38 protein-coding genes (1 of these 38 running past the window's edge) are annotated in these 57,671 nt (G+C 72.7%); 6 read left to right on the top strand and 32 right to left on the bottom strand.

What is annotated here, in order from left to right:
* The 22 genes from AMK21_RS14930 to AMK21_RS14825 all read right to left on the bottom strand — a co-directional run.
* Positions 1-27 carry the 5' portion of a YbaK/EbsC family protein gene (locus tag AMK21_RS14930; protein ID WP_079181166.1) on the bottom strand. 540 nt of this gene lie to the left of the window's left edge, so the window shows 27 of its 567 coding nt (coding positions 1-27); its start codon is at positions 25-27; its stop codon lies off the left edge, out of view.
* An 18-nt stretch (positions 28-45) separates the two neighbouring features.
* Positions 46-792, bottom strand: a complete 747-nt coding sequence (fabG, locus tag AMK21_RS14925; RefSeq protein WP_073878050.1) for a 3-oxoacyl-[acyl-carrier-protein] reductase — start codon at positions 790-792, stop codon at positions 46-48.
* A gap of 25 nt (positions 793-817) precedes the next feature.
* The gene (locus tag AMK21_RS14920) at positions 818-1,303 is read right to left on the bottom strand and encodes a 3-hydroxyacyl-ACP dehydratase FabZ family protein (protein WP_073878048.1); all 486 of its coding nucleotides are present in this window, start codon (positions 1,301-1,303) and stop codon (positions 818-820) included.
* Positions 1,300-1,698 carry a 3-hydroxyacyl-ACP dehydratase FabZ family protein gene (locus AMK21_RS14915; RefSeq protein ID WP_073878046.1) on the bottom strand — a complete coding sequence of 133 codons (399 nt, stop codon included), beginning with the start codon at positions 1,696-1,698 and terminating at the stop codon, positions 1,300-1,302. The genes AMK21_RS14920 and AMK21_RS14915 overlap by 4 nt, the downstream gene beginning before the upstream one ends.
* A complete protein-coding gene (locus AMK21_RS14910; protein ID WP_073878044.1) occupies positions 1,695-1,958 on the bottom strand; it encodes an acyl carrier protein in 264 nt (87 codons plus the stop codon). Before AMK21_RS14910 ends, AMK21_RS14915 begins: the two co-directional genes overlap by 4 nt.
* Before the next feature lie 31 nt (positions 1,959-1,989).
* Positions 1,990-3,099, bottom strand: coding sequence for a beta-ketoacyl synthase N-terminal-like domain-containing protein (locus AMK21_RS14905; protein WP_073878042.1), 1,110 nt, complete (start codon positions 3,097-3,099; stop codon positions 1,990-1,992).
* 46 nt (positions 3,100-3,145) lie between these two features.
* Entirely contained in the window at positions 3,146-4,096 is a 951-nt protein-coding gene (locus tag AMK21_RS14900) for a beta-ketoacyl synthase N-terminal-like domain-containing protein (RefSeq protein WP_073878040.1), read from the bottom strand.
* Entirely contained in the window at positions 4,093-5,232 is a 1,140-nt protein-coding gene (locus tag AMK21_RS14895; protein WP_073878038.1) for a beta-ketoacyl-[acyl-carrier-protein] synthase family protein, read from the bottom strand. Before AMK21_RS14895 ends, AMK21_RS14900 begins: the two co-directional genes overlap by 4 nt.
* Positions 5,229-6,485 (bottom strand): beta-ketoacyl-[acyl-carrier-protein] synthase family protein, encoded by a 1,257-nt coding sequence (locus AMK21_RS14890; RefSeq protein ID WP_079181165.1) that lies wholly within the window; start codon positions 6,483-6,485, stop codon positions 5,229-5,231. The genes AMK21_RS14895 and AMK21_RS14890 overlap by 4 nt, the downstream gene beginning before the upstream one ends.
* Positions 6,486-6,624: 139 nt before the next feature.
* Positions 6,625-6,882: an acyl carrier protein gene (locus AMK21_RS14885; RefSeq protein ID WP_073878034.1), complete on the bottom strand. Its 258-nt coding sequence runs from the start codon at positions 6,880-6,882 to the stop codon at positions 6,625-6,627.
* Between the two features lie 120 nt (positions 6,883-7,002).
* The gene (locus AMK21_RS14880) at positions 7,003-8,748 is read right to left on the bottom strand and encodes a phytoene desaturase family protein (RefSeq protein ID WP_234421946.1); all 1,746 of its coding nucleotides are present in this window, start codon (positions 8,746-8,748) and stop codon (positions 7,003-7,005) included.
* Positions 8,749-8,835: 87 nt separating this feature from the next.
* Complete coding sequence (locus AMK21_RS14875) at positions 8,836-9,555, bottom strand: 2-hydroxychromene-2-carboxylate isomerase (protein ID WP_073878032.1); 720 nt, start codon at positions 9,553-9,555, stop codon at positions 8,836-8,838.
* A gap of 30 nt (positions 9,556-9,585) precedes the next feature.
* Positions 9,586-10,587, bottom strand: a complete 1,002-nt coding sequence (locus AMK21_RS14870) for a hypothetical protein (protein WP_073878030.1) — start codon at positions 10,585-10,587, stop codon at positions 9,586-9,588.
* Between the two features lie 15 nt (positions 10,588-10,602).
* Positions 10,603-11,427 carry an alpha/beta fold hydrolase gene (locus AMK21_RS14865; RefSeq protein WP_073878028.1) on the bottom strand — a complete coding sequence of 275 codons (825 nt, stop codon included), beginning with the start codon at positions 11,425-11,427 and terminating at the stop codon, positions 10,603-10,605.
* A gap of 294 nt (positions 11,428-11,721) precedes the next feature.
* Entirely contained in the window at positions 11,722-12,924 is a 1,203-nt protein-coding gene (locus tag AMK21_RS14860; RefSeq protein WP_073878026.1) for an NAD(P)/FAD-dependent oxidoreductase, read from the bottom strand.
* Positions 12,921-14,699: a non-ribosomal peptide synthetase gene (locus AMK21_RS14855; RefSeq protein WP_073878024.1), complete on the bottom strand. Its 1,779-nt coding sequence runs from the start codon at positions 14,697-14,699 to the stop codon at positions 12,921-12,923. Before AMK21_RS14855 ends, AMK21_RS14860 begins: the two co-directional genes overlap by 4 nt.
* Positions 14,700-14,762: 63 nt before the next feature.
* A complete protein-coding gene (locus AMK21_RS35410; protein WP_199863200.1) occupies positions 14,763-17,813 on the bottom strand; it encodes an amino acid adenylation domain-containing protein in 3,051 nt (1,016 codons plus the stop codon).
* A 30-nt stretch (positions 17,814-17,843) separates the two neighbouring features.
* Positions 17,844-18,668: a mycofactocin-coupled SDR family oxidoreductase gene (locus tag AMK21_RS14845; RefSeq protein ID WP_073878022.1), complete on the bottom strand. Its 825-nt coding sequence runs from the start codon at positions 18,666-18,668 to the stop codon at positions 17,844-17,846.
* A gap of 45 nt (positions 18,669-18,713) precedes the next feature.
* On the bottom strand, positions 18,714-19,415 hold the full coding sequence (locus AMK21_RS14840) for a thioesterase II family protein (protein WP_073878020.1): 702 nt from the start codon (positions 19,413-19,415) through the stop codon (positions 18,714-18,716).
* Between the two features lie 50 nt (positions 19,416-19,465).
* Entirely contained in the window at positions 19,466-28,303 is an 8,838-nt protein-coding gene (locus tag AMK21_RS14835) for a non-ribosomal peptide synthetase (protein WP_143194867.1), read from the bottom strand.
* On the bottom strand, positions 28,300-36,078 hold the full coding sequence (locus tag AMK21_RS14830) for a non-ribosomal peptide synthetase (protein WP_073878017.1): 7,779 nt from the start codon (positions 36,076-36,078) through the stop codon (positions 28,300-28,302). The genes AMK21_RS14835 and AMK21_RS14830 overlap by 4 nt, the downstream gene beginning before the upstream one ends.
* Positions 36,075-43,769 carry a non-ribosomal peptide synthetase gene (locus tag AMK21_RS14825; RefSeq protein ID WP_073878015.1) on the bottom strand — a complete coding sequence of 2,565 codons (7,695 nt, stop codon included), beginning with the start codon at positions 43,767-43,769 and terminating at the stop codon, positions 36,075-36,077. The genes AMK21_RS14830 and AMK21_RS14825 overlap by 4 nt, the downstream gene beginning before the upstream one ends.
* Positions 43,770-44,104: 335 nt before the next feature.
* Here AMK21_RS14825 and AMK21_RS14820 point away from each other — a divergent pair, with 335 nt between their 5' ends.
* The 3 genes from AMK21_RS14820 (at position 44,105) to AMK21_RS14810 (ending at position 46,431) form a co-directional block, all read left to right on the top strand.
* Entirely contained in the window at positions 44,105-45,328 is a 1,224-nt protein-coding gene (locus AMK21_RS14820; RefSeq protein ID WP_073878013.1) for a cytochrome P450, read from the top strand.
* A 5-nt stretch (positions 45,329-45,333) separates the two neighbouring features.
* The gene (locus AMK21_RS14815; RefSeq protein WP_073879130.1) at positions 45,334-45,534 is read left to right on the top strand and encodes a ferredoxin; all 201 of its coding nucleotides are present in this window, start codon (positions 45,334-45,336) and stop codon (positions 45,532-45,534) included.
* Between the two features lie 99 nt (positions 45,535-45,633).
* Positions 45,634-46,431, top strand: a complete 798-nt coding sequence (locus AMK21_RS14810) for a hypothetical protein (protein ID WP_073878011.1) — start codon at positions 45,634-45,636, stop codon at positions 46,429-46,431.
* Positions 46,432-46,468: 37 nt separating this feature from the next.
* On the opposite strand, the gene AMK21_RS33725 is transcribed toward AMK21_RS14810, so the two are convergent.
* From AMK21_RS33725 to AMK21_RS14780, 5 genes are read right to left on the bottom strand one after another with little or no spacing between them, the layout of a single operon-like run.
* Positions 46,469-47,437, bottom strand: a complete 969-nt coding sequence (locus tag AMK21_RS33725) for a hypothetical protein (RefSeq protein WP_079181163.1) — start codon at positions 47,435-47,437, stop codon at positions 46,469-46,471.
* Positions 47,434-47,847, bottom strand: a complete 414-nt coding sequence (locus AMK21_RS14795) for a DsrE family protein (RefSeq protein ID WP_073878009.1) — start codon at positions 47,845-47,847, stop codon at positions 47,434-47,436. Before AMK21_RS14795 ends, AMK21_RS33725 begins: the two co-directional genes overlap by 4 nt.
* Positions 47,847-48,260 (bottom strand): hypothetical protein, encoded by a 414-nt coding sequence (locus AMK21_RS14790; protein WP_143194866.1) that lies wholly within the window; start codon positions 48,258-48,260, stop codon positions 47,847-47,849. Before AMK21_RS14790 ends, AMK21_RS14795 begins: the two co-directional genes overlap by 1 nt.
* A complete protein-coding gene (locus AMK21_RS14785) occupies positions 48,260-48,628 on the bottom strand; it encodes a DsrE family protein (RefSeq protein ID WP_073878007.1) in 369 nt (122 codons plus the stop codon). The genes AMK21_RS14790 and AMK21_RS14785 overlap by 1 nt, the downstream gene beginning before the upstream one ends.
* Complete coding sequence (locus AMK21_RS14780; protein ID WP_234421945.1) at positions 48,628-48,879, bottom strand: acyl carrier protein; 252 nt, start codon at positions 48,877-48,879, stop codon at positions 48,628-48,630. The genes AMK21_RS14785 and AMK21_RS14780 overlap by 1 nt, the downstream gene beginning before the upstream one ends.
* A gap of 276 nt (positions 48,880-49,155) precedes the next feature.
* On the opposite strand from AMK21_RS14780, the gene AMK21_RS14775 reads away from it, so the two are divergent.
* From AMK21_RS14775 to AMK21_RS14765, 3 genes are all read left to right on the top strand, one after another.
* Positions 49,156-50,313 carry a beta-ketoacyl synthase N-terminal-like domain-containing protein gene (locus AMK21_RS14775; protein WP_073878003.1) on the top strand — a complete coding sequence of 386 codons (1,158 nt, stop codon included), beginning with the start codon at positions 49,156-49,158 and terminating at the stop codon, positions 50,311-50,313.
* Positions 50,310-51,257 carry a beta-ketoacyl synthase N-terminal-like domain-containing protein gene (locus tag AMK21_RS14770; protein ID WP_073878001.1) on the top strand — a complete coding sequence of 316 codons (948 nt, stop codon included), beginning with the start codon at positions 50,310-50,312 and terminating at the stop codon, positions 51,255-51,257. Before AMK21_RS14775 ends, AMK21_RS14770 begins: the two co-directional genes overlap by 4 nt.
* An 84-nt stretch (positions 51,258-51,341) precedes the next feature.
* On the top strand, positions 51,342-52,304 hold the full coding sequence (locus AMK21_RS14765) for a hypothetical protein (protein WP_073877999.1): 963 nt from the start codon (positions 51,342-51,344) through the stop codon (positions 52,302-52,304).
* An 81-nt stretch (positions 52,305-52,385) separates the two neighbouring features.
* On the opposite strand, the gene AMK21_RS14760 is transcribed toward AMK21_RS14765, so the two are convergent.
* From AMK21_RS14760 to AMK21_RS14740, 5 genes are all read right to left on the bottom strand, one after another.
* Complete coding sequence (locus AMK21_RS14760) at positions 52,386-53,150, bottom strand: thioesterase II family protein (RefSeq protein WP_073877997.1); 765 nt, start codon at positions 53,148-53,150, stop codon at positions 52,386-52,388.
* Positions 53,151-53,175: 25 nt separating this feature from the next.
* Positions 53,176-53,394, bottom strand: a complete 219-nt coding sequence (locus AMK21_RS14755; RefSeq protein ID WP_073877995.1) for an MbtH family protein — start codon at positions 53,392-53,394, stop codon at positions 53,176-53,178.
* A gap of 290 nt (positions 53,395-53,684) precedes the next feature.
* On the bottom strand, positions 53,685-55,844 hold the full coding sequence (locus AMK21_RS14750) for an MMPL family transporter (protein WP_073877993.1): 2,160 nt from the start codon (positions 55,842-55,844) through the stop codon (positions 53,685-53,687).
* A 187-nt stretch (positions 55,845-56,031) separates the two neighbouring features.
* Complete coding sequence (locus tag AMK21_RS14745) at positions 56,032-56,235, bottom strand: acyl-CoA carboxylase subunit epsilon (protein WP_073877991.1); 204 nt, start codon at positions 56,233-56,235, stop codon at positions 56,032-56,034.
* On the bottom strand, positions 56,232-57,671 hold a 1,440-nt coding region (locus tag AMK21_RS14740), incomplete at its 5' end, for an acyl-CoA carboxylase subunit beta (protein ID WP_073877989.1). The genes AMK21_RS14745 and AMK21_RS14740, both read right to left, overlap by 4 nt.

Here is a 57,671-nt window from a genome sequence, read left to right as displayed (position 1 = left end):
GGGGGGAGAGTTTCCGGCCGTCGTCATGTCAGACCCCGCCGACCCTCATATGGTGATGCCGCCGTCGATCTGGAGGACCGAACCGGTGATGTATCCGGCCCGGTCGCCGGCGAGGTAGGCCACCAGGTCGGCGACCTCCTCGGCTTGGCCGAAGCGCCGCAGCGGGATCTGCTTGGCGGCGTCCTTCCTGACCTTGTCGGTCAGCGCCCCGGTCATGTCGGTCTCGATGAATCCGGGGGCCACCACGTTGGCGCGGATGCCGTAGCGGCCGACCTCCTTGGCGAGTGCCTTGGTGAAGCCGATGATCCCGGCCTTGGAGGCGGAGTAGTTGGACTGCGTCGGGTTGCCGTGGACGCCCGCGACCGAGGAGATGTTGATGATGGAGCCAGCCTTGCGCTTCATCATCTCGAAGATCACGGAGCGGCAGACGTTGTACACCCCGTCGAGGTTGGTGTCCAGGACGCTGTGCCAGTCCTCGTCGGACATCAGCAGCAGCGGATTGTCACGGGTGATGCCCGCGGAGCAGACCACCGTGTCGATCGGGCCGAGTTCGGCCTCCGTCCGGGCGACCCACTCCTTGACCGACGCGGTGTCGGTGACGTCTGCCCGTACGGCCAGCGCACGGACGCCGAGCTCGCCCGCCGCCTTCTCCAGCTCCCGCGCGGCCTGCCCGTTGGACTGGTAGCAGAAACTGACGTCGTGGCCCTCGGCCGCCAGCCGCAGCACGACGGCCCGGCCGATGCCGCGCGATCCCCCGCTCACCAGGGTGACCGGTACTCGCTTCTCTGTCATGACTTCTCTCCTTGCTGGCTGCTGATCAGCCGGAAGCTGCTCCGGCGTGTCGGGGGTCGAGCCGCTCCTGCGGACGGAAGGCGACCGTGACGGAGCCGATGGTCAGCACGGGGTCGGCACCGACCTGGCTGCTCCCTTCGAAGATCACCGTGTCGTCCACCGCGCGCCGCAGCCGGGCGTGGTGCTCGACCACCTCACCGGGGTAGACACGCCGGTGGAGGACCACGTCGCGCAGAGAGCCGAACAGCATGGTCCGGCCGTCGGGGCGGCCGCCGTCCCCGTGCAGGGCCAGGAGCCCGGCAGTCTGCGTCCACGACTCGAGCAACAGGACGTCCGGGTAGGCGAAGTCCTCCTCAGCGGGCGCCGGGCCGAGCCGGGCGTACCACGGTTCGTTGAGCGTGACGGCCTTGACCGACCGGATGCCGTCCTCGTCCACCGAGAGGACCCGGTCGACCAGCAGCATCGGGTACCGGTGCGGCAGCAGGGCGTGGACGCCCGCCGGAGTGATCACGTGTCCGCCCCCTGCCGATAGTGGAAGCGCGCCGAGGCGGCCGGGCCGCCGGCGGTCGCCACCTTCGCGTTGCACCGCCAGCCGTCCTCGCGCGGGATCCAGGTCACCTCGATGTCCAGCACTTCGCCCGGGCGGACGGCGGCCAGGAAGCGGCCTGATTCCACGGCGGCCAGCCGTAGCGGGCCGGCCTCCGGCGGAGGTGCGGCCTCCGCGGCGGAACGCGCGCACTCCAGCACGCACACACCGGGAAAGATCGGGAGGTGCGGATAGTGCCCGGCGAAGACCGGTTCGTCCGCGGCCACCGACACCGAGAAGCGGGCCGTCCACCTCCCCGTCCGCGCGTCGGGGCCCGACTCGCCCACCGGTTGCGCGGCGGCCAGGACCGGACTGGTCACGAACGCTCCCCCAGTTTGCGGCGCACCTCGTCAAAGGCGCTGTTCAGCGTCCTCACCGAGCGCATCTCCTCCTCGGCGAACTTGATGCCGTACGTCCGCTCCAGTACCACGACGACCTCCAGCGCCATCAGGGAGTCGACCCCGAGCGCCTCGACGAAGTCCGTGTCGTCGCCGACCTCGCTCGCGTCGGTGTCGATGGTCTCGGCCAGCAACGTCCGCAGCTCTTCTCGATCGAGCCGGGCCACCGCGTCGATGGACATGTGCTTCCTTCCTGTTACCTGTGAATGCCGGTCAGTGGCCGAGCAGCCGCAGCACGGCACAGGCGACGATGCCGTCGTCGTCCACCGAGGAGACGAGGACCACGCTGCCCGTGGGCGCACCGCCCTGCTCGGCCAGGCTCAGCAGGGACCCGATCTGGAACGCCGCCGAGGCGCCCGAGGTGTCCCCGATCGGAGTGAGGGACGGAGCCCGGTCCAGGGCACCGGCCCCGAAGCGGGCGGTGAGCACCGCGCGTTCCTGATCGCCCGCGGTGCCGGCGAGTTCGGATGCGGAGACCGCCCACACGTCCTCCGCGTTCACCTCCGCGCGCGCCAGGACCCCGTCGAGGCAGGCGTCGAGCACCGGGCTGACCTCGGTGCCGAAGTAGACCCGTGACTCCACGGCCAGCACCTCGGCCAGGGCCCGGCCGTCCTGTCCGGCCGTGGACTCCAGCAGGAAGACGGCGCACCCCTCGCCGAGCAGGGCGCCCGCCGCGTCCTCACGCCGCCGGTGGTGGTCCAGCCACGCCCGTGCGTTCGAGAACTCCTCGACCGCTCCACACAGCACGGTCTCGGCCCGGCCGGAGCCGAGCAGTCCGCCGGCGTAGCTCAGCGCCGAGAGCCCGGCGACCCGGCCGCCGGCGATCGTGGTGTTCGGGCCCTTCAGACGGTGCCAGATCGCGCACTGCCCGGCGGCGCAGTTCATCACCGCGTTCGGCATCAGCGACGGGTCCACGTAGTACGGGCGGTCACCGACCAGGGAAGCGCGGGTGAAGTCCATCATGCTCTGCGCGCTGCCGGTGGTCGTGCCCAGCACCAGGGCGGTCTCCTCGTCACCGCCGCGCCGCCGGCCCTCGCAGTCGCGCAGCAGGTCGCGTACGGCGGTGACGGCCAGGCCGGTCACCCGGTCCATCGACCGGGTGCCCTTCTTGCCGAGGACCTCGCGGAGCGCGAAGCCGGGCACCAGGCAGGCTCTGCCGTCCGGGGTCGCCCACTCCTCGGCGGCCAGGGGCGCCGAGGTACTCGTACCGGCCAGTGTGCCGGTCACAAACTCGTTTTTGCCGATGCCGTGCGGCGACACCGCGGACCACGCGGTGATCACCGGCCGGTTCAGGGTCGCAGACGCGCTCGCCGAATAGGTCATGGTCACATTCCGTCCTGCTCGGGGGAGGTCAAGGCCGATGGGTCTCTCAGACGGCGAGGGGCTCGAAGACCGTCGGGGCGGGCGGCCGCAGCACCAGCGCCGCGGTGCCGTCGTCGTCGTCCCCGCCCGCGACCAGGTACACCGGTCCTCCTGGGCCGGCGGCGAAGCCCCCGATCGCCGCGGCGCACTGCACGACGCCCAACGCACCGGACAACTCGCCCCAGGTGGCGACGAGATCGTGTCCCGGCAGTTCGGCCGGCAGCGCCCCGGCGGCACTGCCGGAGGCGAACCAGCCGACCAGGGAGTCAGGTTCTTCGGCGGCGAGACGGGCGAAGTTCTCGGCCACGCGCGCACCGCGGGTGTGCCCGCCCACCTCGGCCCGCACCGTGGCGCCGCGTGCCGAGGCGACCTCGGCCCGCTCCAGCACCAGCGCAGCCCCGCCGTCGGCGACGGGACCGCCGACGAGTTCGCGGACGATCTCGTTGTCCGGCTCGACGCCGACCACGACCGCCTGGTCGGCTCGGCCCGCGCGCAGCAGGGCGATGCCCCAGCGCACCGCGTCGAGCCCTGAGGCGGGGCCGTTGCACACCATCAGGTTGGGGCCGTGCAGGTGGAACCTGATCGCGATCTCGGAGGCGATGATGTTGCTGGAGGCGTTCGGGGTGTCCATCGGACTCAGGCCGCGGGTGCCCTCGTCCGCGATGGTCCTGGCCACCCGGCAGACGGTGTCCACGTTGCCCAGGTTGGAGCTGACGAGCACCGCCACCCGGGTGCCGTCGACGGTCAGTTCACCGTCGCGCAGCAGGCCCGCGTCGCTCAGCACCCGCTGCCCGGCGACCAGCCCCAGCTGGGTCGCGCGGTCCTTGTACCGCAGGCCCTTCTTTCCGAGGACGGCGGCCGGCTCGACCGGGTCCGAGGGCTGCCGCGCGGCCGCGAGCGCGGCCGCGGAGTCGGCACCCGGAAGGGCTACGCCCACTCCTGTCACACAGATCTTCATGGTCCCTCGACAATCGCCACGGCGTTGATCCCGCCGAATCCGAACCCGTGTACCTGGGCGAGCGAGACCTCGTGCTCGGCCTCCTCGTCACGGACCAGCCGGAGGCCGGCGGCCTCCTCGATCGGCTGCTCCAGTCCGACCAGCGGCGGAACCCTGCCGCTGTCCATCACCTTCAGGGCGACGACCAGGCTCAACAGCCCCGCCGATCCGCTGGTGTGCCCGGTCATCGGCTTGATGCCGGTGACCACGGGGCCGCCCGCGTCCCCGCCGAAGACCTCGGTGTACGCCGAGGCCTCGACCAGGTCGTTGAGCGGGGTCCCGGTGCCGTGCAGCATCAGCAGGTCGATGTCGGCGGGCCGGGTGCCCGCGTGGTGGTGTGCCTGCCGGATCGCCTCGGCGACCTGCTTCTGGTCGGGGGCGGTGGGGTGCTTGGCGTCGCAGGTCATCCCGACCCCGCGCAGCCTCCCCCACAGCCGGCCGCCTGGGCCGGTGACATCCTCGCGGCGCAGCACGACGGCCGCGGCTCCGTCGCCGAGGATCGTGCCCTTGCGGTTGACGTCGAGGGTCCGCAGGGCGCCGGGGGGTTCCGGCTGCACGCGGTCGGCCAGGCCGAACATGCTCTCGGTGATCGAGTCGACGCCGGCGACGATCACGGCGTCGGCCTCGCCGAGCATCAGCATGTCCGCACCGAGCGCCAGCGTGTAGAGCGAGGCGGAGCAGGCGTTGGAGAAGGTGTGTGTGTCCGCGGTGCCGAAGCGGTCGCGCAGGGCGGTGCCGAAGTGGAGCTGCTCCGCTCCGAACGGCACCTTGTCGCGCCACCACAGCTCCGCCGACCGCAGCTCGCGCAGGCCGGTGCCCACCAGGACCGGGCAGTCGGCCAGGTCCTCGCCGAGCCCGGCCGAGCGTGCGGCCTGCCCGACGGCGTCCAGGAGGAATCCGGTGGCCCGCAGGGTCCGGTCGGTTCCCGGCTCGGGCCGGTCGTCGATCTCGAAGAGCTGGGTGCCGTCGTAGAGACCGTGGTCGAATCCGCGCATCGGTCCGAGTCCACCGCGCCCGGCGCAGAGACTGCCGAAGATCTCGTCCACGTCCCGGCCGATGCTCGCGACCGCACCGATACCGGTGATGGGCAGCCTCACCGCTCACCGTCCTGGTACTTGCCGAGGATCACGATGGCGTTGTTGCCGCCGAAGGCGAGCCCGTTGTTCTGCACGATGCGCAGGTCCGCCTCGACGGAGTGGTTGGGCACGCAGTCGATCTCGCACTCGGGGTCGGTCTCACGGTGGTTGATGGTCGGGGGTATGAAGCCGTGGTATGCCGAGAGGGCGCAGGCGATGGCGGCGAGCGCGCTGGCGGCGCCCATCGTGTGGCCGAGCATCGACTTCAGCGAGACGGTGCGCGGCGGGGTGTCGCCGTACACGTCGTGGATGGCCCGCGACTCGGTGACGTCGTTGGCCTTGGTGCCGGTGCCGTGGGCCGATACCAGGTCGACCTCCTGCGCCTTCACGCCGGCGTTCTCCAGCGCGATCTCCATGCACCGGGCGACACTCGCCTGGTTGGGCGCGACCTGGTGGTAGGCGTCGCAGTTCATCCCGTAGCCGAGCACCTCGGCGTAGATGCGCGCGCCGCGCGCCTGCGCGGAGGCCAGGCTCTCCAGCATCAGCACGCCCGCGCCCTCGCCGGTCAGGATGCCCTTGCGGTCGGAGTCGAAGGGGCGGCAGACGTCCGGCGCGATGGTGCCGAGCCGGTAGAAGCCGGTGAACGTCTTGCGGCACATCGCGTCCGCGCCGCCGCAGAGCGCGTAGTCGACCGCGCCGGAGCGGATGGCGTCGAAGCCCTGGCCGATCGCGTAGTTACCGGCCGAGCAGGCGGTGGCGATGGTCACCGCGTCGACGTTGGACAGGCCGAGTTCCTGGGCGGCGGCGATGGACAACCGGTTGGGCGAGATCCGGCGGGCCACGGTCGGGTCCATGGCGGCCGGACCGGAGCTGATCTCGGTCTCCACCAGGTGGTCGAGGTCGTAGGACTCGCCGTCGGTGGTGCCGATGGAGATCATGCCGCGCTGGGCGCGCAGCGTTTCCAGATCGATCCCGGATGCCTCGACGGCCATCCGGGCGGCGGCGACGGAGAACTTCGTCGCCCTGCCCAGCGTCTCCACCGGCAGGCGGTGAATCCAGCGCTCAGGCTCGGACCCGTCGATCTCGCACCCGTTGGCGTGGGCGAAGCCCTCGGTGTCGAACACCGTGATCGGCTTGGCGCCGCTGCGGCCCGCGCGCAGGCCCTCAGCGAATTCATCGGCGCCGACACCGATGCTGGAGAACACGCCGAACCCGGTCAGCACCACCCGGGACGCCGCGTCGTCGTGCATCGCGTCGGAAAGGCTCTCAGACATCAATCTCCCTCGGTACGGCCTGGCTCACCACGGAAAGGGGTCAGGGGCGGAGCACCAGCACTTGGGACCGGGGCGACCGCCGGGACGGAGGGCCGGCGGCTGCGCCGGCCCTCCGTGCTCGCTTCGGGCCGAGCTGTTCCTACTTGGCGGCGATGGACTCACCGACGACGGCGTAGACGCCGTCGAGGTTGACCATCCGCTCCAGTTCGGCCTGGTCGATGGTCACCTTGAACTCCTTCTCCAGGCCGGCGAGGATCTCGATGGCACGCAGCGAGTCCGCCCCGTACTCCTCCTTGAAGAGACCGCTGTCGGTGACCTCGTCCTCCTCGAGTTCGAGGATGTCGCAGACGATCTCCTTGATGCGGGTCCGGTGCTCAGTGGCGATGGTCGTGGTCATGGCGAATCCTTCTCTGATCGTCGATCGGTTCTGCGATCGTTGGGTTCTGCGACCGGTCGGTTCTGGGACCGGTCGTCTCCTGCTCGGCGGACCATCGGCATGACGGTGGTCCGCCCGGTCTCAGCCGGACGTGCCGGCCAGGCGCCGGGCCGCTGCGGAGGGGCCCTGGCGTGTGCGCCGGGAACCGCCCCGGCAGATCTCCCTCGGGTCCCAGCCCTCCGGCCGGTCCGGCAGCAGGTCCGGGTCGCCGAACACCGCTCCCGCCTGGGCACGGGCGAGCAGGGGTGTACCGAGGATCTGGGAGGCGCACGAGATGCCGCCGAGCATGACGCCCGCGACACCGTTGCCCGCTTGGGTGCTGGCGCCGACGACGTGCAGCCCGGTGATGTGTGTCGCCGTGCCCGGACGGGCGGTGCCACCCCACTCGGCCATGCCGAACGGGGTGCCACCGGAGGACAGGGTGTACCGCTCATGGGTGAGCGGGGTCGCCGCCTCCACGTAGGTGAGATGGTCACGCAACGGCCCGAGGGCCTTCTCGGCCGCGCGCAGGGTGGCCTCGGTCAGCTCCTGCTTGCGCCGGAGGTACTGGGCGTTGTGGCGGTAGGCTCCGCCGTCCCCGCCCGCTCCGTCCTCGACGCCCCACCACGCGTGGTCGGGCGGGCACAGGGTCATGACCTGGAGGTTGGCGTGTCCCGGCGGGCAGAGCGTGCTGTTGTCGGGATCCTTGAGCGAGGCGAACGAGCAGAAGAGGAAGGGGACTTCGTCGATGTCGCCCGTCCGTGCCCGTTCGAAGTAGCCGTCGATGTCGTCGGTGTCGTACCACCACAGGTTGGCGTTCGGGCGCTCCCGTAGATCGGTGTCGAGGCCGAGGTAGAGCACCAGCCACGGCATGCCCATCCGCGCGTTGCGGGTGCGGCTGACCAGCGGCTTGGAGAAGTGCTCGGCCCCGACCAGATCGAGGACGGTGCGCCGGTAGTCGGCGTTGGACACCACCAGGTCGGCGGTGACCGTCGCCCCGCCGTTCAGGGCCACACCGGTGACTTTGCGGTCCTCGACCAGGATGCGCCCCACCCTGCTGCGGGTGCGGACCTCCCCGCCGTGTGCCTCGATCACCTCGACCAGACCCGCCGCGAGGGTCTGGCCACCGCCGGCCGGGTAGTAGGCCCCGCGCAGGTAGTGGTCCGTGACGCTGGTATGCCGGGCGACGGTGGCCTGACGCGGCGTCAGGCCGTAGTTCGGGGCCTGCGCGGCCAGTACGGTACGGGCCCGAGGTGAGAGGCCGCAGTGCTGGAAAAGTTCGTCCAACGTCCGCCTGCCCCACTCCCGTACGGTCACGGTGCCGTCCGCGATGTCCTGAACCGACCAGGCGTGGGCCTCGAACAGGGCGGAGCGCTGCTCGGCGCCGACGGCCGAACAGATGTCGGTGAAGGTGCGCAGCCCCGGGGCCTCCTCCGGCATCGCGGCGATGAGCCGCTGCCGGTACGCGGACCAGCCGGCCGGCATGTCCACCGACGCGCCGGGCACCCTGATCAGATCGAAGCCGTTCTGGTCCATCTCCAGGAACTCGACCCTGCCGCCCAGCCCCACGCCGTTCAGGACGGACGGGATGACGCCGCCGGGCGCGCAGTCGCCGAGGTAGTGGACGCCGACGTCGAACTCGTAGCTGCGGCGGCGGCGGAAGACGTGGCTGTTGCCGCCGACCACCGAGAACTGCTCCAGCACCAGGACGCGACGGCCCGCGGTGGCCAGGTAGGCCGCGGTGGTCAGTCCACCCAGGCCGGCGCCCACCACGACAGCGTCCCAGTGGTCGCCGCCCGCTGAGCGCCGCACGGCTCCGCGCCCGGTGTCGTCGGGGTTGCTGTCCACAGTCGTCTCCTCGTCGCTTGCCGCAGTACTCGTTCGTTGGTCGGTGAGGCCGGCGGCCGCGTTCCGTGTCGCGGCCGCCGGCCGGTCTCAGCCGCAGCCGCCGGCGTGGCCCTGGTCCCCGCCGGCCGGAAGCAGGTCGGCGTGGGTGGCCGGGTCCGGTGCCCCGACCGCGGGTGCGGCGGGCCGCTCCGCGCCGCGGACGGCCCGGACGAAGGGTTCGACCCGGTCGAGGCCCCAGTACTTGTCCCGGCCGTTGATGAAGAACGGCACCCCGAAGAGGCCGTCGTGGGCCGACTCCGCGAGCAGTTCCGCACCCCGGCCGCGCAGCTCCGCGTCATCGGCGGCGGTCGACAACCGCTGCGCGTCCAGGCCCAGTTCGGTCGCGATCTCCGCGATCACCGCGGGCTCGGAGATGTTCTTCCCGTCCTGCCAGCGGGCCCGGTAGGCCGCCGCCACGAAGTCCTTGCCGCGGCCCTCGTCCTCGGCGGCGATCCACGCGAGGTGAGCGACCTCCCAGCACGGGTCGCGGTCGATCGGCCAGCTGATCCGGTCCAGCCCGCGGTCGGTCGCGAGCCTGCGGGTGTCCTGCAGGATGTAGAAGTTCTTCGCCCTGCTCATGGCGACGATCGGAAGGGTGACTCCCTCCTGCGCCAGCAGCTTCGCGGTCCACTCGTCCGGCTCCCAGAACGGCAGCCAGTCGATGGCTTCGAGCACATCGGGGTGGTCGGACGTCAGGTCGCGGTAGGCGAACCAGGAATAGGGACTGCGCAGGGAGAAGTACCAGCGCGGCGGGCGCTTGGGGGCCATCGGTCCTCCGGGTCTGGGGTCGTCGTGGGGTTACGCGCCGCGCAGCGCGCGCAGAACCTCGTCGTCGAAGACAGTCATCTGCCATTCGGCGTCCGGTGATTCCTTGTGGCAGTAGCCGTGGGTGATCGAACCGGTGGCGGTCTGGACGAGCTTGCCGTCCCGCACGACGTAGAAGTCCACGCGGGAGGTGTAGAGCATGTCCTTGAAGACGGACTCGACCGTGTAGACGGTGTAGAGGTTCTCCTCCATGATCGTCTCGTCGGTGAAGTGGATCTTGCACTGCGTCACGACGGGGATCCAGCCGCGCTCGTTGAGCATCCGCTTGATGCTGATGCCGCGCGAGGCGACGAAGACGTGCTTCGCCTCCTCCATCTGACGCAGGTAGCCCGACATCTGCATGCGCTCGGTGAAGTGGCAGTAGTAGTAGGGGACCTTCCACTTCCAGCCGACCGCGTTCTCGTCGCCGATGATCTCGGCGAGCACCGGGTCGGTGTCGCTGCCCTCACCGCGGTGCACGGCGCCGGCGAAGTCGTCGACCGGGGTGGCGGTGAGCTTGGTGGGCTCGGCGGTGGCGAGGCGGTCGACGACGAAGCGCTCCAGTTCCGCCGGGAGGGGGGCGGTTGCCTCGACGTTGGTGTCGCGGCGCAGCAGCACCCGCAGCTTGGAGCTAACGGCCTTCTTCGGCGCTCCGTCCCGCTGGACGGTGGCCGTCACGGCGAAGACCATCGCCGCGTCGGTGCTCTTCGTCTTCGGCGTGACCTCCAGGAGTACGTCGTCGTCGAGGGTGAGCACCGTGTGCAGCCGGGTGTCGAGGCCGGTCACGTCGAAGTTGACGCCGTGGACGAGGAACAGCTCGGTGGCGCCGAGGCCGACGGCCCGGAAGTGGTCGAGGACGGCTGCCTCAAGCAGGTAGTTGACGCACTTGAAGCCGATGGCGGTGTTGATGTTGCCGCCCTCGTAGGGCGGGCGCATGGTCACCGCGCTCGGCTCGTTCAGCAGTTTCTTGAGCTCGACGTCGGACAGGGTGGTCATCGTGTGCTCCCGTACTCAGTTGACCGCCGCCGGGGTGTGCCCGGCGGACAGGGTGGCGAGGAATTGCTGGACAGCGAGCGAGAACCGCTCCGGCCGCTCCGCCATCGGGGTGTGCCCGCAGCCGGCGATCCGCTCCATCGACGCCCGGCCCAGCTCGCCGGCCAGGGCCTCGGCTTCGGCGGGCGGTGCGACCGTGTCGCTGTCGCCCACGACGAGGTGGACGGGCAGGTCGATTCGGTCGAGGGCCAGGAAGGGCGTCCGCAGATAGGCGTCGAGATAGCGGACCGCCCAGTACGGGCCCAGCCGTGCGCAGGCGAGTTCGGCCATGTCGGCCCGGACGCCCGGGTCCAGGCCGTTGCGGGACATCAGCTCGATGTGGTCCTCCGCGCTGCGCCGCATCGCCGTCAGGTTCCCCGGCAGTTCGGCCCAGGAGAAGTCCTTGGGCTGCTTCCGGTAGAACGGTGAGACCAGCACCAGGGCGCGGATGCCGAGCTCCTCCCGCGGATCGGCGCCGGCGACCGCCAGGTCCGACAGCAGCTGCAGCAGCAGGATCGTCGCGTAGGAGTGCGCGATCACCACGTCGGCGCCGCCGGGGACCTGCCGGATCGCCGTGTCGATCCAGGTGCTCTCGGCCCGCTCGGCCACGGCGTACGGACCGCCGGAGCGCCACGGCAGCCCCGCCGTCCACAGGTCGAGCGCCGGCGGCCGGTGGACGACGAAGGGGTCCCAGCAGCTCTCGCTGCTGCCGAGGCCGTGCAGCAGCAGGGCGCGGTCGCCCGCTTGCGCGGACGTACCCCGCTGCCGGAGCACGAGCGGCTCGACATCGCTGTCTCGGAACACCGGGAAACCCTTCAGAAGGAGTTGGGACGGGGACAGAGGAGAATGGTGAACGGGGACGGAGTCCGGTCCGGCAGGCGTCCGCCGGCGGCCATGGGGCTCGGCAGCCGGATCTTCCGGTGCGGTAAGCCCGTTCGGACAAGCGAGAAGGGCGGTACCCGCGTCGGGGCGATGCAGCACCGAAGGTGACCGGCGGGCGACTGTCCCTGCGATTCGGTTACCAGTTCTCCGTCGGCGCTGGTCCGATCGTGCCGGAGAATCCCCGCGATCCGACAGGCCTGTTTCAGCAAGCTGCGACTACAGGGCTTTCCACGCACTCACGATGTCGTCCGCTCCGGCCGGCGCGGCCATCGAACGGCGGGCCGCCATGAGTGCCTTCGGCCAGTTCACGGTCAGCGCGGCGCACAGCCGGGGGCCGCGGTGGTAGGCCACGGCGAAGCGCCTGCGCGGGCCGTCGGCGCGCACCGTGCTCACTTCGGTGTCCGGCTCGGGGTGGCCGAGCAGCGCGATCTTCCCGCCGTACAGGTCGGACCAGACGAACCGTTCGTGCCGGTGGGCCGTCCGCCCCGGTCCGAGGATGTCGCGCACGACGACGTCCGCCTGCTCCACCGCGTTGGTCCAGTGCTCGACGCGCACGTGCCGGCCGAGCAGCGGGTCGCGGCAGCGGGCGACGTCCCCGATCGCGTACACCGTCCGTCCGGCGTCGACGGCGCAGTACTCGTCGCAGAGCACCCCGCCGTCGGCCTCCAGGGGCAGGCCGGAGCCGGCCAGCCAGTCCGTCGCGGGCCGGACGCCGACGCCGACGACGACGGCGTCGGCGGGCAGCGTGGTGCCGTCGCCGAGCCGCACCCCGGTGACCTCCCGGCCGCCGACCAGTCCGGTGACCGGGGCGCCGCCGATCAGCCGTACGCCGTTGTCCGTGTGCAGCAGGGCCAGCTCGGCCGCCACCTCCTCACCGAGGAGCCCGGACAGCGGGGTGCCCGCCGCCTCCACGAGGGTCACCGCGATACCGCGCGCACGGGCGGTCGAGGCCACCTCGGCGCCGACGAAGCCGCCGCCGACGATCACCAGGCTCCCGGAGCCGATGTGCTCCAGCTGGTCCCGCAGCCGCAGGGAGTCGGCCAGCGTCCGCAGGACGTGGACGCCCCGGTGCGACATGCCGGGCAGCGTGCGGGGCACAGCTCCGCAGGCCAGCACCAGCCGGTCGTAGGGGAGTTCGTCGCCGGAGTCCAGCCGCAGGACGCGGCGGGCCGGGTCGAGGGACTCGGCGGCGGCGACGTGCCGCCGGGCCGCCCACTCCTCCGGGTCCCCCAGGGAGGCCCGTTCGGGGGCCCAGTCGCCGGCGAGCACCTGCTTGGACAGCGGGGGCCGGTCGTAGGGCGCGTCCGGGTCGGGGTCGACGAGCGCGAGGGCGCCGGTGTAACCCGCGCCCCGCAGCCCGGACGCGACCCTGCTGCCGGCCACCGAGGCCCCCACGACCACCACACGGTCGACGGTCATGACGCCGCTTCGCCGGTCGCGGCGGGCTCCGCGGACCCGACATGGCCGGCCAGGGCCCGCGGGGTGCGCAGTTCCAGGACGTCACGCAGTCCGAACGCCCAGCCGGCCTTGCGGGCCTTCCCCGCGAGCCGCACGGCCCGCAGGCTGTTGCCGCCCCGGTGGAAGAAGTCGTCGTCCAGGTGGACCGTCGGCACCTCCAGGATGTCCGCGAACAGGGCGCACATCCGCTTCTCGCCGGGAGTGCCGGGCGCCGCGCCCGCCGCCCCCTGCGGGGCCGGAGGTTCGGGCAGCGCGGCCTGGTCGAGTTTGCCGTTCGCGGTCAGCGGCAGCTCGTCGAGGGCCATGATCCTGGACGGCACCATGTACGCGGGCAGCAGGTGCGAGAGGGCGTCGCGCAGCGCGGAGGGATCCGCCGGCACCCCGTCCTCCGGTACGACGTAACCGGCCAGGTAGCGGTCGCCGGACCGGTCCTCGCGCGCGACGGCGGCGGCCTGCCGGACGCCGGGGTGCGATCCGAGCACCGACGCGACCTCGCCGAGTTCGATCCGGTAGCCGTGGATCTTCACCTGGTCGTCGGTGCGGCCGAGGTACTCGAACACCCCGTCCGGGCGGATTCGGGCGATGTCCCCGGTGCGGTACATCCGGCCGCCGCCGAAGGGGTCGGCCACGAACCGCTCCGCCGTGAGTCCGGGGCGGGAGAGGTAGCCGCGCGCGACCTGGACGCCCGCGATGTACAGTTCGCCGGCCGCGCCGGGACCGACCGGCTCCAGCCGTTCGTCCAGCACGTGCAGGACGGTGCCCGGCGTCGGTACGCCGATGGGGGTGGCCCCCGGGGCGATCTCCTCGTGCGGGCCGATCCGGAACGTGCAGCAGCCGACGGTCGCCTCCGTGGGGCCGTACTCGTTGATCACCGCCGCCCCGGGGTGGGCGCGGCGCCACCGCTCGACGACGTCGCCGAGCAGCATCTCGCCGCCCACCACCAGTTCACGGGTGGGCGAGAGCGTGCCGGGGAGCACGGTCAGCAGGGGCAGGTGCGAGGGGGTCGCCTTGACGAAGCCCGGACGGTCCGCCGGAGCGCCGTCCTCCGGTTCGCGGTCCAGGGAGGCGACCCGCAGGCAGCCGCCGAGCAGCAGCGGCCCGTACAGCGCGGTGACGGTGAGGTCGAAGGCGACCGGGGAGTGCAGCAACGCCCCGTCCGCCAGTCCCGGGTACTCGGCGAGGGCGAAGTCCAGGTAGGCCGTCAGGGTGTCGTGCTGGACGGCCACCCCCTTGGGGCGGCCGGTCGACCCGGAGGTGTGGATGACGTAGGCGAGGCTCCCCGCGGTGAGCGGAGCCCTCCGGTCGGCGTCGGAGGGGTCGTGGTGCGGCAGCCCGGCCCGCGCGGCGTCGGCGAGGGCCGCCGCCACCGTCGTCGTCGCGGGCCCGCCGGCCGGGCCCGGTCGCGCGGGGGATTCCCCGAGCACGAGGTCCAGTCCGGTGTCCTCGACGATGAACGCGATCCGCTCGGCCGGGGCGTCGCTGTCCATCGGGACGTAGGCGGCACCGGACTTGAGGATGCCGAGCAGCGCCACCACCAGGTCGGCCGACCTGGGCAGCCTGACCCCGACCAGGCGCTCCGGGCCGATGCCCCGGTCGATCAGGTGGTGGGCCAGCTGGTTGGCGCGGGTGTTCAGCTCGGCGTAGCTCAGCTCCTGCGCGCCGGAGCGGACAGCGACGGCGTGCGGGGCGCGTGCCGCCTGTCGCTGAAAGAGGTCGGGCAGCAGCCTGTCAGCCATCGTCTCTTCCCTCGGTTCGAAGATCTGGTGGGACGGGACGTCGGGGTCCCGTGGGGGTGGGGGTCACGCGGATCGCTCCTCGGCCAGCCGGCGGATCGTGGGGTACAGGTAGAGCTCCCGCATGGAGACCGTGGCGCCGCCGCGCCGGCGCAGCGCCGCGCCGACCCGCATGGCCAGCAGCGAGTTGCCACCGAGGTCGAAGAAGTTGTCGTCCGGTCCGACGGGGGTGCCGAGCACGTCCTGCCAGATGTCGAGCAGCACTGCGGTGAAGGCGTCCTGCGGCTCCGCGGCGGCGGTGTCCCCGGCCGCGTCGTGGCGGGGGGCGCCACCCTCGGCGGGGTCGGTCGCGGGGGCGGCGGATACCCTCGGCGCCGGGGCGGGGGCGGGCAGCCGGCTCGCGTCGAGCTTGCCGTTGGCGGTCAGCGGCATCCGGTCGAGCAAGGTGATCGTCGGCGGCACCATGTACGTCGGCAGGTACCGGGCGGCCCGTTGCCGCACGGCGGCGGTGTCCTCGCCTTCCAGCACTACGAACGCGTCGAGCCGGGCGGTCGCCGGGTCCTGCGGATCGGTGCGGTTGAGCACGACGGCGGCGGCCGTGACCAGCGGATCGTCCAGGAGCACGGCTCGGATCTCGTCCAGCTCGATGCGGAAGCCGCGCAGCTTGACCTGGTTGTCCAGTCGGCCGAGGTGTTCCAGACGGCCGTCGGGCAGCAGCCGCCCCCTGTCCCCGCTGCGGTACACGCGCTCCCCGGTGCCCGGGTCGGTGAGGAACCGCTGCTCGGTGAGGTCGGGCCGGTTCAGGTAGTGCGCGGCGACGCCCGCGCCGCCGACGAGGATTTCCCCGGCGACGCCGGCCGGCAGCGGCCGGCCCGCGGGGTCGGCGATGCGCACCCACCAGCCGGGCAGGGCGTGTCCGACCGACCTCGATCCGGTGAGCGCGTCGGCCCGGGTGACGGTCTGCGCGGTCACGTGCACGGTGGTCTCGGTGATGCCGTACATGTTGACCACCCGGCACTCAGTCTCCGGGTGCCGGTCGAACCAGGGCAGCAGCACCCGTGGTTCCAGGCCCTCGCCGCCGAAGACCACCAGCCGTACGGGAACCGGGGCGGCACCGTCGCGCTCGACCTCCAGCAACTGGGCGAAGGCCGACGGCGTCTGGCTCAGCACGGAGACCCGTTCCTCCAGGAGCAGCCGGTGGAACTCCTCCGGGGAGCGCGACACCCAGTAGGGCACCACGACCAGCCGCCCGCCGGTGAGCAGGCAGCCCCAGATCTCCCACACCGAGAAGTCGAAGGCGCTGGAGTGGAACAGGGTCCAGGCGTCGTCCGGGCCGAGACCGAGATTCCCGGTCGTGGCGGCCATCAGGCTGAGCACGTTCGCGTGCGGGATGACCACGCCCTTGGGGCGGCCGGTGGATCCGGACGTGTAGATCACGTACGCCGGGTCCTGCGGCCCGGTCGTGGAGGGCGGCGGCCCGTCGCACGTCTCGGGGGCGAGGTCCGCGAGCGCGGCCGTGCCGATCACCCGCACGTTCCCGTCGTCCGCGGGGAACTCCGCGTGGTCGGTGACGACGGTGACGAGCCCGGCGTCGGCCGTGGTGTGCGCCAGCCGCTCGCGCGGGTGGGCGGGATCCATCGGTACGTAGACGGCTCCCGCCCTGAGCACCGAGAGGAGAGTGACGACCAGCTCGGCGGACCGCTCCAGGCACACGCCGACCCGATCGCCGTCGGCCACGCCGAGCGAGCGCAGGGCGTACGCCAACCGGTCGGCCCGGCCGTCCAGTTCGCGGTAGGTCATGCCCGCGCCGTCGAAGGACACGGCGATCGCGTCGGGCCGGGACGCCGCGACGGCGGCGACGGCGGCGTCGATGCGCCGCGGCTCGGCTGCGGGCAGCGGGGCGGGCCGGCCGAGGGCGGCGAGCCACCGCAGTTCGTCCTCGTCCAGCAGCTCCAGGTCCGCGACCGGCAGATCGGGCGACTCGGCGAGCATCCGGTGTGCCCGGACCACATGGCGCAGGAGCTGGTCGGCGGTGCCGGCGAGCATCCTGCGCGCCGAGACGTCGCACCGAAGCTCCCGGCCGCCGGCGTCGCGGACCACGGAGAGGGTCACGGGGAACGGGGCGCGCTGGAAGGGCCGGTAGGCGACCGGCACCGCGCCGGGGAGCTTCGCCGGCTCGCCGTCGTGGACGGTGATCCCCACGGCGGGCCCGGCGGCGATGTCGCCGACCACCGGTTCCAGGCTCTGCCGGAGCTCGTCCGTGTGCCAGGACGGGGCGTCCGCCAGGGCCGCGCGGACCTGCTTGTCCGCGCTGCCGAGGGTGCTCGCGGGGTCGGCGTCGACGGGGACCAGGGCGATCCCCTCCACGCCGTGCGGGTCGAGGGGATCGGGCGCCAGTGCGGCGAGGACGGGCCGGGTCATGTCCTCGTAGCGGGCGAGGACGAGACCGAGCGCGGCCGCCCAGCTCCCGCCGTCGCCCGCCGGATGGTCCCCCGGCAGTCGCAGCACCCGGGTCTGCGCCGTGTCGGGGCCGTGGGGCCGGCCCAGTCCCCAGTCCAGCTGGGCGTCGAACCGGGCGTCGGCGAAGGCGTCGGCCCGTCCCGGGGCGTCGGCCCCGCCACGCGGCGCGGCGGCGGGCCCGGCGACTTCGCCGCTCAGCACCGCGGCGGTGAAGTCGTGCAGCCCGGCGGCCCCGAGGGCCGCGCGGTGCGCGACCACGACGAGCTCGCCCACCCCGTCCGCGTAGTCCAGCAGCACGGCCCGCACCGGGGCGTCCCGGTGGGCGACGAGCGGCCGGACCAGCTCCCGCTCCCGGCGGCGTACGGCGTCGGGCCCGTCCGAACGGAACGGCACCGGCTCGTGCCACCACCACGCGGTCCCGGGGAGGACGGCGGGGCTCCCGGTGACGGCCGGGAGCCCCGCCGCCAGGGCGGCGAACCGCTCGGCCGTCTCCTCGCGCCGCTGCGGGGACATGATGCCGGTGAGCCGTACGCACAGGGCGTGGCATACGGCGCCGGGCGTTGCCGAGACGTGGTCCGCGGCCCGGTCACGGGGGTGGAGGAGAGTGCGCCGCGCCGGCGTGAGAGCGGCGACGGCATCCTGTTCAGAGATCGACACGACTGGTTCCCTTGGCATGGTTGCGATGCCTCACCGGGCGGTGAAGCCACCGTCGACGGTGAGCACGGAGCCGGTCACCTGCCGGGACTCGTCCGACGCCAGCCACAGGGCGGCGCCCGCGACGTCCTCCGGCTCGATCAGCGAGTTCATCGGCTGCGACTGGACGAAGGTCTCCTCGTGCTCGGCGACCGGCAGGTCGAGCGAGCGAGCGATCTCGGAGAGCATCCGGCCCTCGGCCTGGCTGTCGTCCCGGATCGACCCGGGGCACAGGGCGTTGACCCGGACCTTCAGCGGCGCGTAGTCGAGCGCGGCCGCCTTGGTCAGGCCGATCAGCCCGTGCTTGGAGGCCACGTACCCGGAGAAGCCGCGGTAGCCGACCAGTCCCGCGGTGGAGGCCACGTTGATCACGCTGCCGGACCGCTGGGCGGTCATCACAGGGGCGACGAGAGAGGTCAGGCGCCAGGCGCCGGACAGGTTGACGTCGATCATCACCTGCCACTCCTCCTCGGTGACCTCGTGGGCCGGCTTTCCCGAAGGCGCCGCGATCCCGGCGTTGTTGACCAGCGCGTCGACGCGGCCGAAGCGCTGCACGACCTGGTCCACGGCGGACCGCAGAGCGGCGCGGTCGCGCAGGTCGGCCTCCGCGACGAGGACGGCGGCGCCCTCACGGCGGCACAGCTCCGCAGTGTGCGCGAGCTGGCTCGCGGTCCCCAGGGGGTAGGGGACGCTCTCGATGTCCGCGCAGACGTCGAGCAGCGCCAGATCGGCGCCCTCCCGGCTGAACGCGAGCGCGCAGGCCCGGCCGACGCCGCGTGCGGCTCCCGTCACGATGACGGTCTTTCCTTGCAGACGCACCAAGTCTCCTCGGGTTGGGGCGGCCGACCGACTCTTCCTGGTCGTTCAGCCGGGGCAGACGTCCGCGAGAACCCGGATCAGGGCCTCGGTGTTGTCGACCAGGTACATGTGGCCGCCCTCGACCTCGGCGAGGTCGAACTCCTTGCTGGTGGCCTTGCTCCACTCCATTGCCTGGTCAGGGGTGACGAGGGCGTCGCCGCTGCCGCGCACGGAGGTGATCGGGACGGGCAGCGGCTCGTCGGAGAGCGCGAGGTAGCTCTCGTGCATCTCGACGTCGGCCCGCAGCGAGGGCAGCAGCAACTCCCGCATCTCCGGGTCCTCCAGGGCGTCGTGCCGGTATCCGGCGAACTCCTTCACCCGCTCCAGGAATCCGTCGTCGTCGAGCCCGGCGGCGCCGTTCTCCCGCCGGGTCCAGGGGCCGGGCGACCCGCTGACGACCAGCCGGGCCGGCTCGACGCCTTCGGTGGCGGCCAGCCGGTGGGCGAGCTCGTACGCCAGCACCGCGCCGAGGCTGTGCCCGAAGATGACGACCGGGCCCGCGCCCGTGACCCGCTCCAGCACCTCGGGCAGCAGTCCCTCGACCGCCACGGCCACGTCCCGGTAGGGCTCTTCGGCGAACCGCTGTTCGCGCCCCGGGAGCTGGACGGCCACCACGTCGAACCGGTCGCCGCAGAGCGGCACCCAGGGGCGGAAGACCGAGGCCCCCGCCCCGGCGAACGGGATACAGAGAAGCGTCGTTTTCGGCATGTTCCATCCTTCTGTCTGCTGTGGGGCGGTCGGCGGCGGGCCCTGGGGCGTCACGCGTCGGCCTCCCGGGGGGATTCGGCGAGCTTCTTGGACAGCACCGCACCGATCTCGGCCAGCGGCTGCGGGCCCATCAGGTCGTTGTGCGCCACGGCCACGTGGTGGACCTCCAGCTCACCCTCCACGTGGTGCAGCCAGGCGTCCGGCTCGCCCGCCGGGTCGACGGTCGCGGCGAACATCACCGCGCCCGCCCGGCAGCGGCCGGTGGCCGAACCGGCCTCGGCCCGGACGCTGTTGGCCATCACGCGCTGGAGGCGGCGCAGTTGACCGACGGACAGGCCGGCGATCTCCTTCCCCGAGGACCGCATCGCGGCCGCGACCCGGTCGAACTCCACGGGTCCGTCGAGCTCGGACGCCTCCATGCCGATGGCCACGAGGACGCCCGCGAGGAAGTCCTGCTCGGAGAACGGCTCGACCGCTTCCGTCGCGTCACGCGGGTAGGCGTCCAGCAGCGCGAGCAGCTCGACCCGCTGTCCCGCGGCCTCCAGGTGCTGGGCCATGGCGTGGGCGATCCGCCCGCCGAGCGACCACCCCAGGAGCCGGTAGGGGCCCTCGGGCTGTACGGCGCGGACGCGCTCCACGTAGTCGGCCGCCATCTCCTCGACGGAGTCCGGCAGCGGCTCGTCCTCGGCGAGGCCGGCCGCCTGGAGGCCGTACAGTCCGACCTCCGGGGGCAGGTGCTCCGCGAGTTGGGCGTAGGGCCAGCTGAGCCCGCCGAGCGGGTGCACACAGAACAGCGGCGCTCCGGTGCCCCCGGCGCTCAGGGGCAGCAGCCGGCTGAGCGGGCCCGCCGCGTCGGCGGCGGCGAGACGGACCGCCAGAGCGGCCGCGGTCGGTGCCTCGAAGATCGAGACCACCGACATCTCGGCTCCCAGCCGGTCCCGGACCCGGCTGATGAGCTTGGTCGCGAGCAGCGAGTGGCCGCCCAGCTCGAAGAAGTTGTCGTCGACGCCGACCGTGTCGTGCCCGAGCAGTTCGGCGAAGATCGAGCAGAGCTCCGCCTCGGCCCCCTCTCGCGGGGCGCGGCCCGGCTGCCGCTCCAGAAGCCGGGGCGCGGGCAGCGCCTTCCTGTCGACCTTCCCGTTGGGCGTGACCGGAACGGCGTCGATCACCGTGTAGTGCGCGGGCACCATGTGGGCGGGCAGCATCCCGGCCAGGTGGTCGCGCAGTTCGACGGGCTCCGGCAGGTCCCCCGGCCGCACCGGCGTGACGTAGGCGGCGAGGACGGGCCCGGCGGCGCCCGCCGTGTGCACGGTCACGATCGCGCTGCCCACCCGGGCGTGCTGGGTGAGGGCGTGCTCGATCTCGCCCGGTTCGACCCGCTGGCCGCGGATCTTCACCTGGTCGTCCGTGCGGCCGAGGAATTCGATCACCCCCTCGCGGGTGACCCGGGCCAGGTCGCCGGTGCGGTAGAGCCGGGAGCCGGGCGGGCCGTAGGGGTCGGCCACGAACCGTTCCGCGGTCAGGCCGGCACGGCCCCGGTAGCCGTGCGCCAACTGCACCCCGCCCAGGTACAGCTCGCCGGCCGTGCCGATCGGCGCCGGGGCGAGAGCGGTGTCCAGGACATAGGTCCGGGTGTTCCAGATCGGCCTGCCGATCGGGACCACGGCGGCTTCGGAACCGGTGGCGCAGTCCCACGCGGTGACGTCCACCGACGCCTCCGTCGGCCCGTAGAGGTTGTGCAGCCCGGCCGGCAGCACCGAGCGGAAGCGGGTGCGCAGGCCGGACGGCAGGGCTTCGCCGCTGCACAGGACACGGCGCAGCCCGGTGCAGCGGGCTGCCTCGGGTTCGGCGAGGAACACCTCCAGCATGGAGGGGACGAAGTGGGCGGTGGTGATGTGCTCGTCCTGGATCAGCCGGGCGAGATAGCCGGCGTCCCGGTGGCCGCCGGGCCGGGCCGCGACCTGCGCCGCCCCGGTCAGCAGCGGCCAGAAGAACTCCCAGACCGACACGTCGAATCCGGACGGCGTCTTCTGGAGCACACGGTCGTCCGGGCCGAGCCGGTAGGCGTCCTGCATCCACAGCAGCCGGTTGACGATTCCCCGGTGCGGGACGAGGACGCCCTTGGGGCGGCCGGTCGAGCCCGAGGTGTAGATCAGGTACGCGGGGGAGTCCGGCAGTGGTCCGGGCAGGGCGCCCGGCCGGGTCACCGGCTCCTCGTCCGCGCCGGGGCCGTCGAGCACGATCAGCCGCGCGGCGAGGTCCTCCGCGCCGCCGGGCAGGCCCTTACGCGCCTCGACGGTGCTGATCACGGCGGCCGGGGCCGCGTCGTCCAGCATGTAGGCGATCCGCTCGGCCGGGTAGTCCAGCTCGATCGGCAGGTAGGCCGCACCGGCCCGGACCACGGCCAGGAGGGCGACGGTGAGGGCGGTGGAGCGGGGTACGGCGACGGCGACGACGTCTCCGGGGCGTACGCCGCGGTCCGTGAGGAGGGCTGCGAGGTGTGCGGAGCGCGTGTCCAGTTCGGCGTAGGTGAGCCGGTCGTCCTCCGCCACCAGTGCGAGCGCGTCCGGTGTGCGCGCGGCCTGTGCCGCGAACAGGGCGGGGATCGTCTGTGCCTCGGCGCCCGGCTCCAGCTCCCGGGCCGTGGCGTTCCACCCGTTAAGCAACTGGTCGCGTTCGGCGGGGTCGAGGAGGTCGATGCCGCCGAGCGGCGCCAGGGGGTCGGCGACGCCCGCGCCGAGGAGCCGGACGAGCCGTTCGCCGATCCGCCGGACCGTGTCCTCGTCGAACAGGTCCGCGCTGTAGTCGAGCGTGACGTCGATGCCCGCCGGGGCGCCGTCGAGGTCGGTGCGTTCGACGAAGTTGAAGCCGAGGTCGAACTTGGCCGCTCCCGTCTCCCCGTCCAGCGGACGCGCCACCAGGCCGGGCAGGTCCAGGGACGCCACCGCGTTGTTCTGCAGGACGATCATCACCTGGAACAGCGGATGCCGTGCCATCGACCGCGACGGCTGCAACGCGTGGACCAGCTGCTCGAACGGCAGGTCCTGGTGCGCGTACGCGGCCAGGTCCGTGGCCCGGACCCGGTCCACCAGCTCACCGAACCCCGGGTCCCCCGACACGTCGGCCCGCAGGACCAGCGTGTTGATGAAGAAGCCCACCAGCTCGTCCAGTGCCGCGTCCGTACGGCCGGCGATCGCCGTCCCCAGCGGAACGTCCGGACCCGCGCCCAGCCGTGACAGCAGGCCCGACACGCCCGCCTGCAGCACCATGAACAGGCTCGACCGCGACGACCGCGCCAGCCCCACCAGATCCCGGTGCAACCGCGCACCCAGCTCCACTTGGACCGAACCCCCGCGATAACTGGACACCGCCGGTCGCGCCCGGTCCGCCGGGAGGGTCAACTCGTCCGGCAGGTCGGCCAACGCCTCGCGCCAGTAGGTGAGTTGTCGGGTGATGGGGGAGTCCTGGTCGTCCTCGCCGCCGAGGACCTCGCGCTGCCACAGGGCGTAGTCGGCGTACTGCACCGGCAGTGGATCCCAGTCGGGGGCCGTGTCCGTGGTCCGGGCGCGGTAGGCCCGTCCCAGGTCCCGTGCCAGGGGGGCCTGGGACCAGCCGTCCCCGGCGATGTGGTGCACCACCACGCACAGCACGTGCTCGTCCGTCGAGACCCGGAACAGCCACACCCGTACCGGCAGGTCCACCGACAGGTCGAACCCGGCCGACGCGGCGGCGCCCACCGCCGCACTCACGCCGGCGGCCTCGACGTCCACCACCTCGAAGGGCACCACCGCGTCGTCCGCGGCGACCACCTGCTGCCAGGGTTCGCCCTCGGCGTCCGGGAACACCGTCCGCAACGACTCGTGCCGGCCCACCACGTCGCCCAGCGCCGCACGCAGTGCCGCCACGTCCAGCACACCCGACAACCGCACACCCAGCGGAATGTTGTACGTCCCGCTCGGGCCCTCCATCCGGTTCAGGAACCAGAGCCGCCGCTGGGCGAACGACAGCGGCACCCGAACCGGACGCTCCATCGGGACCAGCGCGGCACGCCCGCCCGCCGACGAACCCACCACCCGCTCCGCCAACGCCACCACCGTCTGCGCGTCGAAGATGTCCCGGAAGGGGAGCTCGATGCCGAACAGCGAACGGACGCGGCTGACCAGCCGGGTGGCGAGCAGCGAGTGCCCGCCGAGGTCGAAGAAGCTGTCGTCGATCGACACCGACTCCACGCCCAGCAGTTCGGTGAACAGGTCGCAGAGCGTCCGCTCGACGTCGTTGCGCGGGGCGCGTGCCGTGCCGAGCTGCGGATCGGGCAGCGCCGCACGGTCGATCCGGCCGTCCGCCGTGTACGCGAGCGTGTCGACGCTCACGCAGAGCGCGGGCACCGTGTGGTGCGGCAGCTCGGCGGCGGCGTGTGCCAGCAGCGCCGACGTGTCGACCGGGGCGGCCGGGTCGGCGGGGACGACGTACGCCACCAGCGCGGGCCCGCCCGTGGGGCCGGAGCGCGTGGTCACGGCCGCCGCGGCGACGGCGGGGTGCGCGGTCAGGACGCGCTCGACCTCGCCCGGCTCGACGCGCCTGCCGTCGAGCGCGAGCCGGTCGTCGACCCGGCCGAGGAGCTCGATCGTCCCGTCGCGGGTGACCCGGGCCAGGTCGCCGGTGCGGTGGAGCCGGGAGCCGGGCGGGCCGTAGGGGTCGGCGACGAAGTGTTCCGCGGTCAGGGCGGCACGGCCCCGGTAGCCGTGCGCCAGTTGGACGCCACCGACGTAGAGCTCTCCCGGACTGCCCGGGGGCAGGGGGGTGAGGTGGGCGTCGAGCACCAGCGCGCGGGTGTTCGGGACGGGCCGGCCGGCCGGCGCGTACGCGCCTTCGGTCCCTCCGTCGGCGGACCACGCGAGGGTGTCGAACGACGCCTCGGCGGGGCCGTGCAGGACGTGCAGCCGCGCCTCGGGCAGATGGGCCCGGAACCGGGCGGCCAGACCGGGAGGGAAGGGCTCGCCGTCGACCAGGACGCGACGCAGCCCGGTGCAGCCGGCGGTCTCGGGTTCGGCGAGGAACGCCTCCAGCACGGAGGGCGCGAAGTGGACGGTGGTCACGGCGTCGCGGCGGATCTGCCGGGCCAGGGCGACCATGTCGCGTCCGCCGCCGGGCGGGACGGTCACCTGGGCCGCACCGGTCACCAGCGGTGCCAGCACCTCCCGGACCGAGGCGTCGAGATCGGCCGGCGCCTTGTGCAGGACCCGGTCCTCGGGTCCCAGGGCAAGGACGTCCCGCATCCACAGCAGCCGGTTCACCAGGCCCCGGTGCGGCACGAGGACACCGCGCGGGACGCCCTCCGGGTCGGCGGTGTGCACCAGGTACGCGGGGGAGTCCGGCAGCGGTCCGGGCAGGGCGCCCGGCCGGGTCACCGGCTCCTCGCCGGCGCCAGGGGCTCCGGAGGCGTCGAGCACGAGGACGGGGGCCCCGGTGTCCCGCAGGGCCGCCGGTCCGTCCGGGGCGGTGAGGACCACGGCGGGCGCCGCGTCGGCTACAAGGGCGCGGTGGCGGGCGGCCGGGTGGTCCGGGTCGACGGGCAGGCACACGGCACCGGCCCGCAGCACCGCCAGGAGGGCGACGGTGAGGGCGGTGGAGCGGGGTACGGCGACGGCGACGACGTCTCCGGGGCGTACGCCGCGGTCCGTGAGGAGGGCTGCGAGGTGTGCGGAGCGCGTGTCCAGTTCGGCGTAGGTGAGCCGGTCGTCCTCCGCCACCAGTGCGAGCGCGTCCGGTGTGCGTGCGGCCTGTGCCGCGAACAGGGCGGGGATCGTCTGTGCCTCGGCGCCCGGCTCCAGCTCCCGGGCCGTGGCGTTCCACCCGTTCAACAGCTGCCGCCACTCGTGCGAGGCGAGCAGGTCGAACTGGCTGATGGGCATCGCCGGGTCGGCGGCCCCCAGGGTCAGCATACGGACCAGGCGCTTGCCCAGGTCCGTCACCGTGTCCTCGTCGAACAGGTCCGCGCTGTACTCCACCGTGACGTCGATGCCCGCCGGGGCGCCGTCGAGGTCGGTGCGTTCGACGAAGTTGAAGCCGAGGTCGAACTTGGCCGCTCCCGTCTCCCCGTCCAGCGGACGCGCCACCAGGCCGGGCAGGTCCAGGGACGCCACCGCGTTGTTCTGCAGGACGATCATCACCTGGAACAGCGGATGCCGTGCCATCGACCGCGACGGCTGCAACGCGTGGACCAGCTGCTCGAACGGCAGGTCCTGGTGCGCGTACGCGGCCAGGTCCGTGGCCCGGACCCGGTCCACCAGCTCACCGAACCCCGGGTCCCCCGACACGTCGGCCCGCAAGACCAGTGTGTTGATGAAGAAGCCCACCAGCTCGTCCAGTGCCGCGTCCGTACGGCCGGCGATCGCCGTCCCCAGCGGAACGTCCGGACCCGCGCCCAGCCGTGACAGCAGGCCCGACACGCCCGCCTGCAGCACCATGAACAGGCTCGACCGCGACGACCGCGCCAGCCCCACCAGATCCCGGTGCAACCGCGCACCCAACTGGAGCGGGACCAGACCGCCGCGGTAGCTCGACACGGCGGGCCGCGCCCGGTCCACCGGCAGGTTCAGCTCGTCGGGGATCCCGTCGAGGGCGGTGCGCCAGTAGGTGAGTTGTCGGGTGATGGGGGAGTCCTGGTCGTCCTCGCCGCCGAGGACCTCGCGCTGCCACAGGGCGTAGTCGGCGTACTGCACCGGCAGTGGTTCCCAGTCGGGGGCCGTGTCCGTGGTCCGGGCGCGGTAGGCCCGTCCCAGGTCCCGTGCCAGGGGGGCCTGGGACCAGCCGTCCCCGGCGATGTGGTGCACCACCACGCACAGCACGTGCTCGTCCGTCGAGACCCGGAACAGCCACACCCGTACCGGCAGGTCCACCGACAGGTCGAACCCGGCCGACGCGGCGGCGCCCACCGCCGCACTCACGCCGGCGGCCTCGACGTCCACCACCTCGAAGGGCACCACCGCGTCGTCCGCGGCGACCACCTGCTGCCAGGGTTCGCCCTCGGCGTCCGGGAACACCGTCCGCAACGACTCGTGCCGGCCCACCACGTCGCCCAGCGCCGCACGCAGCGCCGCCACGTCCAGCACACCCGACAACCGCACACCCAGCGGAATGTTGTACGTCCCGCTCGGGCCCTCCATCCGGTTCAGGAACCAGAGCCGCCGCTGGGCGAACGACAGCGGCACCCGCACCGGACGCTCCATCGGGACCAGCGCGGCACGCCCGCCCGCCGACGAACCCACCACCCGCTCCGCCAACGCCACCACCGTCTGCGCGTCGAACAGGGCGCGTACCGGCAGCTCGATCTCGAAGACGCCCCGGATCCGGCTGACCAGCCGGGTGGCGAGGAGCGAGTGCCCGCCGAGGTCGAAGAAGTTGTCGTCGATCGACACCGACTCCACGCCCAGGACCTCGGCGAAGAGGCCGCACAGCATCTCCTCGTGCGGGGTCCTGGGGGCCCTGCCCCCGGCGGGGGCGGCGCTCAGGTCGGACACCGAAGCCGCGCCGTTCGCCCGCGGCGCGGCGGGCCGCCAGCCGGCGGGGAGGGCGATGGTCTCCAGCACCTCGGCGACCGGCCGTGCGCCGTCCGAGACGACGGTCGCGAGGAGCGCCCGCAGACCGGCGAGGAGGCCGGCCGCGGTGTCCTCGGTGAACAGGCCGCCGCGGAAGCCCAGGCGCAGTTGGAGGCGTCGTCCGGGTACGGCGATGAGGGTCAGCGGGTAGTGCGTGGCGTCGGACCCCGAGGTGCCGGTGATCGTGAGGTCGCCGAGCGAACCCCCCATCGTGTCCGCGTCCACCGGATAGCTCTCGAAGGCGACCAGGCTGTCGAAGAGTTCGCCGTGTCCGGCGGCGCGCTGGATCTCGGTCAGGCCGATGTGGTGGTGGTCCAGCAGCGCCGACTGTTCGTCCTGGACCCGCAGCAGGAGCGCCCGCAGCGACTCGGCCCGGTCCAGGCGGACGCGCACCGGCACGGTGTTGATGAACAGCCCGACGATGTTCTCGACGGCCTCGATCTCCGGCGGGCGGCCGGAGACGGTCGCGCCGAACACGATGTCGTCGCCGTCCGTGAGCCGGGCCAGCTGCAGGCCCCAGGCGACCTGCACCAGGGTGTTGACCGTGACGCCGAGCCTGCGGGCCAGCCCGGTCAGCTCCGCGCTGTGCTCCTCGGTCAGATCGACGCTGAGCTGACCGGGCAGGTCCGAGACGGTGTCGTCGGCCTGCGGGGCGACCAGGGTGGGGCCGGCGAGCCCGTCGAGCGCCGCCCGCCACCGCTCCAGCCCGGCCTGCTTGTCCTGGCGGCGCAGCCAGGCCAGGAACAGCTTGAACGACGGGGCGGGCGGGAGGCCCTCGGCCCGGCCGCCGCGCCGGTAGAGCTCGAAGAGCTCGCCCAGGACGATGGGCATCGACCAGCCGTCCAGGAGGATGTGGTGGCAGTTGAACATCAGCCGCCAGGAGCGTTCGCCCAGGCGTACCACCGTGAACCGCAGCAGCGGGGGGTCGGAGAGGTCGAAGCGCACCGTCTCCTCCGCCGCCGACAGGCCGGCCAGGCGGGTGCGCCGTTCGTCCTCGTCCAGCCCGGACAGGTCGTGCGCGAGGACCGGGGTCTCGAACGCGCGCGGCACCACCTGCACCGGGCGGCTCAGGTTCTCCGTCAGGAAGCCGGCCCGCAGCGTGCTCCGGCGGATCAGCAGCGCCCGTACCGCCTCGCGGAAGACGTCCAGGTCGAACGGCCCGTCGAAGTCGACGGCCAGCCGCACGGTGTAGACGTCGAGCGCGTCCTCGTCGTACGTCGCGTGGAAGAGCATGCCCTCCTGCAGCGGCGCGAGCGGCAGGATGTCCTCAAAAAGATCCTTGCGGGTCACCGGGTCTTCCTCCACTCAGCTTCCAGTACCCCGAGTTCGTCGAGTCCGAGGTCGATCAGTGACAGGTCCGAGGGAGCGAGTCCGGCCGGCTCCCCCTCGCCCGCGTGCTCCGCGAGAGCGGTGAGCGCGCGGAACCAGCCCTCGGCGAGAGCGTGTACGTCGTCGTGGCCCAGCAGACGGCGCGGCCAGGACCAGTTGGCCACCAGGCGTGGGCCGTTCACGTCGTCCTGGACCAGGACGTTGAGGGACAGCGCGTGCGGGGCCGGCATACCGGGGTCCCCCCCGAGGTGCCGGAGCACGTCACCGTCCGCGGACATGGTCCAGCCCTCGGCGCCGGGGCGCTCCTGCTGCCCACCGCCTTCCCGCGCCTCGGCGACCGCCGCTCGGCCCAGGTAGTTGAAGCCGAACTGGGCGGAGCCCAAGGAGGCCAGCGCCTCACGGGTGTGCGGGTTGAGGTGGCGCACCAGGCCGAAGCCGAGGCCCTCGTCCGGCATCCGCCGCAGTGTGTCCCGGACCCGGTCGAGGGCCTTGCGCAGGGCGGCGGGATCGCTCAGGACGCGCCCCCAGGACACCGGCCCGAGGTCGAGGCGCACAGGTGCCAGGGAGGTGAACCAGCCGACCGTGCGGGACAGGTCGAGGTCTTCCCCGGGCGGGACCTGCCTGCCGTGGCGCTCGACGTCGACCAGCACCTCGGTGCCCGCTCCGAGACCGCGCCGGCGGCGCCAGTCGGCCACCGCGAGGGTGAACGCCGTCAGGAGCACGTCCTCGACTCCGGCGTTCATCGAGGCGGGGACCTGGGTCAGAAGCGGTTCGGTGGCCGCCTCCGGCAGGGTCATGACGAGAGCGGTCTGCGTCCCCATGGTGTCGAGGGCGGGGTCGAGGGGATGTTCCGTGACCGGTACGTCCCCGTCGGCGAGCTGGTCGGTCCACCAGGCGACCTGCGCGGCGCGGGCGGGTTCCGCGGCGAGCTCGGTGAGCCACTGCGCCCAGCGACGCCACGAGGTGCCGACCGGCTGCGGTTCGGCCTGCCGCGATTCGTGCGCCGCCTGCCACGCCTCCGCGAGGTCCGGGACGAGGATCCGCCAGGACACCCCGTCGACGGCGAGGTGGTGGCCGACGAGCAGCAGCCGGCCGGGCTGCCCGGGTCCGGCGTCGAACCACACGGCCCGCACGGTCGTGCCCTCGGCCGGGGAGAGGGCGGCGACGGCCCGCTCCGCCTCCTCGGCGATCAGCGCCCGCACCTTCTCGGCGTCCGCGCCGCCGACGTCGACCCGGCTGACGCACTCGGCGGGGTCCACCGCACCGCGCGGCCGGACCTCGCAGGACCAGGCCCCGTCGTCGACCGTCAGCCGCAGCCGCAGCGCGTCGTGGTGGTCGAGCACGGTCCCGAGGGCGGATGTCAGCGATGGCAGGGTGACCTCGGCGGGCGTGCGCAGGAGGACGGACTGGTGGAACCGCTCTATGCGGCCGCCCATGTCCCGCAGCCAGTGGGTCATCGGGGTGAGGGGCACGTCGCCGATCCCGGCGTCGGGATCCTGCGGGGGCAGTTGGTCGACGGTGCGCGCGACCGCGGCGAGCCCGGCGACCGTCTTGTGCTCGAACACGTCCCGGGGCGTGATCACCAGCCCGGCCCGGCGGGCCTCGCCCACCAGCTTGATGGAGACGATGCTGTCGCCGCCCAGCTCGAAGAAGTTGTCGTCCGCGCCCACGTCGGACAGCGAGAGCACCGCGCCGAACACCTCGGCCAGCACCCGCTCGGCATCCGTGGCCGGGTCCCGGCTGTCGCCCGACCCGGTGAACTCCGGTGCGGGCAGAGCCGCCTGGTCCAGCTTGCCGTTCACGGTCAGCGGCAGGGCGTCCACCGACACGAACGCCTGGGGCACCATGTACTCCGGGAGCCGGTCGGCCGCCCACGCCCGCACGGCGGCCAGGTCGAGGGCCGTCCTGGCGCCGGGGACCACGTAGCCGACGAGCTGCCGGACGCCGGGCCGGTCCTCGCGGACGACGACCGCCGCGCCGTCCACGCCGTCGCAGCCGGCGAGCACGGACTCGATCTCGCCGAGCTCGATGCGGAAGCCGCGCAGCTTGACCTGGTCGTCGTGGCGGCCGACGAACTCCAGCTGCCCGTCGGCCCTCCACCGCACCACGTCACCGGTGCGGTACAGCCGTTCGCCGGGGCCGCTGAAGGGGTGTGCCACGAACCGCTCGGACGTCAGCCCGGGGCGGCCGAGATATCCGCGGGCGAGTCCCGCCCCGGCCACGTACAGCTCCCCAGGAACGCCCACCGGGCACGGGTTCAGCGCGGCGTCCAGGACGTACACGCGGGTGTTGTCGATGGGCCCGCCGATGGGCGGGGTGACCGATCCGTCGACCGGGCTGCTCGCCGTGGCGCAGACGGTCGTCTCGGTCGGGCCGTAGGCGTTGATCACCGTGCGGCCGGGCGACCAGCGGGCCGCCAGCTCCCGGGGGCACGCCTCGCCCGCGGTGACCAGCGTCAGGCCGGCGGGCGCGTCCCGCGGGTCGGCCCCGGACAGCGCGGTCGGGGTGAGGGTGGCGTGGGTGATCCCCCCGGCGGTCAGGAAGTCGGTGAGGCCGGAGCCCAGGACCGGTCCGTCGGCCGGGGTCAGGACCAGTGCGGCCCCGTTGAGCAGGGCCATGACGGTCTCCCACGCGGAGGCGTCGAAGCTGGGCGCCGCGAACTGCCCGACGCGGCTGTCGCCGCCGACGCCCAGCCGGTCGGCCTGCCAGGCGGCCAGGCTGCCCAGCCCCCGGTGGGTGACGCAGACGCCCTTGGGCCGTCCGGTGGAGCCGGAGGTGTAGATGACGTAGGCGGGATGGTCCGTCGAGAGCCGTGCCCGGCGGTCCGCGTCGGTGACCTCGGCCCCCGAGAGCGCGGCGAGGGCCGCCAGCGTCCCGGGACTGTCGAGGACGAGTGTCGCGGCGGCGTGGTCGGGCAGGAGGGGGACCAGGTCGGTGACCGTGACCACGAGCGTGGGGGCGCTGTCGCCGATCATGTAGGCGATGCGCTCGGCGGGGTGGTTCGGGTCGACGGGCACGTAGGCCCCGCCGCTGGTCATCACGGCCATCAGCGCGGTGGTGAGTTCGACCGACCGGGGCAGGACCAGGGCGACCCGGTCCTCCGGCCCGACGCCGTGTCCGACGAGCAGCCGGGCCAGCCGGTTGGTCCGGTCGGCCAGCGCGGCGTAGTCGGTCGTGACGCCGTCGCCGACCACCGCGGGCCGGGCGGGGTCGGCGGCGGCCCGCCGGGCGAACAGCTCCGGGACGGTGCCCGCGGCCACCGGCCGGTCGCTGTCGTTCCAGCCGACGAGGAGCTCTTCGCGCTGGGCCGGCGCCAGGATGTCCAGGCCGCTCACCGGACGGGACGGGTCCGCGACGGCGGCGCGCAGCAGGGCGATGAGGTGTCCGACGACGCGCTCCGCGCTGTCCCGGTCGAACAGGTCGGTGCTGTAGTTCAGGATGCCGGATATCCGGCCGGAGGCGGTGTCCTCGGCGAGGCTGAGCTCCAGGTCCACCTTGGCCACCGGAAGCAGCATGTCCTGGGCGGTGACCCGCAACCCGGGCAGTTCCAGGTCCCCCGAGGCGTTGTTCTGGTACGCGATCAGCACCTGGAACAGCGGGTTGTGCGACAGCGAGCGGTCGGCGCCGACGAGGTCGACCAGCCGCTCGAAGGGCAGGTCCTGGTGCGCGTACGCGCCCAGGGCGGTGGCGCGGGCCCGGCGCAGCAGCTCGACGAAGCTCGGGTCGCCCGACACGTCGGTGCGCAGCACCAGGCTGTTGACGAAGAACCCGACGAGGTCGTCGGTCGCGGCGTCCATCCGGCCCGCGACGGGCGTCCCGAGGGGGATGTCGGTCCCGGCGCCGAGACGGGAGAGCAGCGCGGCCATGGCCGCCTGGAAGACCATGAACGGCGTGGTGTCGCTCTTGGCGGCGAGCTTGCGCAGGGCCTCGCCCAGCTCGGCGTCGAGGGTCACCGGCACGACGGCGCCCCGGTGGGAGGCGACCGGCGGCCGGGGCCGGTCGGCCGGGAGGGCGAGTTCCTGCGGGGAGCCGGCCAACTGCTCGGCCCAGTAGGCCCGCTGGACGGCGGCGAGGCTGTTCTCGTCCTGCTCGTCGCCCAGCAGTTCACGCTGCCACAGGGTGTAGTCGGCGTACTGCACGGAGAGCGGCTGCCACTGCGGCGCCGCGCCTTCCAGCCGGGCCCGGTATGCCTCGCCGAGGTCCCGGGCCAGGGGGGCCTGCGACCAGCCGTCCCCCGCGATGTGGTGCACGAGGACGCAGAGCACGTGCTCGTCCGGGGCGGTCCTGAAGAGCCAGGCCCGCACCGGCAGGTCGTGGGCGAGGTCGAAGCCGGCCGAACCGGCCGCGTCCAGCGCGGCGTACAGCCCCGCCTCGGGTACGTCGGAGACCTCGATGTCCACCGTCGCCGTTTCGGCAGGGAGGACGTGCTGCCACGGCTCGCCGTCGGTGTCCGGGAACACGGTGCGCAGCGACTCGTGGCGGGTCAGGAGATCCCCGAACGCGGCCCGCAGCGCCGCCACGTCCAGCGTGCCGGAGAGCCGTACGGCGAAGGGGATGTTGTAGGTGGCGCTCGGTCCCTCCATCCGGTTGAGGAACCACAGCCGACGCTGGGCGAACGACAGCGGCACCCGTTCCGGCCGGTCGGCCGGGTGCAGCGGCGGCCGGGCGGAGGAGGGCGTGTCCAGGAGCCTGGTCGCCAGGCCGGCCACCGTGGGCTCCTCGAAGACCCGCCGGATCGGCAGTTCGACGCCGAGCACCGAGCGGACCCGGCTGACCAACCGGGTGGCGAGCAGCGAGTGCCCGCCGAGCTCGAAGAAGTTGTCGTCGACCGACACCGAGGGCAGGCCGAGCACTTCCTCGAACAGCCCGCACAGCAGTTCCTCGTGCGGGGTGCGCGGCGCCCTGGAGTCCTCCGTGCTGTGCGCGGGAACCGGAAGCGCCTTCGTGTCGATCTTGCCGTTCGTGGTCAGCGGCAGCGCGTCCAGGACGACGATCGGCCGGGGCACCATGTACTCCGGGAGCCGGTCGGCCGCCCAGGCCCGCAGCGCCTCGGGGTCGGCTGTGGCGCCCGCGGCGGGCACGGCGTACGCGACCAGGCGGCGGAAGCCGGGCCGGTCCTCCCGGACCAGGACGGCGACCTGCCCGACGGCGTCGCAGCCGGCGAGCACGGACTCGATCTCGCCGAGCTCGATCCGGAAGCCGCGCAGCTTGACCTGCCCGTCCCGGCGCCCGACGAACTCCAGCACCCCGTCCGCACACCAGCGCACCACGTCACCCGTGCGGTACAGCCGCTCGCCGGCCGCGCCGTAGGGGTGCGCGACGAACCGCTCGGACGTCAGCCCGGCCCGGCCCAGATACCCCCGGGCCAGGCCCACCCCCGCCACGTACAGCTCTCCCGGGACGCCGACCGGGCACAGCCGCAGATCGCCGTCGAGGACGTAGACCCGCTTGCCGTCGAAGGGGTGGCCGATCGGGACCGGGTCCGGCACGGGTTCGCGTGAGGTCAGCGGGTGCGCGGCGGCGATGACGGTGACCTCGGTCGGGCCGTAGGCGTCCACGACGGTGAGGCCGGGGCAGGCGTCCAGCACCTGGCGGACCGACGCGGCGGGCACGGCCTCGCCGCCGGCCCACACCTCGCGCAGCGGCCGGAGCGCCTCGGGGGCCTCGGCGGCGATGAGCCGGAACAGGCCGGTGGTGAACAGCGCCGCGGTCACCCGGCCCTCGGCGATGGTCCGCCCGATCGTGGCCAGGTCCAGGTCGCCGGGCGGGCCGACGACCAGGGTTCCGCCGTTCAGTAGCGGGATCCACATCTCGTACGTCGACGCGTCGAACGCGTGGGCCGAGTGCATCAGCACCCGTTCCTGCGCGCCGCCCGCGAACCGGCTGTCGGCGGCCAGGTCCGCGATGCCGCGGTGGGTGATGGCGACGCCCTTCGGCCGTCCCGTGGAGCCGGAGGTGTACATGACGTAGGCGATCCGCTCCGCGCCCGGCGGCATCGGCACGCCGCCCTCGGGGACCGGGTGGCGCTCCGGCAGGTCGCCCTGCTCCAGGACCAGCGACGTCCCGCTGTCGCTCAGCACATCCTCGCGCCGGGAGCGCGGCCAGCGGTGGTCGACGGGGACGTACACCGCGCCCGCGCGCAGTACGCCCAGCACCGCCAGCACGAAGTCGACGGACCGGTCCATGGCGATGCCCACGGGCTCCTCGGGCCGCACCCCGCGGTCGAGCAGCCAGGCGGCGATCTCCTCGACGCGCCGCGACAGCTCCGCGTACGTCCAGGTCCGGTCGCCGCGGACCACGGCCGGGTGGTCGGGGGCCTCGGCGGTCCGCAGGGCCAGCAGCTCCGGCAGGGTGCGCGCGGGGGCGGGGACGGGAGCGGGGTTCCAGGTCTCAAGGAGCCGCTCGCGCTCGGTGGGGCCCAGCAGTTCGATCGCCCGCGCGGCCCCGGAAGGGTCGTCGGCGAAGGCGTGGAGCACCGTCGTCAGCCGCTTGCTGAAGTTCTCGATCTCGCTCTCGCCGAAGGCGTCCGAGCGGTAGGTGAAGCGCAGTTCGAGCGAGTCGCCGGGGATGACCATGAGGGCGAGCGGGTAGTGCGCGCCGTCGGTGGAGAAGAAGCCGGCCACCGAGAGGCCGCCGGGCAGGGTCAGGGCTGCCGGGTCGACCGGGAAGTTCTCCAGCACGGTGAGGGTGTCGAACAGATCGCCGTGCCCGGACACCCGCTGGATCTGCGCCAGACCGAGGTGCTGGTGGGCCATCAGCGCGCCCTGCTCCTGCTGGAGCCGCTCGCAGAGCGTGCGGAGCGAGTCCTCGCGCCGGATGCGGACCCGCACGGGCACGGTGTTGAGGAAGAGCCCCACCATGGTGTGCACGCCGGGGATCTCCGGGGAGCGCCCCGCGAGCGTCATGCCGAAGGTGACGTCCCGGCGGTCGGTGAGCCTGCTCAGCACCAGCCCCCAGGCGGCCTGGACCACGGTGTTCAGGGTGATGCCGAGTTCACGGGCCCGCTCGGTCAGCCGGCGCGTGGTCTCCGGCGCCAGGTGGACGCCGACCTTGCTGGGCAGCACCGTGGTGGAGCGGTCGTCGGGCATCGCGGCGAGCAGGGTCGGCTCGTCGAGCCCCTCCAGCGCGTCCTTCCACGCCGCGACGGCCCCCTCCCGGTCCTGCCGGGCGAGCCAGGCCAGGTGGTAGCGGTAGGGGGTCACCTCGGGCAGCGCCGAGGCGTCGCCGCCCGCCGCGTAGATCTCGAACAGCTCACGGACCAGCACCGGCGCCGACCAGCCGTCGAGCAGGATGTGGTGGTTGGTCACCAGCAGCCGGTGCCGGCCCTCGGCGACCCGGATCACGGTGAACCGGAGCAGCGGCGGGGTACGCAGGTCGAAGCGGGCGGCACGGTCGCGCTCGGTGAGGTCGCGCAACGCCGGTTCCCGCTCCTGCGCGGGCAGTTCGCTCAGGTCGAACGTGTGCCAGGGGAGGTCGGCGGTCTTCGGGACGAATTGGAGGGGCCTCGGGCCGTCGTGCCGGAACCCGGCGCGCAGGTTGCCGTGCCGCTGCAGCAGGGCCTGGGCGGCGGCGCGCAGGGTCGGTACGTCGAGCGGGCCGTCGATGTCCAGGCCGAGCTGCATGACGTAGACGTCCGGTCCCGAACGGTCGTCGTACTGGGCGTGGAAGAGCAGCCCTTCCTGCAGCGGGGTGAGCGGCAGTACGGCTTCCAGTGACGCGTTGTCCTTCGTGCTCATTCCGAGGAGCTCCATTCCGACGCGAACTGATCGAGTTCGTCCTGGGAGACCAGGTCCATGTCCCAGGCGCCACCGGCGGCCGCGGCCGGCTTCGCGGCGTCGCCCGGCTCCGGCACGGCCATCGCGGCGATGGCCCGTACGGTGCGGTGGGCGAACACGTCCTGCGGGCTGAACCGCAGCCCTTCGGCGCGGGCGCGGCTGACGAGCTGGATCGAGATGATGCTGTCGCCGCCCCTGCGGAAGAAGTCGTCCTCCGCACCGACCCGGGGGAGCCCCAGCACTTCGGCGAAGAGCCGGGCGACGGTGTGCTCCTGGGGGGTCGCGGGCGCCGCGTCCGAGGCGGCGGCCGCGTCTGGTGCGGGCAGCGCCTTGTGGTCGAGCTTGCCGTTCGGCGTGACGGGCAGGGCGTCCAGCAGCACCAGGGCGGCGGGGACCATGTGCTCGGGCAGCCGCTCGGCGAGCGCGCTTCGCAGTTCGGCCACCAGTGCGCCGCTGCGGCGGCCGACGAGCGGGTCGTTGGCGTACCGCGCCGGGACCGCGTCCGGGAGGTACAGGTCCCGATAGGCGGGCACCGCGCCGTCGCCGCCGGGCACGAACACCGCGTCCAGCCGCCCGTCCTCGGCTCCGGCCGCCCAGGTGACCAGCGCCCGGTAACCGGCGGGGGTACCCGCCTCGTGCAGGGCCGTGACGTCGACGTCCTCGGGCTCCGGGGCGCCGGTCACCCGGGCCGCCGCCGCCAGGTCCGCGCGCAGTCTGCCGTTGGGCACCCCGGTGACGCGCAGTCCGGCCGGGCGCTCCTCGCGCAGCCGGGCGGCGATGCCGTCGAGGCCCCCGACGCTCTCCCAGGCGACGGCGGGCGTGTTCGCGAGGGAGACCGGGGCGGTGGGCCGCTTGTGCAGCACCACGTCGTAGCGGTAGCGGCTGAGTTCGTTGGCGTACGAGCCGCGCTTGACGCGGACGTCCGCACCGCCGAAGCCCTCCAGCGTCGTGGCGAGGGTGTCGAACAGAGCGGGGTCCACGAGGAGTTCCGTCTCCCGCTCGACGGCCCGGTCGACCGCCTGCCGGATGGCGTCGGCGTCGTCCCCGGGAGCCTCGACGAGGTGGACGGCGGTGCGCATACAGCGCAGCAGCCGCAGGTCGCGGAGGTCGCCGAGGAAGACCGTCCCGGTGTCGCCGAGCAGGGCGAACGCCTGGGAGATCACCTCGGTGAGGTAGTCCAGGCCCGGGAAGTACTGGGCCACCGAGTTGATGACGACGGTGTCGAAGGTGCCGGCCGGCAGGTCGCCGAGCAGATGCGCCGGGGTGGCGGTGAACCGGGTCCGCTCCGCCAGTACCGGATCCTCGGCACTCTGCCGCCGCAGGGTGGAGATCACCTCGCCGGACAGGTCGGTGCCCCAGTAGAGCTCCACGTGGGGGGCGACCGGCGCCATGATCAGTCCGGCGCCGACGCCGATCTCCAGCACCCGGCGCGGCGCGAGCTCCAGAATCCGTTCGACGGTGGCCGCCCGCCAGGCCCGCATCTCGTCTTCGGGCAGCTCCGAACCGTCGTAACTGCTGTGCCAGCCGCTGAAGTTCTCGCCGAGCGGCGGGCCGTCCGCGCGGTCCGACGCGCTGTAGACCTCGTCGTTGATGACCTGCCACTTCTCGACCTGGTCGGCCTCCAGGCCGGTGTCCCGGGCTTCGGCCGCGGTGTCGGCGGGCACCACATATCCGATCAGCCTGCGGTCGCCGGGCCGGTCCTCACGGACCACGACGGCGGCCGAGGCCACCTGCGGCTGATCGGTCAGAGCGGCGGTGATCTCGCCCAGCTCCATCCGGAAGCCGCGCAGTTTGACCTGGTCGTCGGCGCGGCCGAGGAACTCCAGCTGCCCGTCGGCACGCCACCGCACCACGTCCCCGGTGCGGTACATCCGCTCGCCCGGCGGGCCGAACGGCGTGGCGACGAATCGTTCGGCGGTGAGTGCCGGGCGGCCGAGATAGCCGCGGGCCAGGTTGACGCCGCAGACGTACAGTTCGCCGAGGACGCCGGCCGCGACCGGGCTGAGCTTCGCGTCCAGCACGTAGACCCGGGAGTTGGCGATCGGGGTGCCGATGGGCGGGGTGAGCGCTCCGGAGAGCGGCTCGCTCATCGTGGCGCACACCGTGGTCTCGGTCGGGCCGTAGGCGTTGATCATCCGGCGGCCGGCCGACCACACGCCCGCCAGCTCCGCCGAGCACGCTTCACCGGCGACCGTCAGCACCGTGTCCGCCGGCACGGAGGCCGGGTCGAGGCCGGTCAGCGCGATCGGGGGGATCGTGGCGTGGGTGATCCGGTGCTCGGTCAGGAACCGGCCCAGCTCCTCGCCGAGCAGCAGGCCGCGGTCGACGGGCAGCACCAGGGCCGCGCCGCTGAGCAGGGCGATGCAGGTCTCGGACACCGCGGCGTCGAAGCTCGGCGCGGCGTACTGGACGACCCGGCTGTCCGCCCGGACCGCGAAGCGTTCGGCCTGCGCGGCGGCCAGGTTGCCGATGCCGCCGTGCGTCACCACGACGCCCTTGGGCAGCCCGGTCGATCCCGAGGTGTAGATGACGTACGCGGCGTGGCCGGGGGCGGCGGGCTTCCGGCGGTCCGCGTCCGTGAGAGGGTCCGCGGGCCGCGCCGCGACCGCGCCGGAGGTCGCCGCGTCGTCCACCACCATGCGGCGCACCGCGGGTATCACCTCCGCGGCCATGTCCGCCACCGACCGGGTGGTCAGCAGCAGCGCGGGGGCGCAGTCGTCGGCCATGAACTCGACCCGCTCGCGCGGGTAGCCGGGGTCGACGGGCACGAACGCGGCGCCCGCCGTGACCACGGCGAGCTGCGCGACGAGGAGTTCCAGCGACTTCGGCATGACCAGCAGGACCCGGTCCTCCGCGCCGATGCCGTGCGTGATCAGGTGCCTGGCGAGCCGGTTGACCCGCGCGTCGAGGGCCTCGTAGGTCAGCTCCTGGCCACCCGCCACCACCGCGAGGGCGGCGGGGGTGCGCCGGACCTGGGCGGCGAAGAGCTCGGGCAGGGTGCCGGCGGGGGTCTCGCGCGCGGTGTCGTTCCAGGTGACGAGGATCCGCTCGCGCTCGCCGGCGTCCAGCACCTCCAGCTCGCTCAGCCGGCTGTCCGGCCGGGCCGTCGCCAGGTCCAGCAGCCGCGTCAGCCGGTCGATGAGCCGTGCGACGGTCGGCCGGTCGTAGAGGTCGGTCGCGTACTCGACCGCGCACGTCGTGCGGTCCGGTGCGCCGTCCTCGCCCGGCACCTCGCGGAAGTCGAAGAGCAGGTCCAGCTTGGCCGTGTGCGTGACGGCGGGTTCGATCCACGCGTCGAGACCGGGCAGCTCCAGGACCGGGGTGCGGTTGTTCTGGAATCCCAGGCCGATCTGGACGAGCGGGTGCCGGCCGGCCGAGCGCTCCGGGTTGACGGCCTCGACCAGGCGCTCGAAGGGCAGGTCCTGGTTGGCGAACGCGGCCAGGCCGTCCGTGCGGGCCTTCCCCAGGAGGTCCGCGAAGCTCGGGTCGCCCGACAGGTCGGTGCGCATCACCAGGGTGTTGACGAGGAAGCCGACCAGGTCGTCCAGGGCCTCGTCGGTCCGTCCGGCGATCGAGATGCCGAGCGGCACGTCGTTCCCCGCGCCGAGCTTGCCCAGCAGGGCGGCCAGGGCGGTCTGCACGACCATGAACGGGCTCACGTCGTGCTCGCGGGAGCACCGGGTCAGCTGCTGGTGCAGCTCGGGCGACAGGTCGAAGCGCAGGGTCTCGCCCCGGTACGACGCCACGGCTGGGCGGGGCCGGTCGGTGGGCAGGGTGACCTCTTCGGGCAGCCCCCGCAGGTACTTCCGCCAGAAGGCGAGCTGCCCGGAGATCGCGGAGTCGGGGTTCTCCTCGTCCCCGAGGATCTCGCGCTGCCACAGTGTGTAGTCCGCGTACGCCACCGGCAGCGGCTTCCAGTCCGGGAGTCCGCCGTGGCAGCGGGCGGTATAGGCGGTCTGCAGGTCGCGGGTGAGCGGGACCAGGGACCAGCCGTCGGCCGCGATGTGGTGCACCGGCATGAGCAGGGCGTGCTCCCGCTCCGGCAGGACGTACAGGTGGGCGCGGACCGGCGCCTCGGCGGACAGGTCGAAACCGACGGCGGCGCGTTCGGCCATGGCCGCCGCCAGCCGGTCGGAGGTGATCTCGGTCACCCCCATGAGCGGCGTGGCCTCCTCGGCGGACAGGACGTGCTGCCGCGGGGTCCCGTCGCGGTCGGGGAAGACGGTGCGCAGGCTCTCGTGCCGGGCGACCACGTCGCCGATGGCGGCCTGCAGGGCCGCCCGGTCCAGGTCGCCGTTCAGCCGCACCACCAGAGGGATGTTGTAGGTGCCCGCCCCGCCGTCGATCTTGTCGACGAACCAGAGCCGCAACTGGGCGAAGGACAGGGGGATCTCCTCCGGCCGGTCCATCGGTGCCAGCGGCCGGCGGGCCCGGGGCACGTCGCCGTTGCCGGCGAGCCAGGCGATCAGGGCCGCGGGCGTGGGAGCTTCGAACACGGTACGGATGGCGACCTCGACCCCGAACGCGGCGCGCACCCGGCTGACCAGCCTGGTGGCCAGCAGGGAATGCCCGCCCAGGTCGAAGAAGTTGTCGTCGAGGCTGACCGATCCGACGCCCAGGATCTCGGCGAACAGACCGCAGAAGATCTCCTCCTCCGGGGTGCGCGGGGGCCGGCCTCCGGCGGTGCCCGTCACGTCCGGGGCGGGCAGCGCCCGGGTGTCGAGCTTCCCGTTGCCGGTCAGCGGCAGCTCGTCCAGCTGCACGAACCAGCTCGGCACCATGTGCTCGGGGAGCGCGGCCGACGTGTGCTTGCGCAGGAACGCCACGTCCAGCTCGACCCGGCCCTCGGCCCCGCGGTCGCCCACGACGTAGGCCACCAGCCGCTTGTCGTCGGGGGTGTCCTCGCGGACGACGACCGCGGCCTGCCGGACGTCGGGGTGGCGCAGCACGGCCGCCTCGATCTCCCCCGGCTCGATCCGGAAACCGCGGATCTTCACCTGGTGGTCGGAGCGCCCCAGGTACTCCAGGTTCGCGCTGCCGTCGACGGCCCAGCGGGCCATGTCGCCGGACCGGTACATGCGCGTGCCCGCCGGGCCGAAGGGGTCGGCGACGAACCGGCTGCTGCTCAGTCCGGGCCGCCCCAGGTATCCGTCGGCCACCGCGGGCCCGCCGACGTACAGCTCACCGGCCACACCGGGCGGGGACGGGCGCAGGGCGGTGTCCAGGACGTAGACGCGCAGGTCCCGGATGCCGAGGCCGATCATGCTGCCGGAGCCGGACGTCGCGCACGCGGCGTCCAGGAGCAGCTCGGTGGTGTGCACCGTGGTCTCCGTGATGCCGTACATGTTGACCAGTCGCGGCGCGTCCTCGTCATGCCGCTCGTACCACTCGGCCAGCCTGCCGAACTCCAGGGCCGCGCCGCCGAAGACGACCAGGCGCAGGGCGAGGGCCTGACCGGTCTCGGGGGCGTCCCGGTCGGCCTGGACCAGCTGGTAGAAGGCCGAGGGCGTCTGGTTGAGCACGGTGACGCGCTCGCGCACCAGCAGCCGCAGGAACTCCTCGGGCGAGCGGCTCACGGCGTACGGCACCACGACGAGCCGTCCGCCGTGCAGCAGGGCGCCCCAGATCTCCCACACCGAGAAGTCGAAGGCGTAGGAGTGGAACATCGACCACACGTCGTCCGGCCCGAAGCCGGTCCACTCCCCGGCCTCCTCGAAGAGCCTGACCACGTTGCGGTGGGCGACGACGACGCCCTTGGGCCGGCCGGTCGACCCGGAGGTGTAGATGACGTACGCGGCCTGGTCGGCCAGGATCGGCCCGCCGCGTTCGCCGTCCTCGACCGCGGTGTCCGGCAGGGCGGCCAGCTCGGCCGTGGTCGCCGGGTCGTGCAGGGCGATCCCCGGGGCGCGCGCGGGCAGTTGGGCGAAGGTGTCGTGGCCGGTGGTGACCACGGCGGCGGGCTCGGCGTCGTCGAGCATGTAGGCCACGCGCTCGGCGGGGTACTCGGGGTCCACCGGCAGGTACGCCGCGCCGGCCTTGAGCGTCGCCAGCAGCGCCACGACGACGTCCACCGAGCGGGGCAGGGCCAGCGCGACGAGCTGACCGCGCCGGACCCCCCGGCCCAGCATCAGGCGGGCCAGGCGGTTGGAGAGCGCGTCCAGCTCGCGGTAGGTCAGCGACCGGGTGGCCGGGCCGTCGGGGCACACCACCGCCGTGCGGTCCGGGTGAGCGGCCACCGCGGCGGCGAACCGCTCGGTCAGGGTGGCGCGCCGGGCCGGCTCGGTGGTCCGGGCCGCGCCGCCCCAGTCGTCGACCAGCCGGGTCAGCGTCCGCGGCTCCACGAGGTCCAGGGCGCCGACCGGGCGGTCGGGGTGCGCGGCCAGCTCGCCGAGCAGGCGGATGATCCGGTCGTGGTGGCTCCGTACGGCGTCGGCGGTGTAGACGTCGGGGTTCGCCGAGACGTCGAGCTGGAAGCCGCCGTCCGGCCGGCCGACCACGATCAGTGAGAAGTCGTCGTCGTGCCCGGCCATCAGCGGGTGCAGGGTGGTGGGCACGCCCGCGAAGTGCAGGGTGGGCGAGACGACGTGCAGGTTGAGCCGTGGCCCGAGCAGCCGGCCGTCGGAACCCAGCAGCTTGAGATCGCGCCGCAGTTCCTCGTAGCGGTAGCGCTTGTGCCGGGAGACGGCCCTCATCCGCTGGTGCGCGTGGCGCACCAGCTCGCTCGCGGTCATGTCGGGGCGGACGGTCAGCCGCACCCCGACCACGTTGGACACCATTCCGGGCACGGCCCGTCCCGCGCCGGTCGTGCGGGCGGCGACGGACAGGGCGATCACCACGTCGCTCGTGCCGGTGACCCGGCTGGTGTACGCGGCGATGGCCGCGAGCATCGCGGCGGGCCAGCCGACCCGGCCGGCCCTCGCGGCGTCGCGGACCGCTTCGCCCACCTCGGCCGGCACGCTGCGGCTCTCCCGCACGAGTGCGGTCGGCAGGGCCGTCGGGCGGTCGCCGAGGCTCTCGGCGACCGGCTTGTCGGCGAACTCCTCGGTCCAGAAGTCCCGGTCGGCGGCGAAGGCGTCGGAGTGCTGGTACTCCAGCTCGTCCTCGACCAGTTCGCGCAGCGGGGGGAACGCGCCGTCCGCGGTGTCCTGCCCCGCGACGAGGCGGGTGTAGACGTCGGCCGCCCGTGACGCGATGAGGCTCGCGCCGAAGCTGTCCATGACCAGGTGGTGGTAGCGGTAGTAGAAGAAGAACCGGTTCTCGGCGACCTTGATGAGCGCGAACCGGTAGAGCGCGTCCGCGGTCACGTCCACGGCGGCGCCCGCGTCCGACCACATCCAGGTGTCGGCCCGCTCGCGCGGGCGCTCCTCGGCGGCGAAGTCCAGCACGTGCACGGGCTGTTCGGTCCAGTCGGTGATCGGCTCGATCACCTGCACCGGCCCGGACCCGTCGTCGACGAACCGTGCGCGCAGCGCCTCGGTCTCGGTGACGACCTGGCGCATCGCGGAGAGGAAGAGCATGGGATCGACGGCCCCCGCCATGTCCAGGTACAGGGCCGCGTTGAAGGTCGCGTTCCGGCCGCTCAGGCTCTGCGCGTACCAGATCCCGGCCTGGCCGGCGGTCAGCGGCAGAACCGTGGCTGACGAGTCAGACATCTGTCCTCTGTTTCTTCGGGCCAGGCCGACCTCGGAGTCGGTCGGTTTCGGGGGGTCGGCAGGCCCGTAGGCCCTCGGCTGTCCGCCATGCGTCGATGTGCCGGTTCCGCTGACAGCGGTCGACCGGCGTGCGGTTTAACGAATACAGGCTGGGACCAGCCGAGTCGCACACTGCTGCAATTTCCGGAAACGGATCTTTTCCCCGGCAGACGGAATTCGGATTTACCGGGCAGGGTCGCGTTGCAGCAAGTGGCAAGGGCTCCGGCGGGCGGGAATCGCGTCCGTAGCATCACCACGAGCAGGCTCATGACCATCACAGAGACAGGGAATTGCCCATGACCGACGCCATGGTGAAGCCGGCGACCTGCCCCGTCGCCCCCCGCGGGTGGCCCAACCCGCTCCTGACCGAGTACGAGCAGGTGCCGGAGGGACGTCCGCTGACCCAGGTGACGATGCCGTCGGGCAGCAAGGCGTGGCTGGTCTCGCAGCACGACCACATCCAGCGGCTGCTGGCGGACGACCGGTTCAGTGTGGAGCCGCACCCCACGTTCCCGATCAGGTTCCCCGCGCCGCAGGAACTGCTGGACATGATCGCCCGGGACTCCAAGAACCTGCTGGTGACCATGGACCCGCCGCGGCACACCCGGGTCCGTCAGATGGCCCTGCCGGACTTCACGATCAAGGCCGTCGAGAAGCTCCGCCCCCGGATGCAGCAACTCATCGACCACTACCTGGACGCGATGGAGGCCGACGGCGGCCCCACCGACCTGGTCCAGGCGCTGGCCCTGCCGCTCCCGGCCCAGGTGATCTGCGAGCTCGCCGGCATACCCGAGGCCGAGCGTGAGGTGTTCACCCGCAACGCCGCCGTCATGGTCGGCACCCGTCACTCGTACACCATGGACGAGAAGATGGCCGCCAACGACGAGCTGATGAAGTACTTCGCGACGCTCGTCACCGAGAAGCAGCAGAACCCCGCCGACGACATGCTCGGCAACTTCATCACCCGCGCGGGCCGCACGGACGAGTTCGACCACCACGGTCTGACGCTGATGACGAAGATGCTGCTGCTCGCGGGCTACGAGTTCATCGTGAACCGCATCGCGCTCGGCACCCAGACGCTCCTGGACCACCCCGAGCAGCTCAAGGCCCTCCAGGCGAACCCGGCCGACCTCATGCCGAAGACCGTCAACGAGGTGCTGCGCTACTTCAGCCTGGTCGACGAGATCATCGCCCGCGTCGCGCTGGCCGACGTGGAGATCGACGGTGTGACCATCAAGGAGGGCGAGGGCATCCTCGTGCTCAAGGGCCTCGGCGACCGCGACCCTGCCAAGTACGCGGACCCCGACTCCTTCGACATCCACCGCGACGCGCGGGACCACCTCGCGTTCGGCTACGGCGTCCACCAGTGCCTCGGCCAGCACGTCGCGCGTCTGATGATGGAGCTCTGCTTCACCTCGCTGTTCGCGCGCTTCCCCGCCCTGCACGTGGTGGAGTCCGACGAGCCGATCGAGCTCATCGACGGGCTGCCGCCGGTGCACAAGCTCGTTGTGAATTGGTGACCGCCATGAAGGTGCACGTCGACCGCGACCGCTGCATCGGCGCCGGACTGTGCGTCATGAGCGCGCCGACCATCTTCGACCAGCAGGAGGACGACGGGCTGGTGGTCCTCCTGGACGACAGCCCCTCGGAGGCCGACGCCGTGCACACGCGCAAGATCGTCGAGCACATCTGTCCGTCGAAGGCCATCCGGATCACCGAGGGCTGAGCCGCCCCGGACCGGCAAGTGGGCCCGCCGCCGCGCACGCGGCGACGGGCCCGCCGTTCTTCCCGTCACCTTCCCGCGCAGCGCAGAGAGGCAGCACACATGACCCGACTCGACGGATGGAAGGTCCTCAACGCGGGCCGGGGTTCCGACCTCGTGCTCGCCGTCGACTTCGCCACCACGGGCCGCTCCGACTCCAGCTTCTCCGACCTCGTGCCGCTCCTCGACCCTCGACTCACCGTCTGGGAGACCCGTCAGCCCGACACGGGCGCCGGGATGTCCGCGGCGGACTACGTGGAGCTGTGGGCCCGCGAGGCCGAGTCCTCCGGCCGGACGGTCCGGGCGGTGCTCGGCTACTGCGCGGGCGCCGTCTTCGCCGGTGAGCTGGCCGCCCGGCTGGCGGACCGGCCCGGACAGGACCCCCGGCTCGTGGTGTTCGACCCGGAGACGCCGGACCCCGCAGGGCTGGACCGGGACTTCGCCGCCATGATGGACCAGTTCGCCTCCGTACTGTCCGCGGATGAGGTGGCCGCCGCCCGGCAGGCCGCGACGGCCGCACGGGCCGGAGCCCCGGACTTCGCGGCCTTCGGCGACGCGCTCGTGGCGATCTTCCGGGAGCAGGCCGGCGCCGCGTTCCGCCGCGAGGGGCTCGACGAGGACCTGCTGGGGGAGTTCGCCGCGGTCTTCCGGTCCTTCGTGTCCTACCTGGACGCGGCACGGCAGATCGACCCGACCGGGGCCTGGCGGACCGCCGTCGCGGTGAACAGCCGGCAGCACACCGAGGGCGCCCTGCTCGCCGCCCGCTCCGTGGACCTCCCCGTGGACCACGTCGACCTGCTGCGCAGCCGTCTCACGGCGGACGCCGTGGGCGAGGCCGTCGGGAGCCTCGCCTCCCCGTGACCGAACGGCGGGCCGCCCGGGTCGTACGGGTTCCGGCTCAGCGCACCGCGGTGACCGTCCGGTCGACCTGCGTGCGCGGCCTGCTCGAACCGATCAGCGCGCCGACCGTCATGACGCACCGGTCCCCGTCCCAGGTCTCCCCGGACACGAAGACGTTGTCGGCCATCAGCCGGTCGATCCGGGCCACATGGCGCAGCACGGCCCCCGGCCGCACCTCGCCGGCGAACCGGCAGCCGCGGAAGGCCGCCGCCACCGGCACGCCCTCGGCTGTGCCGGTCGACAGCCACAGGAGCACGGAGGACTGCCCGAAGGACTCCAGCATCAGGGCCCGGGGGTACATGTACCGCGACAGCGGCAGCCCGTCGGCCATCGACGCGTAGCACGGCTCGGAGCCGGAGACCGCCTTGGCCGTGGTGATCTGCCGGCCCGCCTCGAAGGACTCCACCCGGTCCACCAGGAGCATGGGGTGGCGCACCGGCAGCAAGTCCAGGATCCCCGTGTAGTCGGGTCCGCCCGGCGCTCCCGGCGCGGGCGCCCCGGTCCCGGCGGGGAGCAGCGGACCGCCCGCGCGCCCGGCGTCCCCGGCGCCGAGGACCACCTTCGCGGCCAGGACCCGGACGCCGTCCTGCCGCACCCCGTCGGCGGTGACCCGCCAGCGGTCGCCGCCGAGCCGCTCGGCCGTCACGTCCAGCCGGATCTCGTCGCCGCCCTGCATGGGCGCCAGCCAGCGGCCGGAGACGACCTCCAGCAGGTTGAGCGGCTCATCGGCCTCCAGCACGGTGGTGAGCGCCTGGCGCAGCCCTTCGAGCACGAACACCGCCGGCATCAGGGTGAGTCCGGGGAAGTGCCCGGACATGTAGGGGTCGCGGGGGTTCACCGTCTTGAACGCCCGGAACCGCAGGCCGGAGGGGGACGGGCACACCTCCAGCCGGTCGACCGCGCGCAGCGGTGTGGCGAAGGCGCGCGGCCGGTCGTCCTGGCCCGGCGGCACGCGTTCGCCGATCATACGAACCACACCTGGTCGTACGCGGGCCACCGGGCCGCCAGCTCCGAGGCGCCGACCGGGGTGACGCCCGCCACCAGCCGGTCCGGGGTGAACCCCAGGGAGGCCAGGGCGTCCTCCTCGACGAAGACCTCGAAACCCGCGGCGACCAGGTCGCGCACGGAGCCGCGGTAGTCCGGCAGCGTGTCCACCAGAGTGGAGCCGAGCTGCACGGAGGGGACGTAGACGTCCTCCTCGACGGCCATCGTCACCGTCGCGCCGCGCAGCGCCAGGTCGACCTTGGCGAACTGGCCGTGCAGGTCGAGCAGCCCGTACAGCGGGTGGAAGAACTGGACCTCGACGGCGCCCCGGTAGGCGCGGTCGATGACGCAGAGGACCCGCTCGCGGGGGTCCGCCTGTGGAGTGGCGGTCATCAGGCTCCCCCGAGGTAGAGCGTCTGCCGGGCGCCGGCCATGGTCCCGGCCAGCCGGAGCGGCGACCGGTGGCGCACCTGCGGGATGTGGTGGGTCGCGCCGCGCTCCTCGGTGCACGCGGTGCACGCGATCCACGCGAAGCGGCCTCCGCCGTCCTTCGACAGCTGCCGGACGATCGCGGAGGACGAGGGGTAGTGCCCCTCGGGGTCACGGGTGTTCGGCAGCTTGGTGTCGCCGAACGTGTCCTGGGTGAGCATGTTGGCGTACCCGCACGCCCAGACCCGCACCGAGCCTCCCCGTTCGAGGACCGCGTGCGAGAGCCGCAGTGCGGAGGTCACCACGTCGCCGGAGTGCGGGGCCGCGGTGAGGATGATCAGCAGGTCCCACATCCGGCGCTTCATCGGCGTTCCCATCAGTGCCACACCCCCCGGCAGTCGTCCTCGGCCAGCGCCGCGGCGACGGTCTCCATGCCGGCGAGCCGCACGTGCGGCGACAGCGTTCCGCCGACGGCCCGCTGCGCGGCGGAGAAGTCGTCCACGAGGACCTCCACCCCGGCTTCGGCGAGCCGCTCGATCTCGCGCGCCGCCGCACCGGCGGCGCTGAGCACACCGTCCTCGACGAGGTAGACCCGCACCCGGTGACCCGCCCCGGCGAGCGCCTCGGCGTCCCGGAGGAAGGCCCCCGCGCCCGGACCGGACCAGTTGCCCTTGCTCTCGATCAGGAAGTATGAGAGGGCGGCGGGGCTCCCGGCCCCGGCCGGACGGGCGGGCGGTGCGGCCATCAGCCGCCCAGCTTTCTGCTGAGCAGGGCGCAGATGTCGGGAAACGTACGGAGCTGGACGAGCTCCTCCTCCGGGATCCTGACCTCGTAGCGCTGTTCCAGCGTGACCGCGAGCTCCAGCGCCACCACCGAGTCGACCCCGAGTTCCTCGATGAAGAGGGCGTCGTCGGTCAGCGCCGAGGGCTCGACATCCAGGGTGTCCGCCACCAGCTCCCGGAGCTCCGACGTATTCAGCGTACTTTCGACACTCACCGGATTCCCTTTCATGGGATATTCACTTCTGTTCGCATGTTCCGCATTCCGTGTTTACCGGACGGTAAAGCAACGGCGGGAACGCGCCGATGCTATTGCAGGCCCGCGGCGGCCGTGGATACGGCTCCACGATTACTGCAGGTACTTGCAGGGGCGGCGAGCCGAGGTCTTCGGCGAAGGCACTCTGGTCGGTATCCCGTCAATTGTTCGGCACAGATGACGACACCGTACGAGGGCACGGGACAAGGACACGGCACGAAGGAGCGAGGTGCGCCGGTGACGGTCGTGGTCACGGGGTTGGGAGCGGTGACCTGTTTCGGCGCCGGTGTCGACGCGCTGTGGGACGGTCTGCTGCGCGCGGACAGGCTTCCGGTGCCCGCGCCGGACGCTTGCGGTCTGCCCGAGCACCCCCGTCTGTACGCCGCGCCGGACGTGGAGGACCTGCGGGCGGGGGCCGCGGGTCAGCCCCCCGGGCGGACCAGCGCGCTGCTCCTCACGGCGGTCGCGGAGGCCGTCGCCGAGGCGGGCCTGAGCCGTACGGACCTGTTCGACGCCGGTCTGACCGTGGGCACCTCGCTCGGGGACATCGACGCGGCGGAGACCGCCGGACCGGAGGGGCGCCGACTCGCCGTCCACGGGGTGGCGGCGGTGGTCGCCGACCGGTTCGGGATCGGCGGTTGCAGCCACACCCTGTCCACCGCCTGCTCCGCCGGGACGTACGCGGTGAGCTGGGCGGCCGAGCTGATCGAGTCCGGCGAGGCCGACGTCATCGTCGCCTGCGGCGGCGACGCCTTCTCGCGGGTCGCCGTGGGGACGCTGCACCGGTTCGGTCTGCTGGACCCGCGGCACTGCCGCCCCTTCGACGCCGACCGGGCGGGCATGGTCACCGGTGAGGGCGCCGCCGCCGTGGTGCTGGAGTCGGCCGCGTCTGCCCGCCGTCGGGGCGCGACCCCGCTGGCCGTGCTCGCGGGACACGGCTGGAGCTGTGACGCCCACCATCCGATGGCCCCGGAGCCTTCCGGCGAGCAACTGCGGCGGGCGGCGGACGAGGCCCTCGGCGGCGCTTCGAAAGCACCGGGAGCGGTGGTGCTCCACCGGGCCGGGGTGGTCCTCAACGACACCGTGGAGAGCGCCGCCGTCAGCGACGCGGTGGCCGCCGCCGGAGGCGATGCGGCCCGGACGGCCGGTTACGCGCCGAAGGCGGTGATGGGCCACACCGCGGGCGCCGCCGGCGTCTTCGGCTGCGTCATCGCGGCGCGGATCCTGCGCCACGGACTGGTCCCGCCGAACGCCCATGTCGTCACCCTCGATTCCACCGGCCCGATGGTGATCCCCCACCGTGCGCCCCTGCCGCTGTCCCGGCCCTCCGTGCTGGTCAGCGGGACCGGCTTCGGTGGCAACAACGCGGTGCTCGCCTGGGAGGCCACCGAATGAACATCCAGATCACCGGAGCCGGCGCCGTCGCACAGGAGCCGGGGGACGTTCGTGACGCGCCGTGGTTCGATCCGGCGGAGCACCTCGGCCGGCGCGGCTGGAAGTACCTCGCGCCGCCCACCCGCTACCTGCTGGCCGCCGGGCACCGGGCGCTCGGCCGACGGCACGACGATCCGCCCCTGACCGGCGGGGAGAGCAGACGGCTCGGCGTGGTCACGGGGACGCAGTACGCGATCGCGCACACGCACCGACGGATGGACGACATCCTGCGTACCGAGGGCGTCCGGGGCATCAGCCCGGCCGAGGTGCCGGGCTTCTCGATGAGCACGCCGGGCAGCCAGCTGGCCATCGCCTCCGGCGCGCGCGCCTTCTCGGTCACGCTGACCAACCCCGTCACCGCGGGCCTCGAAGCCGTGCACTTCGCGGTGACCGCCCTGCGTACCGGCCGTGCGGACCGGGTGGTGGCCGCCGCGACCGACCGGGCGCCCACCGGGGACGCGCGCCACGGCCAGCACGACGCCGCCGCCGCGGTCGTGCTGTCGGCGCCGGACCCGGCGGGCCGGACCCGGGCGCTCGCCGGGATCTCCGGCGGCGTCTCCCGGTTCGTCCCCCGGGACGGTGGCGGGGCCCGGGACCCGGGCGCCCTGGCCGTGACCGGTCGGCGGATCGCCGCCCTGACCGGGAACGCGCACGGCGTACGGCTCGTCGTCAGCGCCCCGAGAGAGGCCCTGCCTCTGGCCGTCGCGGTCCGCGACGCCGTCGCCGCGGCCGGAGGGCCGGTGCGCGGTCCGGAGCCGGCGGTCACCGAGTCACGGCACTGCGCGGTGTCGGGAATGCTGGAGCTGATCGCACTGGCCGAAGCGGGAGAACCCGCGCTCCTGATATCTGTATCCGAATCCGGACATATTACCGCCATAGCACTTCACAACCCGACGCGGCCGTAATTCCACAGAACTGCGGAAATTCGCACAGCGCGATAAGACGGACATAACTTTGACCGCCACGGGCGGCTCGGATATTGTGCAGACATGACAGTAACGGTGGCCCAGCCGACCTCACGACTGCTCAGGATTCGCAGAATCGCCGGACTCGGCACCGCCGCCGCGGTCATGCCGTACATGCTCATCAAAATCGCCTGGATGTTCGGTCTCTTCCTGCCCTCCGAGGAAATGGGGGAGGCGGACTGGCGCGCCATCAACGCGACCACGGCGGTGCTCGCCGCGGTGGGCGTCCTGCTGGCGCTGGCGTTCGTGCGCCCCTGGGGCGAGCGCGTCCCCGCCTGGCTGATCGTCCTGCCGGTGTGGGTGGGCACGGGCCTGCTCGTGCCGATGCTGGTGCTGGCTCCGGTGCTCGGCCCGGCCGCCATGTCCCGCGACGAACAGGCCGAGGCGTCCACCGATCTGTGGGTCTACGAACAGATCTTCGTCATGATCTCGCTGGTCGGGGTCGGTATCGGCCTGCCGCTCGCACTGGCCGGCTACGCGCGGGCGCGGTGGCCGGAGGCGCTGAGCGGTCCGACCGACTGCGGGGACGCCGTGGGTGGCACCCGGGCCCTGCAGAGGACCGTGGCACGGCTGATGGCCGCAGGATGCTGCGTACTCGGCGTCGTCAAGCTGTTCTGGGCCGTCGGCGGCACCCTCGGCCTCGACCAGGGCCGCCTGGTCCACCGCGACATGTGGTGGCACCTGCTGTCGGCGAGCACCGGAGTGTGGGCCTTCGCCGGAGCGTGGGGGCTGCTGGTCCTGACGAGCGGCCGGGGATCCAAGCGGTTCCTGCCGCCCATGGCCGCGTCCTGGATCTCCTCGGGGATGCTCTTCTCGTACGGCCTCTACAGCCTCCTGACCGGCCTGGGCACGAAGCGGCCCTCCCCCGAGAGCGAGATCGCACACCTGTTGGCGGGCCAGGCCGGCATGGTGCTGGGCGTGACCATGGGCATGGTCATCCTGCTGGTGCTCCACGACCGCAGGCGCGCTCTGGGCGAGGGGACCTGAGCCGCACTGCCCACGGGAAAGCGGGAGGGCCGCACCGGCGACTCCGGTGCGGCCCTCCCGTCCGTGTGCGGCCCTGCGCGCCTAACGTCCCGGAACCGGGGCGGAGGTGGCGCACCACTGCGGAATCCGGGACCACACGTCCGGCTCGTAGAAGTGCCCGCCCGGCAGCTCGAACGCCTCGAAGCCGCCGTCGGCCAGGGACTTCCAGTCCCGCTCCACCTCGCTGAACGGCTCGCTGTCCCCGGCCCCGTACAGCAGCCGCAGCGGCACGGAGGCACGGGTGCCCGCCACGAACCGGTAGGACTCCGACACCATGAGGTCCGCGCGGAGCAACTCCACCGCCAGGTCCCGCAGTTCCGGTTCGTTGGCCACCACCGCGCTCATCTGCCCGAACTCCCGCATCCAGGCGACGAGGGCCTCGTCACCGTCCGTCGAGCGGGGCACGTCGCTGCGGTGCTGACGCCGGTGGGGTGCCACTCCGCCGGAGACGACGAGCGCCGATGGCGGTGCCACGCCGAGACGTTCGAGCTCCGCGGCGGTCTCGAACGCCATCCAGGAGCCCATGCTGTGGCCGAACAGCGTGTACGGCCGGTCCGCGATCCCGCGCACCGCCCGCACCACGTCGTCCCGCAAGCTCACCCAGTCGCGGGCGAAGGGCGTGCCGTAGCGTGCCTCCCTGCCCGGATAGCAGACGAGCGCCAACTCCAGGTCGTCCGGTGCCTCCTGGGCCCAGCCCCGGAAGGGCGCGGTGCCGCCGCCGCAGTAGCTCAGACACACCAGCACCCGGTCGGCCCCGGGGCGTGGCCGGGGGCGGTGGATCGAGGAGACGGGCGAAAGCCTCTGCATGGCTCGTCCCTTCCCGCCCGCCCGCCTACTCTGCGGCCGCCATCTGGCGCACCAGGCTCAGGGGGCGCATGTCCGTCCAGTGCTCCTCGACGTAGTCCAGGCAGGACTGCCGGGTGTTCTGACCGTGCCGCACCGTCCAGCCCGCGGGGATCTCGGCGAACGCGGGCCACAGCGAGTGCTGGCCCTCCTCGTTGACCAGTACGTAGTAGCTGGCCTCGTTGTCCTCGAAGGGGTTTGTACTCATCGCTGCCTCTCATACGTGTTCGAAACATCGGTACGGAGTTCCGCGACCGCAACGCAGGGACCGCAATGCAGGGTCCGAAACTTCCGCTCGTGCATCGCGCTTCGTGCCTCACCGGCACCACGGTGGAATTCCTGGTGACCGAGGAAGCCGTATGAAGAAAAATTCTACAGAGACCAAGAACGCTTATCCGTACCCTTTCAGGAAGTTGCACGGAACGTATTCCGCGGGGCAAAAAGGACGCCGCCGCCCGCCCCGGGCCGGGGCGGGCGGCGGCGCCGGTGTGCCAGGGGCTACGAGGTGCGGGTGGTCACGAGGGGGTCGGCCTCCTCCGCGCGAGCCGGCCCGGTGGCGTCGTCGGCCGGCGCGTCGTGGCGGTTGCCCGGCCACCAGGCGGACCGTCCCACCAGCGTGGTGATCGCCGGCACCAGGAGGATCGCCATCACGAAGGCACTCAGCATGATGCCGAACGCCACGGCGAAGCCCATCTGCTTCAGCATGTCGTTGTCGGCCAGCATCAGGACCCCGAAGGTGCCGGCGAGGATGACCGCGGCCGCGCCGATGGTGGGGGCGGACTGCACGACGGCCAGTCGGACGGCTTCCTCGGGCCTCCTCCCGTTCTGGATCTCCTCGCGCAGCCGGGCGACCATCAGGATGTTGTAGTCCGTGCCGATGGCCACCACGAAGAGGTAGACGATCACGGGCAGCATGAACAGCAGCCCGCCCGAACCGTCCTGGAACAGCCAGACCGTGGCGCCGAGCGTGCCGCCGAAGCCGAGGCCCACCGAGATCATCAGGTACAGCGGGGCGATGAGGCTGCGGAGCATCAGACCGAGGATCAGCATGATCGCCACGGCGGCCACCGGGAACACCAGCTTGTAGTCGCGGTTGACGGCGGTCCGGACGTCCGCGAGCACCGCCGTGCTGCCGCCGACGTACTGCTCGGTGCCCTCAGGCGCCGCTTCGTGCACCGTGTCGCGCAGCTCGCCGCCGACCAGGCTCAGGGCCTCGTCACCGGTCGGTCGGAATTTGAGCACGACGCTGTACTGGGCCACGTCGCCCTTCGGGTTGACCTGGGCCGGGGACACCTTGTCGACACCCTCGACGCCCGACAGCTCGGTGCCGAAGGCGGCGAGCCGGTCCTGGTCCAGTGGCGAGCCGTCGGTGGACTTCACGTACACGAAGGTCGGGTCGGACTGCCCGGCGGAGAAGCCCTGCTGGAGCTGTTCCATCGCCTGGACGGACTCCAGGTCGCCCGGCAGCGAGCTCTCGGTGTCGTACTCCGCCTTGAAGCCGAGCACGCCCAGTGCCATGACCACCAGCAGTCCACCGGACACGGCGGCGATGAGCGCGGGCTTGCGGGCGGCGAAGTCGCCGACGCGTCCCGTGATCCGGTTGTCGGGCTTCGTGCGCCACGCCTTCGACGGCCAGAACGCCTTGATGCCCAGCAGGGAGAAGACCGCAGGCACGAGCGTGAGGGCGGCGACCAGGGTGACGGCGACGGCGAGGGCCAGCGACAGGCCCATGCTGCTGAGCATGCCCATCGAGGACAGCAGCAGGGAGAGGAACGCGGCGATGACGACGCCCGCGGCGGAGGCGATGGTCTCGCCGACCCGGCCCGCCGCGGTCGCCAGCGCCTCCTTGGGCTGCTGCCCCTCCCTCAGGTGCTCGCGGTAGCGGAACAGGAGGAAGAGGGTGTAGTCGGTGCCGACACCGAAGAGCACCACGATGAGAATGGCGGAGATGGAGGCGGGTGCTTCCAGACCTGCGAGTTCGCTGGCGGTCGCGATCACCCCCATGGTCACCATGAACACGACTGCGATGATGAGGACCGGCATCAGGGCGATGACGGGGCTGCGGAAGATGATCAGCAGCAGGACGATGATGAGCACCAGGGTGGCCATCATGACCATCGCGTCGGTACTGTCTGACGCCTCCTGCGAGTCCAGCACCATGGGGGAGGCTCCGGTGAAGCCCAGCTTCAGCCCGCTGTCGGGCAGCAGTTCGGACGCCTCGGTCCTCAGCTTCCCGATGGACGCGACCAGCGTCTCGTCGTGGGCCGTCTTCGTGGAGGCGAACACGTGGATGAGACTGATCTTCCCGTCCGGTGAGACCGAGCTCGGATCCGCGACCACTTCCGTGATCTTCGCGAACTTCTTCTCCTGCAGACCGGCCGCGACCTCGCCGACCGCCTTCTTGTCGGCGTCGGTCAGCTCGCCGCCGTCGGTCCGTTGGAACACGCCGATGGCCGACGGCTGACGACTCTGCGGGAAGGCGTCCTGCTGGACCTGCACGGCGCGTACCGACTCGTAGTCCGACGGGAGGAACTCCGCTTGATCGTTGGTCGGCTTCAGCTGGGGCGCCAGCGCGATCAGGGCTGCGGTCGCCACCAGCCAGAGAACGATGACCAACCATGGGCGGTTCACCGAGAACCGTCCGATTCCACGGAACATGCGCTTTCCTCCACGACTTCACCTGCGGCCGGGCGGCCGCGGGGAACCTGCACTCGGACCGCCACGGTCCGCAAGGTGGTACGGATCTTCAAGTGGCGGTGCACATACCTGCAACCGCCAACCGGTTGTGCGGATCGCAGCGCGGAGCGACCTGCCGACCCGCCGTTTCAGGAACGCTGAGCACCGCTCAGCGCCCGGCCCGCCAGGAGACCTGGGGCGAGGCCGGGGACTCCGCGCGACGCCAGGGAGCGCGCGTGGGCACGCCAGCCCCGGCCGTGTCCGGGACGGGCAGCGCGGTGAGCACCACGACGACCGCCGCCAGTTCCTCGGGAGTGGGAAGACCGCGAACCACGCGCACCAGGGATCCGTCCTGCTCGGCCGCGGTGCTCATGTGGGCTGGTTGCCGTGCTTGCGGGAGGGCAGGTCGGCGTGCTTGGTGCGGAGCATGGCGAGCGAGGCGATGAGTACCTCGCGGGTCTCGGCGGGGTCGATGACGTCGTCGACCAGACCGCGCTCGGCCGCGTAGTAGGGGTGCATCAGCTCGGCCTTGTACTCCTTGACCATGCGGGCGCGCATGGCCTCGGGGTCCTCGGCGTCCGCGATCTGGCGGCGGAAGATGACGTTGGCGGCACCCTCGGCGCCCATCACCGCGATCTCGTTGGTGGGCCAGGCGTAGGTGAGGTCGGCCCCGATGGACTGGCTGTCCATGACGATGTACGCGCCTCCGTAGGCCTTCCGCAGGATCAGCGAGATCCGGGGCACGGTGGCGTTGCAGTAGGCGTACAGCAGCTTGGCGCCGTGCCGGATGATCCCACCGTGCTCCTGGTCCACGCCGGGCAGGAAGCCGGGGACGTCCAGAAGAGTGATGATCGGGATGTTGAACGCGTCGCACATCTGGACGAACCGGGCGGCCTTCTCGGACGCCTCGATGTCCAGCACCCCGGCCAGCGCCTGCGGCTGGTTGGCGACGATGCCGACGACCTGACCGTCCAGACGGGCCAGCGCACAGATGATGTTACGGGCCCAGCGCTCATGGATCTCCAGGTAGTCGCCGTCGTCGACGAGCTCCTCGATCACCTGGTGCATGTCGTAGGGGCGGTTGCCGTCGGCCGGCACCAGGTCCAGCAGCACCTCGCCACGCCGGTCGGCCGGGTCGTCGCTCTCGACGGTCGGCGGGTTCTCGCGGTTGTTGGAGGGCAGCATCCCGATGAGGTAGCGGACCTCGGCGATGCAGGTCTCCTCGTCGTCGTACGCGAAGTGCGCGACACCGGAGGTCTCGGCATGCACGTCCGCGCCACCGAGGCCGTTCTGGGTGATCTCCTCACCGGTGACCGCCTTCACGACGTCCGGTCCGGTGATGAACATCTGCGAGGTCTCACGGACCATGAAGACGAAGTCGGTGAGCGCCGGACTGTAGGCCGCGCCGCCCGCGCACGGGCCGAGCATCACACTGATCTGCGGGATGACACCCGAGGCGCGCGTGTTGCGCTGGAAGATACCGCCGTACCCGGCGAGCGCCGAGACGCCCTCCTGGATACGGGCTCCCGCACCGTCGTTCAACGACACCAGGGGAGCACCGGCCGAGATGGCCATGTCCATGATCTTATGGATCTTCGTCGCGTGGGCCTCGCCCAACGCCCCGCCGAAGATCCGGAAATCATGCGCGTAGACGAAGACCGTCCGGCCCTCGACCGTGCCCCAGCCGGTGATGACACCATCGGTGTACGGCCTCTTCGCCTCCAGACCGAACACGGTCGCCCGGTGCCGGCGCAACTGCTCGACCTCCTTGCACGACCCCGCATCCAGCAGCAGCCCGATGCGCTCACG

It is taken from the genome of Streptomyces sp. CB00316 (assembly GCF_001905595.1).
Lineage (GTDB): Bacteria > Actinomycetota > Actinomycetes > Streptomycetales > Streptomycetaceae > Streptomyces.
Note: the sequence above shows the minus strand (reverse complement) of the source record. Positions and strands in the feature narration are given on the sequence as shown.

Bases quoted from the DNA above. Each gene is read 5' to 3' on its own strand.
- AMK21_RS14830 (WP_073878017.1), bottom strand. From the start codon at position 36,078: ATGAGCACGAAGGACAACGCGTCACTGGAAGCCGTACTGCCGCTCACC.
- AMK21_RS14905 (WP_073878042.1), bottom strand. From the start codon at position 3,099: ATGACCTATTCGGCGAGCGCGTCTGCGACCCTGAACCGGCCGGTGATC.
- AMK21_RS14785 (WP_073878007.1), bottom strand. From the start codon at position 48,628: ATGGCCGCACCGCCCGCCCGTCCGGCCGGGGCCGGGAGCCCCGCCGCC.
- AMK21_RS14855 (WP_073878024.1), bottom strand. From the start codon at position 14,699: ATGGCTGACAGGCTGCTGCCCGACCTCTTTCAGCGACAGGCGGCACGC.
- AMK21_RS33725 (WP_079181163.1), bottom strand. From the start codon at position 47,437: ATGATCGGCGAACGCGTGCCGCCGGGCCAGGACGACCGGCCGCGCGCC.
- AMK21_RS14825 (WP_073878015.1), bottom strand. From the start codon at position 43,769: ATGTCTGACTCGTCAGCCACGGTTCTGCCGCTGACCGCCGGCCAGGCC.
- AMK21_RS14890 (WP_079181165.1), bottom strand. From the start codon at position 6,485: ATGTCTGAGAGCCTTTCCGACGCGATGCACGACGACGCGGCGTCCCGG.
- AMK21_RS14765 (WP_073877999.1), top strand. From the start codon at position 51,342: ATGACAGTAACGGTGGCCCAGCCGACCTCACGACTGCTCAGGATTCGC.
- AMK21_RS14840 (WP_073878020.1), bottom strand. From the start codon at position 19,415: ATGCCGAAAACGACGCTTCTCTGTATCCCGTTCGCCGGGGCGGGGGCC.
- AMK21_RS14885 (WP_073878034.1), bottom strand. From the start codon at position 6,882: ATGACCACGACCATCGCCACTGAGCACCGGACCCGCATCAAGGAGATC.
- AMK21_RS14745 (WP_073877991.1), bottom strand. From the start codon at position 56,235: ATGAGCACCGCGGCCGAGCAGGACGGATCCCTGGTGCGCGTGGTTCGC.
- AMK21_RS14875 (WP_073878032.1), bottom strand. From the start codon at position 9,555: ATGGCCCCCAAGCGCCCGCCGCGCTGGTACTTCTCCCTGCGCAGTCCC.
- AMK21_RS14755 (WP_073877995.1), bottom strand. From the start codon at position 53,394: ATGAGTACAAACCCCTTCGAGGACAACGAGGCCAGCTACTACGTACTG.
- AMK21_RS14860 (WP_073878026.1), bottom strand. From the start codon at position 12,924: ATGACCGTCGACCGTGTGGTGGTCGTGGGGGCCTCGGTGGCCGGCAGC.
- AMK21_RS14810 (WP_073878011.1), top strand. From the start codon at position 45,634: ATGACCCGACTCGACGGATGGAAGGTCCTCAACGCGGGCCGGGGTTCC.
- AMK21_RS14900 (WP_073878040.1), bottom strand. From the start codon at position 4,096: ATGAAGATCTGTGTGACAGGAGTGGGCGTAGCCCTTCCGGGTGCCGAC.
- AMK21_RS14870 (WP_073878030.1), bottom strand. From the start codon at position 10,587: ATGACCACCCTGTCCGACGTCGAGCTCAAGAAACTGCTGAACGAGCCG.
- AMK21_RS14910 (WP_073878044.1), bottom strand. From the start codon at position 1,958: ATGTCCATCGACGCGGTGGCCCGGCTCGATCGAGAAGAGCTGCGGACG.
- AMK21_RS14790 (WP_143194866.1), bottom strand. From the start codon at position 48,260: ATGGGAACGCCGATGAAGCGCCGGATGTGGGACCTGCTGATCATCCTC.
- AMK21_RS14760 (WP_073877997.1), bottom strand. From the start codon at position 53,150: ATGCAGAGGCTTTCGCCCGTCTCCTCGATCCACCGCCCCCGGCCACGC.
- AMK21_RS14795 (WP_073878009.1), bottom strand. From the start codon at position 47,847: ATGACCGCCACTCCACAGGCGGACCCCCGCGAGCGGGTCCTCTGCGTC.
- AMK21_RS14750 (WP_073877993.1), bottom strand. From the start codon at position 55,844: ATGTTCCGTGGAATCGGACGGTTCTCGGTGAACCGCCCATGGTTGGTC.
- AMK21_RS14815 (WP_073879130.1), top strand. From the start codon at position 45,334: ATGAAGGTGCACGTCGACCGCGACCGCTGCATCGGCGCCGGACTGTGC.
- AMK21_RS14770 (WP_073878001.1), top strand. From the start codon at position 50,310: ATGAACATCCAGATCACCGGAGCCGGCGCCGTCGCACAGGAGCCGGGG.
- fabG (WP_073878050.1), bottom strand. From the start codon at position 792: ATGACAGAGAAGCGAGTACCGGTCACCCTGGTGAGCGGGGGATCGCGC.
- AMK21_RS14820 (WP_073878013.1), top strand. From the start codon at position 44,105: ATGACCGACGCCATGGTGAAGCCGGCGACCTGCCCCGTCGCCCCCCGC.